Origin of the sequence: Hyunsoonleella jejuensis (genome assembly GCF_900111025.1) — a bacterium.
GTDB lineage: Bacteria > Bacteroidota > Bacteroidia > Flavobacteriales > Flavobacteriaceae > Jejuia > Jejuia jejuensis.
On the sequence record NZ_FOFN01000004.1, the window covers coordinates 115,343 to 173,013 of the forward strand.

Sequence of the window (57,671 nt, forward strand, 5' to 3'; positions counted from 1 at the left end):
GCTTAAAAACGACTAGCAAACTTTCAGAATCATATGCTGCAATAGGTTTTATTTGCCATAGAGAAGAAAAACCATCAGGAAAATCAATAGATGTAATATTAAGGATTTCACTTGATTTATTTTCAATCACTATGGTTTGTCCTTTCTCCTCATTAATTTTCACTTCTCCAAAATCTGTATTGCCATAAATATCAACGGTTTTTGTAGGTTCTAGTCCCACTGCAACTTCCGCTACGGCTTCGTAATCAAAAGCTGGTTTTATAAGAATTTCAGAAGGTTTTTCTCCCATAACGAGTTTTACCTCAATTTTACCTTCGGTATTTGTGTTTATGTAACCGTTAATATCGTAGTTGTTTTGAGAAATATCTGCATCACCTTCTGTAACCTCTGGCAAAAATTTTAGGTTTACGGCTTTTATCCATTTTTCATCCTTCTTTACCGCAGAGCTTAAAACACCTCTAGTAATATCATAACTTACTTCTAACTCTTCGAAAGTTTTAAAGTACGAAAATACTTCCTCTGGGTCACCTTCAAATTTCAACTCAGATTCGTCCTTACCAGTTAAATTTCCAAAAGATAATCCATTGCTATAGTTTCTTTGTTCTTCTAGATATATTTTCGAACCCATAAAGTCTCTAAGCATTAAAGCTAAGGTTGAAACATCCTCTATAGTACTTAAGCGCTTGGAAATTCCATCAGTAAGAATCTTAAGATATTTACTCGCGGTTCCTGAATAGCAAGATACAAAGATCTCGTCGGCATTACTTCCAAGGTTTATAATATCGCTTATCAATTCACCAGAATTCGGCACACTTTGTTTAAAAATTAATTTAGTGACATATAGGTTAATTTCATCCTGCAACTTTATAAATGAATTCAAGCATGTTGGCTTTGATTTTATAGTTTTAGCAGAAATTGGAATGATATAACCCAACAAATTTGCACTTACAAACAATTTATTTCTCGCTCTTACATAATCATAAAGTGGGTCATCTGAACTACCTACTAAGTTTCCATTTGAAATTGCAATTTTATAACTGCCATCCTTACTGAATGTAGATGATTCCACCTTAATGTCATTATTATCGGTAAATACTTCGTTAAATGCCCAAGAAATAAAAGAAATAGGTGAAAACACCAAACTCTTCGTCTCCAATAGTTTAGGCTCTAGAAGATATTCGTAAGTAGTCGTGTTTTGAATACTTACACCAACTGCAGCATAAAGAGGGAATTGATTTTCCCAAGATACCTTGCCTTCTCTATCAAAAGTGAATTTATAAGTACCGTTCTCTTTTCTGGTTTTGCTAGTATCCGCATCATGAGACGCTTTAATATCTACGGTGATATTTCGAACCATTGAGTTGAAAGATTGGTTATTAAGCGGCGACTTATTTAAATTCAATTCTGAAACTAACAGTTGCTTTATTTTTAAATAGTCGTCATGAGCCTTAATTTCTTCAAGAATAAACTCAAAATCGTAACCTTGAATAGCAAGTTCTGGATAGGTTAAAAAATAAAACAGTAAAATATCATCAATTTCTGCTTTATTAGATTTTAGGGTATGCGGAAAGTATCCCATTAATATTTCATCGTTTTCTAAAAGTAAAACAGGTAAGTCCTCAATATCATTTGGCGTGTAAGGATTTTTGAATATACCGTCTGATGTAATTGCAACTGTAGTGTCAATAGTTATTCCAGTAACACCCGTATAATCAATATCATCAAGCCCTTCAATACTAATTTTAATCTCATCAGGTGCTGGTTCTTTAATAAAAAAAGCTGGATCTAGAGGCTCAACATTATTATGACATGCGAAAAGTAGGATTAAGAAAGTAGAGTATAATATTTTCTTCATAAGGTAAGTATTGATTGTTAATAGCACCTTTAATATATGAATTCGTTTCCGCCAAACACATACTTATTACTGGGGATTTCTACCAAACGTTCGTTTTTCTAGTTAAAATGAAATTAAAAAGTTATTTTCTTAAGGAAATATGTGCAAAACAAGGCTTTAGCTAATTTTACATTCCATGTAATTGAATCTAATTGATTTGATTATTTTTGAGCATATGAAATCAATGTCCATTTTAAAAACTGCTGTTTTACGTAAATTAATACTATGTATTTTTACTGTAGGTATAACTGCACAATCTCAAACAACTAAAGATTCTTTAGTTAAAAATGAGAGTACCGTATTAGAGCTTTTAAAATACGACACCAAACAAACCATAAAAAGTGTAGGGCACAGTTTTATACAACCGCTGCGATGGAAAGGAAAAGATTTTGGAAAACTTGGCGGACTTATTGCCGGAACTTTGGCATTATCTAGTTTAGACAATGAGACCCATAGATTCTTTGCAAGAAATAAAGAGGATTTCCCTAAAGGCATAAGAGATTTTGGTTGGTATTTTGGTAGTCCCCAAAATTATTTTATTGCAAATGCCAGTTTATATGGTTTTGGACTATTTACCAAAAATGAAAAAGTAAGAAAAACGAGTGTATTAATCATTTCTTCTTCTATAACAAATGGTGTTATTAATAGCATCCTTAAAAAGGGCGTTGGTAGAGCAAGACCTAACAGCGGATATGCATTTAATGATTTTGAGCCTTTTTCGTCCGAGGCGGGTTTCCATTCATTTCCATCGGGACATACCGCACTATCTATTACCATGTCTCATGCTATTGCAAAACAATTTTCCAATACATGGGTTAAGGCAGGTATATACAGTATTGGGGCCATTGCTCCTATTTCCAGATTAGTTGATGGTGCCCATTGGTTAACAGATATCGCTTTTTCTGCTGCAATAAGTATCATTGTTGTAGATAGTATCGATAAATTTCTCTTTAACTCCAACGTATACGATTATACAAAGTCACCAAAAAAGATCTCTTGGAATTTTAGTTTTTCGGCTAATCAAATTGGTTTTACAGGTACGTTTTAAACTTGCTAATCTCACTTATTTTACATAACTTTAAATAAAACATTTAGTTATGTCAAACTATATCAAAGTTTTTGAAGGTAGCTTCGTTCAGGTACAACATATATTTCAATCTCTTGAAGCCCAAAATATATCAGCTATTATTAAAGACGAAGCTGAATCGGGGCGAATAGCTGGTTTCGGTGGCGCTATTCACGACTTTCAAGAAATTCATGTGCATAAAGATGAAATTAAAGAAGCTACTAAAATTGTAGCGCATTTAATTTCTGAAATGGAAGCCTAAACTAAGCCGTAACCGCATACATTTTTTCGCGTAACTCCTTAATTTTAGCATCTTGCATATACTCATCAAAAGTTGTATATCGGTCTATAATGCCATTCGGTGTTAACTCAATAACCCTATTCGCCACAGTTTGCGCAAACTCATGATCGTGAGTGGTAAACAGTACTGTGCCCTTAAAGTTTTTTAGTGAATTATTAAATGCTGTAATACTTTCTAAATCTAAATGGTTTGTTGGTTCATCTAACATTAAAACGTTAGCTCTCACCATCATCATTCTACTTAGCATACAACGCACCTTTTCTCCTCCTGAAAGTACATTACATTTTTTAAGGGCTTCCTCCCCACTAAAAATCATTTTCCCTAAAAAACCACGAATATAAACCTCTTCGCGCTCTTCTTCAGTTTGTGCCCATTGGCGTAACCAATCTACCAAAGATAGGTCGCTTTGAAAATACTCACTATTATCCAGCGGTAAATAGGACTGTGTTGTAGTAACACCCCAAGCAAATTTTCCTGAGTCGGCCTTTTCTTTTCCATTAATAATCTGATAAAACGCAGTTGTGGCCCTAGAATCCCTAGAAAACACCACTACTTTATCGCCTTTGGCTAAATTTAAATCAATATTATTAAATAGCACATCGCCATCTAGTGAAGCCGACAATCCTTCTATGTTTAAAATTTGGTCTCCTGCTTCGCGGTCTCTTTCAAAAATAATGGCAGGGTAACGGCGACTAGATGGTTTAATATCAGATATATTTAACTTATCTATCATCTTTTTTCTACTGGTAGCTTGTTTACTTTTTGCTACGTTAGCAGAAAAACGTCGAATAAACTCTTCCAATTCCTTCTTTTTCTCCTCTGCCTTTTTATTCTGTTGTGCACGTTGTTTTGCAGCTAATTGGGAAGACTCATACCAAAATGTATAATTACCCGAATAGTGGGTGATTTTTCCAAAATCTATATCGGATATATGTGTACAAACCGCATCTAGGAAATGACGGTCGTGCGATACCACAATTACACAATTCTCGTAATTTGCTAAGAAAGACTCTAACCACGTAATAGTTTCATAATCCAAATCATTAGTAGGCTCATCCATAATTAAGACATCAGGATTTCCAAACAATGCTTGAGCTAGAAGTACTCTCACCTTTTGCTTACCATCCAAATCTGCCATTAATGTAAAATGTAAATCTTCCTTTATACCCAGGTTTGATAGTAAGGCAGCTGCATCGCTTTCTGCATTCCAACCATTCATCTCTTCAAACTGCACCTGTAATTCGCCAATGCGTTCCGCATTTTCATCAGAATAATCGGCATACAACGCATCAATCTCTGATTTAATTTTAAATAGAGGTTTGTTACCCATTAAAACGGTTTCTAGAACATTGTGCTCATCGTACAAATTATGGTTCTGCTCTAGTACAGACATGCGCTTACCAGTTTCCAACGAAACATGTCCAGAAGTTGGCTCTTGCTTACCAGAAAGTATTCTTAAAAATGTAGATTTTCCAGAACCGTTGGCTCCAATAATACCATAGCAATTACCATTGTTAAATGTGGTATTTACTTCATCGAACAAAATACGCTTACCAAATTGTACAGAAAGGTTTGAAACTGATAACATAACCTAGTTTTAAAATTTTTGCAAAAGTAAAAAATATAAGCGTTACCTAAAGCATATTAGATTTAATTTTTAATGTCTATTAAAGGTCCTTTCAACATTTAACAGCGCATTAACAGCGTATTATACCTGCAAAATTTATTTTTGTATCGACAAACAATAATGTTTGCGTTTTCGAGGAGGGATATATGAAATTATATATATACATCGTATGTATTGTTCTCACGCTTGTTAGTTGCGGTAAAGACTCATGCAAGTATGCTGTTATTGGAGGAGAAATCATCAATAGGAATACAGATTATGTAGTTCTTTTTGACTCTAATAAGGTAATAGATACTGTTAAACTTGATGGCAACAGCAGGTTTTCTTATAAAATAGAGAATTTAACCCCGGGATTCTACACCTTTAAACATGGTGGCGAGATACAAATGGTTTTGCTAGAACCGGCAGACAGTGTCATGTTTCGCCTAAATACATTGGATTTTGATGAGTCGCTAGTTTATACCGGTAATGGTGCAAAGAAAAACAATTACTTAATTAACGATTTTCTGCAAAGTGAAAAAGAAGAAAAGGAAGTCTTTAAGTTATGTCAACTAAAACCTAATGATTTTGAGAGGCAAATAGATTCCATTAGAGCTAGAAAAAATAAAAATTTACAGGCTTTTAAAGAAAAACATAACACTTCGATGCTTTTCAACAAAATAGCTCAAGCAAATATAGATTACGATTATTACTCTAGTAAGGAAGTTTATCCATTTGTCCATTATGGTCGTAATAAGAAGAAAATAATCGACGCTATACCTGATGACTTTTATGATTACAGAAAAGACATTAACTATAACGATGATTTCTTTAAGGATTATTTTAATTACACCTCGTTCTTAAAGCGCAGCTTCAACAACATTGCTCTGGAGACTCATTTGGAACATGCCAAAACACCTTATAGAATATGGACTAATGTTTGCTATAATTTAGATAGAATGGCAGCTATAGATAGTTTGGTGCACAATCCTAGTATAAAAAATGAACTTTTATACCATTATGGCATGATCTTTCTTTCTAAAAACAAGAAGATTGAAGATAACCAAAAGGTGATTGATTATTTTTTAACTAAAAGTACCAATGAAAAAAACAACCAGTTAATTTTAGATTACAGTACATCTATTAATAAATTAAAACCTGGGGAACGCTTTCCTAGTGTTTTGGTACGAAATTTAGAAAATGATTTAATAGATATAAATGATGTCATCAATAAACCTACTGTTGTGTATTTTTGGTCTCATTTGTATAAAGGTTACTTCGAAGATAGCCACAGACGCGTTAAGGAACTTATAAAAAAATATCCTGAAGTAGAGTTCATTTCAGTTAACATAGACGATTATAGTAAAGATCGCTGGGTTTCTACAGTAAAAAACAAAAAACAGGCATTACAGCACGAATATATCTTTGAAGTTCCAAAAACATCCATGCAACAACTAGCGGTTTATCCACTAACAAAAGTAATTTTAGTAAGTAAGGATAATAAAATAGTTAATGGTCATTCGAATATGTTTGTTAATGGTTTTGAAGAAGAACTTTTGGGTTTATTAAATCATTAAACTGACAAATTTTCACTTTTTTCTGAAGTTTAATATTGGAATGTTTTTTGAGAACCATTAGATGATTTTATAGTTTAATCTTAAATATTTTAAATTATGGAACATCCATCTGTAAAAGTTAATTTTATTGGCAAAGAAGGAAACAAGTACCTCATTAAGTTTCCCGATTTAAAAATTCCTGTTTCAGTGAACAAAAACTTGTACGTAAAAATGTTAAATAGTGATATGTACGAGTTTATGAATTTACCCAAACAATATTCTAGAGTAAATTCGGCATAGTTTTTAATATTTTACAAGCAAAGATTAAATGTACAAGGTTGCCTTATAACTTGAAGGCAACCTTTGTGTTTTATTATGGCGTATTTCATATATCTTTGTGCTAATATTATTATCATGAGAATAGATATCATTACTGTTTTACCAGAATTGTTGAAAAGCCCTTTTGAAGCTTCTATACTAAAGCGTGCTATTGAAGCTAATTTGGTAGAAATTCACTTCCACAATTTAAGAGATTATACAACCGATAATTACAAATCGATTGACGACACTCAGTTTGGTGGTGGTGCAGGTATGGTAATGATGGTAGAGCCCATACATAAATGTATAAACAAGTTAACATCAGAGCGTGACTATGGAGAGATTATATATATGACACCAGACGGTGAAACGCTCAATCAAGGAATTGCAAATCAAATTTCAATTAAAGAAAACATCATTATACTTTGCGGACATTATAAAGGTGTGGATCAGCGTGTAAGAGACCATTTAATAACCCGTGAAATTTCTATTGGAGATTACGTGCTTTCTGGTGGCGAATTAGCCGCTGCAGTGCTGTGCGATGCTGTTATTAGACTAATTCCAGGAGTTTTAGGTAATGAAACCTCTGCCCTAACCGATTCTTTTCAAGATAACTTATTGGCACCGCCTATTTATACGAAGCCTAGGGAATATAATGGATGGAAAGTACCCGAACTATTGTTTAGCGGTAACTTACCAAAAATTGAGGAATGGCGCGAAGAACAAGCCTATAAACGCACAAAGGAGCGTCGCCCTGATTTGTTAGAAGATTAGCCAAAACATTGAAATAAAAAAAACATAAGAACTTTAGAGTCCTTATGTTTTTTAATATAAATCAGGCTATTAAAGCTATCCTTTTAACCACGCCTTTCTTAATGCAACTTGGGCATCGGTAGCGTTATCTTTTTCAATTAAACCTTCTCCAGTGGTATAACCCTGTGTGGTCGTTGTTTTTATTACAATTTCTTCACCGTTTCTATCTAAAACCACTTCTATGTCTTTTCCTGGTTTCCACATAAATACCTCTTGTAGCACTTGGTTTGCATTCATTAATGTTAATTCTGTACCATTTATAGATTTTATCACATCATTAGGTTGTGCACCTTGCTCCTCCCAAAAGCTGTTTTCTAGAACTGCGTCCGTAAAGAATATGGTTCCTTTTTGACCATCTCCGCTTACTATTGGACCATTATTCATCATAATGTAATTGGCCTTAAGTTTAGTTTCACCAATTTCTAAGCCCACTTTTTCAAAAAACTCATTATAGTTAATTGGTAAATCTCCAACAACATGTGTATTTAAAAACTCCCCAACCGAGGGATAAGTCATTGTAGTAATTTCAGCTATAAGCTTATCATCATCAAACGGTTTGTTTTTACCATATTTATTTGATAATTCTTTCATTAAAGACAAAATACCACGGTTTCCGTTACTCTCCTCACGCATTAAAATATCAATGCACATACCTATTAAAGCTCCTTTTTGATATACGTTAATGTACTCTTTCTTGTAAGGGTCTTTCAACACGTTTTCGCTCATAATGGTAAAACTCATAGCATCATTATAACGCTTTGATGTTTGGATTTTGTCCATTATTTTATTGTAAAAATCTACTTTTTCAACCAATCCTTGGTCAACTTGAAATAATGTAGCGAAGTATTCTGTTACCCCTTCATACATCCAAAGGTGTTTTGAAAATGTAGGCGTATTATAATCAAAATAATGTACGTCTTCAGAATGTACACTTAATGGTGTAACAATATGAAAAAATTCATGGGACACTACATCAACCATACTTTCAGCCAGTGCATCCTTATCCATTACTTCTGGTAAAACTACCACTGTAGACGTGTGGTGTTCTAAAGCTCCAAAACCTTTTGGCGAATCTTCTTTTCCTTCTGACAAATACAAATAAATATCATAACGCGTTGTGGCATTAATATCTCCCAAATACGCTTTTTGTGCTTTCATCATCTTATAAACTGTCTCTTTTAAAGATGCCGCAGTATGAACATTATTTGGAGAGTAAACACTTAATACTATTTTAATATCACCAACTTGAAATTCCTCTACATCTAGATTACCGTACATCATGGGGTTGTCCGTAATATCAAAATAACGTGATGCAGCGTAACTCGTTGTTATAAGTTTACCATCTTCACTTGTACGGGATGCTAAATTTTGTAACGCTGAAGTACGCACAAAATCAGCAGGAGCAGTAACATCAAGTTTATATTGATTGTTTTTAAGCGTATCAAAATAACCAATAAAACCATGCAAATTTAACACATAGTTCTCTGGCTCTATGTTAGTGCCAGAGGGAGAAAACGGCTGCTCGCCACCAATACCACCTTTTGACTCAATATCGTAAGTGTCGTTAACATAATAGGTAAGCTTGTCTAAGGCTTTTGCGTTTGCAATAGTCCACGTATTTTCATCGGTTTTAGTTACTGGCATTTCGTTACCATTATAATCAATAGCCTTAAAATCCTCAACATACTTTCCAAAATTACTTACAGCGTATGTACCTTGAACAACTCTGGGCAATCTGTAGGTAACCGTTTCAACAGTAAATCGACCTGGGTTTATAGTAACTGGCGCCTTATCGTCCTCAACTTTAGACAAATCTATGTGAGAATCTATCGGCAAATTAACTGCCAAATCGTTTGCATTATTCTTTCCTGCTCCGCAGCTAAAAAGCATTAAACCTAAACAAGCCGATACTGCAAAAACTCTAATATTCATTCTTTATTTTTTTAAATTTTTCATGACTTCAAAAATAAGAGGATACAAGCGCTTGTTTTCATAAGGTTATGTTAAAAGATACTACATACACTCAACAGCGGGTCTTTAGTGTTTTTTATTTGCTTTGAGTATATTCGCCCAATGGAACAGCCTTTGGTTAGCATACTAACACCATTTAAAAACACAGAGCGATTTTTAGATGAATGTTTGGGCTCTATTTTACAACAAACCTATACACATTGGGAATTGCTCATTATAGATGACCATTCTTCCGATGGAAGTTATAATTTGGTTGAAAATTTTGCAAAAAACGACTCTAGAATTAAATTGCTAAGCAATGATGGCCGCGGTATTATTGATGCGCTTAGACTTGCTTACAAGCAAAGTTCCGGCCAATTGATTACCAGGATGGACAGTGACGATATAATGCTACCAAATAAGCTGGAGATTTTGGTAAATAGCTTAAAAGGTTATGGAAAAAAACACGTAGCTGTTGGGTTAGTGGAATATTTTAATGCTAACGGTGTTGGCGCTGGCTATAAAAGTTATGAGCTGTGGTTGAACAAATTGACGAAAACTGGTGATAATTACAATGAAATTTATAAGGAATGTGTGATTCCTTCACCTTGTTGGATGATTTATAGAGAAGATTTAGATACTTGTGGTGCTTTTAACTCCAATGTATATCCCGAAGATTATGATTTAACATTTAGGTTTTACAAACATGGTTTTAAATGTATTCCTTGCGATAAGATTATTCACAAATGGCGGGATTACAGCACCAGAACATCACGTACGCACGAACACTATGCACAAAACCACTTTACCACACTAAAAGTGCAACATTTTTTGGATATTGATTACAACAGCTCTAAAACTCTAGTAATTTGGGGTGCTGGCACAAAAGGAAAACTTATGGCGAACCTGTTTTTAGAACGCCATATTCCCTTTAAATGGATTTGCGATAACCCTAACAAAATTGGAAAAGATATTTACGGAAAACAACTATTGAATTTTGATGCACTTGCAACGATTAGCAACCCGCAAAGCTTAATAACCGTTGCTAATAAACAAGCACAAAAAGAAATTAGGGTTTATTTAGATAATTTAAATTTAAAGCCCTTTAAAGACTATATTTTCTTTTGTTAAGTTATTACTAGGAATAAAAAAAATTACGTAGGTTTGATAAACTAAAAACATAAATGCAGTTTAAATATCCTGAACTTCTTTACGCTTTATTTTTACTGGTAATTCCCATAATTGTTCATTTATTTCAGCTTCGTAAATTTAAAAAAGTGCCTTTTACCAATGTGGCTTTTTTAAAAAATGTAGCTATACAAACACGTAAAAGTTCACAGCTAAAAAAATGGTTAACATTAATTACAAGATTACTGCTTTTTGCTGCTATTATTTTTGCATTTACTCAACCCTATTTCTCAAAAAATAATACGCTTAACAAAAAGACAGAGACCGTTATTTTCTTAGATAATTCATTTAGCATGCAAGCTAAAGGAGAAAAAGGTGTACTACTAAAACGCGCTTTACAGGATATTATAGCAAATACACCTGAAAATGAGAATATCTCTATTCTTACCAATTCACAAACTTTTAAGAACACCACGTTAAGTGCTATAAAAAATAGTATGTTGCAGCTTGATTATGCTTCAAATAGTATGTTGTACAAAACGGCTTTGCTTAAAAGTAAAAATCTTTTCAGTAAAGAGGCAAACACTCTAAAAAATTTAATTTATATCTCTGATTTTCAACAGAAAAAAGACCTTTTTAATCCAGAAAATGATTCTGCCGTAAACTATTATGCTGTAAAATTAAATCCGGTCAGCACGCAGAACACTGCTATAGATTCAGCATATATTTCAAACTCAAATCCTACAAAATTAGAACTATCAGTAGTATTAAAAAATAGTGGAAACCCGATTGAAAACCTGCCCGTTTCACTTTTAAACAACAACAATCTTATAGCAAAAACCTCAACAAAGATTGAAGATAAGGCAACAGTTAGCTTTGATTTGCCTGCAAATGAGATTATAAACGGAACGCTAACAATTAACGATACCCATTTGCAGTTTGACAATACACTATACTTTAATATAAATGCCAGTGATAAAATAAACGTTTTGGCTATAAGTAGCGTTGACACGGATTTTTTAAAACGTATTTATACCAATGATGAGTTTCAATTTAGTAGTTATACACTAAACACCTTAGACTATAATCGCATTAACGACCAAGATTTAATTATACTCAACGAGTTAGAGACTATCCCAAATGCGTTAAGTACAGTTTTAAAATCATTTACATCTAATGGTGGTACTGTTTTGATAATACCTTCTAATAATACCATTATTACTTCGTACAATACGCTACTGTCCAATTACAGATTAGGTTTTCAGGCAAAAATTTCTAACGAAAAACGAGTTACAACAATAAATTATAGCCATCCGCTGTACAACAATGGCGTTTTTGAAAAGCGTATCACCAATTTTCAGTATCCAAAAGTAAATTCATTTTTTAATTTAAGTTCCAAAGCATTTACTTCTATTCTTTCTTTTGAAGATAACAAACCTTTTTTAACAGGTAATGCAAACTTGTATCTTTTTACCGCAGCACTAAGCAGTACAAATTCAAATTTTAAAAGTTCACCGTTAATTGTGCCAACACTTTATAATATTGCGAAAAACAGCTATAAAGTGCCCAATTTGTACTATAACATTGGGGCTTCCAATAGCTTTGAAGTTAAGACTAACTTACAACAAGATGGCGTGTTAACCTTAAAACATGAACGCGAAAACATTATACCAAAACAGCAGGTTTTTAATAATAAAGTGATTGTAACTACCGGTGATATTCCCGTTAATGCCGGCATCTTTAATGTGATGAACGGTGAAACTCCAATAAAAAACGTGAGTTACAATTTTAATAGAGATGAGAGCGATTTAACTTACCAGAATCTAGATAATTTAACTGGAATAACAGTAAGTAATTCTGTGGCTGAGTTGTTCAGCACATTAAAAAGTGAGGGCAAAGTTAATGCCTTGTGGAAATGGTTTGTTATTTTTGCATTAATTCTGTTGCTAACGGAAATGCTCATCTTAAAATATTTTAAATGAACATACTTATAAAATCTGCTACAATTCTTGATTCTAAAAGTGATTTTCATAACACTACCCAAGATATTTTAGTTGAAGGCGGATTAATTACCAAAATTGGTTCCAACCTTAAAAACCCTAAAAAACACAAAGAAGTTTCATTCGACAATCTACATATTTCCTCGGGCTGGTTTGATAGCAGTGTCGCCTTTGGAGAACCAGGGTTTGAAGAGCGTGAAACCATAGATAATGGTATTAAAACCGCAGCCTTATCTGGTTTTACTTCTGTAGCTTTAAACCCTAATACCCATCCAATAATCGATACGAGTTCCGATGTGTCTTTCGTAAAATCAAAAGCTTCAAACAAGGCGGTTAAGGTATTACCTATTGGAGCGCTTACCAAAGGAAGTGAAAGTACCGATCTAGCAGAATTGTTTGATATGAAAAACGCTGGAGCTGTTGCATTTTATGACTATAAGAAACCTTTATCAAACCCCAATCTCTTAAAAATTGCACTGCAATATGCCAGTAACTTTAACGGGCTAGTGTGTTCTTTTCCTCAAGAAAACAAGATTTCTGGAAACGGTGTAATGAACGAAAACGTTACCAGCACATCCTTGGGCTTAAAAGGCAACCCCGCTTTAGCGGAAGAACTGCAGGTAGCCAGAGATTTATTTTTATTGGAATACACAGGCGGTAAGTTGCATATACCTACTATTTCAACGGCTAAAAGTGTTGCTTTAATTCGCGAGGCCAAAGCTAAAAAACTAGATGTAAGTTGTAGTGTAGCTATCCATAACCTTTACTTTACAGACGAACGTTTGACAGACTTTGATACTGATTTTAAGGTAAAACCACCTTTACGCACACAAGATGATATTGATGCTTTAGTTGAAGGTGTTAAAGATGGTACTATCGATATGGTAACAAGCGATCATAACCCATTAGATATTGAGTTGAAAAAGGTAGAGTTTGACCATGCAGCTTATGGTACTATTGGTTTAGAAAGCGCATTTGGTGCTTTACAACAAAAATTCACCTTGAAGAAAACCATTGACATCCTTACAAAAGGAAAACAACGGTTTGGGATATTAGAAACATCGATAGCAATTGGGGAGAAAATTAATGCCACGCTTTTTAACCCGAATTCAAAATATACATTTACAGAAGAGCACATATATTCTAAATCAAAAAATGCCATTTTTAAAAATCAAACCTTAAAAGGAAATGTTTATGGCATTATAGCAAACAATACTGTAGTTTTAAAATAAGATGACACAACAAGATATTCAAGAAGGTAAAGGTTTATCCATTGTGAGTTATTTGGGTATTATAGGCATCATTATTGCCTATTTTATGAACAATGATAAGAAGAATCCATTTATAAGCTTCAACGTTAGACAATCGTTAGGCTTATGGATTATGTTCCATTTATTTGCATTTGTAGCGAGTTCTTTTGACAGCTGGATGATTACTTCATCATTTTATCTGTGTTTTACTATACTCGTTGTATATGCCTTGATAAATGTAGTTAGTGGAAAAACCCAATCTGTGCCTTTAGTAGGCGACTTTTTTCAAAGAATTTTTTCAAACGTAGGTTAATCAATATGCTAAATACATCCTTATCTCTTGATTTTGTTGTAAAACCTTCTACTTTAAAAACGAATGCTCCTTTGATCATCATGTTACATGGCTATGGCAGTGATGAAAACGATTTATTTTCTTTTGCGAGCGAACTTCCTGAAGAGTTATTAATTATTTCTGCTAGAGCACCTTACAGTATGCAACCCTTCGGAAACGCATGGTATGCTATTAATTTTGATGCTGAAAAAGGTAAATGGAATGATAACGAGCAAGCACAATCGTCAGTAGAGTTAATTGCTAAATTTATTGACGAAGTTTCCAATGTTTATGCCATTAATAAAAATAGTGTCACGCTTTTAGGCTTTAGCCAAGGAAGTATTTTAAGTTATGCCGTAGCCTTAACCTATCCTGAAAAAGTTAAAAATATTGTAGCACTTAGCGGTTATGTAAATAAAGATATATTACCAGAAAATTTAGATGATAAAGATTATTCGCATTTAGATTTTTATTGCTCTCATGGAAGTGTAGATCAGGTAATCCCGCCTGATTGGGCAAGAGAAACCCAGCCTTTTTTAAACTCACTAAACATAAAAAACACCTATTCTGAATTTCCTGTAGGCCACGGTGTAGCACCACAAAACTTTTATGAGTTTAAAGAATGGCTGAACAACCGTATATAAAAAAAGGTTTAGCATATGCTAAACCTTTTTTTAATTTATGCATGCAGTAATTAACTATTCACCACCAATCTAAATCCTTCGCCGTGAATATTTAATATCTCTACTTTTTCATCAGGTTTTAAATATTTACGCAATTTGGCAATATATACATCCATACTTCTAGATGTAAAGTAATTATCGTCTCTCCAAATTTTAGTTAAGGCCAATTCACGAGGCATCAAATCGTTTTCGTGTAATGCCAGCAAACGCAATAACTCATTTTCCTTTGGAGATAATTTAACTGGTTCTCCTCCATCGAAACGTAAAAAACGTAGTTTTGAGTTTAAGTGAAAACGACCTATTTCAAATTCAAATTGCTTACTGTCCGCAATCGTTTCAGTAGCTTTACGTTGCATAATTGCCTTAATTTTCATGAGAAGTACCTCACTATCAAAAGGCTTATTCAAATAATCGTCTGCACCAACTTTATATCCCTTAAGTACGTCTTCTTTCATAGCCTTAGCAGTTAAGAATACAATAGGAACATCTGTATTTTTTTCGCGAATTTCTTTCGCTAAAGTAAACCCATCTTTATAAGGCATCATCACGTCTAAAATACATAAATCGTAATCGTCTTTTTTAAATTTTTCAAAACCTTCCATACCATTTTTGGCATGTACTACATCATAATCGTTCATCATTAAATAATCCCTAAGTACCGTCCCAAAATTTGGGTCATCTTCAACTAATAAAATTTTCTTGTTTTGTTCTTCCATAATTTTTATGATATTAAGGGAAGTCTTACTGTAAAAGTACTTCCTTTACCTTTTTCACTTTCTACTGACACGAAGCCCTGGTGGTCATCAACAATACGCTTTACATAAGCCAAACCTAAACCATGGCCTTTAACGTTGTGTATATCTCCTGTATGTTCTCTATAAAATTTTTCGAAAACACGTTTGGCAGCCGCTTTACTCATACCGCTACCTTGATCTTTAATTTTTAATAAAACATTAGTACCCACATTTTCAGTATACACATCTATTTTTGGAGCTTCTGGTGAGTACTTTATAGCATTATCCAGAATATTTACAATTACATTTGTAAAATGCGTATCATTAGCTAAAACAGAGGTTTGTTCCGCTTCTAAATGTGTTTTAATGTAACCCTTTCTGTCCTCAACAATCAATTCCACATGGGTTACAGCATCTTCTACTAAGTCGTGCAAATCTACCCTGTCCTTACTAATATTTAATTCATTCTTTTCTAGTTTAGATATTCTTAATACGTTTTCAACCTGTGCATGCATGCGCTTATTCTCTTCTCTTATCATTCTAAGATAACGTAATACTTTATCTCTATCGTCAATAATTTTAGGATTTTTAATAGCATCTAAAGCTAAATTAATGGTAGCTATAGGTGTTTTAAACTCATGGGTCATATTATTAATAAAATCCGTTTTTATTTGCGAAATCTTCCGTTGTTTTATTAATTGGAACAAGGCACTAGAATATGCAATGATTATAATAGACGTAAATACGATTGATAATAAAACCATTCCTAATATTGTAGAAAAGATAAACTTATTATCTCCTGGAAAATTAACCAACAACTTATAATTACTCTGATTGTTTTCATCATAAAAAATTGGAATACTATACGTTGATGTCTCGGTTTTTTCAAAACCATCACTATACACCTTAGTAGCTAGGTCCCTACTATAAATAGCAAACTCAAAATCTATTTCTATTCCGTTTTGTTGTAGTTTTGAAAACAATAAATCTGCAACTTCGTCTTTTGAAACCCTTTTGTGAACAGGTATTGTCTTTGCATAAGCTTTAAAATTCTTATTAAAAGAATTTCGTTCAGCTTCTTTTAAAACACCACTATTCACAATTTTTAAAATAGGTGATTTATTAACGTCTTTATCTGAAAAACCAGATCCATCAATAACCTGCATCTCAGAATTACTAATAATACGTGTAATATCAATACTATCTAAACCAATGTCAAAGAGCGATGAAGATAACTTATAGTTTTCTTCTAAAACATCACTTTTATAAATAAGCATGTCTTTTGTGCTATTGTTTCTTTGATAAATAAATAATTGAGAAACAGCAGCAGAATCTTTTTTCTTTTCACTATCTAACTCCTGAAAACGCTCAAAATAATTATCAAGTTCGTTTTGTTCAATCGCATTAGAAACATAACTTAGAGCACTTTTTACATTGAATTTAAAACGTGCTTTTTCATTTTCGTAAGCATCATTAATGAAATATGCTTGAACAAAAATTATTCCTACAAGCGATAGACTCATTAAAACAATCGATAGAACGAATACTTTTTTGCTCATTACCCAAAATTAACATTTTAACATTTAGCCAACTTATCATTTAACCTTACATTAACAAAAATGTTAAAATTAAAGTATTATGCTATCTTTTTAAGAATTTGTGCATGTACCTTTTTCACCTGAAGCTCTGTGTTTTCTAAGGTTTTATTCACTATCACAAAATCAGAAAGCTTAAGCTTTTCACTATCACTCCATTGGTTTTTCATAACGGCTTCTATCTTTTCTTTTGAAGTAGTTTCACGCTTTAAAAGGCGCTTAATTCTAAGTGCTTTAGGCGCAGTTACAGTAATTACATAATCGCACTTTTTATGGCCTCCATTCTCAAATAAAATAGCAACTTCCTTAATAACGTATGGCGCATGTTGTTTCTTCAACCATTTTTCAAAATGTCGTGCTACTCTTGGATGCACAATAGTATTCATCTGTTCTAAATAGGTTTTATCATTAAAAATGATATCAGCCAAAAAAGGTCTGTTAAGTTTATCATCAACATAGGCATTTTCACCAAAAAGCGCTATTAGTTTTCGTTTGATAACCTTCGAACGATTCATCAGTTTTTTAGCTTCGTCATCAGCAATGTAAACTGGAATACCCAAAGCTTGAAATACTTTCGCTACAGTGGTTTTTCCACTACCAATTCCTCCTGTTAAGCCAACTACTGTCATTTTAAAATAATAAACTCTATGTGTTTTTGGTTTAGTTTTATATTCTTAACACCTTTGGGGCTTTTTGTAATTTCTGGTATAAGTACCGATTGATTTTCAGTTAATTTATTGTAATCGCACTTCACTTTAAAATCACTTGGAGCTATGTTATTAAAGTTTTCTAAACTCGTGTAATACGTAACCTTTACCTCTTTAGGAAAGTATTTAATTGAAATATCTTCTGGTAAGTTTACTATTTGTATCGGTATTGTAACCGTACCTTCAGTAAACTTTCCAACTTTAGCGGTAAAATTTACTTCTTCAAATGAAAATATTAGGTCTCCATTGTGCTTATTCACCTCTAATTTTGTTACCATCGTTATATCTGCCTTAACATCATTTATAACTATAGGTTGAGTTTTTACTGAGTGTATATTCTGAACCAACTCGTGTGGCCCCACTACAGTTATTGAGTCTGGCATAACCTCATAATTATTTACAACATCAAAACCGGGCGCAAAAGAAATAGCCGCATCTATACTTACAGGCACTTTTTTCACCAAATTAGTATCAAAATTAAAAAGAAGTGTATCTGGCGTAATATTTAAAAGTATAACCTCATTCTGAAAAGGTTTCTTTTCATTTAAATAAGATACCGATTTCGCATACACAAAAGTATTGTTCTTTTTATACACCTCATTAGAAAAATCTATACTCACTTTAGGTTTTGAAAAATAATATTTCAACCATTTAAAGCCATGTGTTTTAAGTGTTATAGCTAGTTTATGGCTAGAATCATTTAAGATAATCTTATCCTGCGGTACATTTAATTTTTCAACATTGAAGCTTATGGTATTGGTGTAATCTTTTGAAAGTTTTGTGAAAATTAAGATTACGAATGCTGAAAACAGAAATAGCAAAAACACATTAAGACGTTTATTCTTAATGGAAGTCAATAATTCCGATTTCAGTTTTTTTATCATTTTAGTTTGAAGAATAATTTAGGAAAATAAGTTTCAGGATCTTTCTTTTGAAAACTAATAGCAAACGTGGATTCTAAAAAACCGGTCCCATATCCAAAAAACTGTACGCCTATAGCCCACACTGCCATAATTGCAACTTTTAAGCTTTTTGTAGTATAAAGCGCCGATAAAAAAGCCATAACAAAATATAACCCATATAAACCCAATAACCAAGTAAAACCACATAAGGCAAGTATTATAGACACATCAAAACCTATGATAAATAGGCTTGGAAACCAATATGTTAATTTCTTAGTACTTGGATGCCATTTATTTAAAATAGGACGCACCAAACCAAACTTGCGTACTTGTTGTTGAAATTTCCGCCACGAAATACGTCGTTTGTGATATACAATAGCATCGGGTATTAATTTTGTTTTAAAGCCCAAATTCAAAAGTCGAATAGATAAATCTGGGTCTTCCCCCGGATGAATCCTACCAAAACCCTTAGATGCCTCAAACGCTTTTTTTGAAATTCCCATATTGAAACTTCTTGGTTGAAATTTATCTACAGCGTTTTTGTTTCCTCTAATACCTCCCGTGGTAATAAAGGAGGTCATCGCAAAGTTAATCGCCTTTTGTAAATCTGTAAAAGACTCATGAGCGGCGTCGGGACCTCCAAAACAATCCACATATTCTGTTTTTAAGCTTTTATCTACCTCATCTAGATAATTAGTAGGCATAATGACATCACTATCCAAAATAATAAAGTAATTGCCTTTAGCGTGCTGCATACCATAGTTTCTAGAATCACCTGGACCAGTATTCTCTTTAAAAAAATAGGATATATCTAAATCAGATGTATATTTTTCAACAACTTCTTTAGAAGTTTCAGTAGAACCATCTTCAACAATTACAATTTCATACTCTAATTTAGTTTCCATGGCCTTAAAACTTGCCAATAACTCTTCTACTTCATCAGGACGATTGTACACAGGGATAATAAATGAATACTGTAATTGCATAAAACAAAAGTAACAAAAAAGCCACCGTTTTAAAGGTGGCTTTTGTATCTATCTTTTAAAATTTTATTGGTCTCCCATAAACTCGCTCATAACCGCATCACTCACGCCCATATTACTAAAACCGCCATCGTTATATAGGTTTTGTAACGTTACGCGCTTCGTTAAATCGCTAAATAATGTAACGGTATAGTTAGCACAATCCATTGCTGTGGCGTTACCTAGTGGTGACATTTTTTCAGCGTAAGAAATAAAACCATCAAAACCTTTTACACCGCTTCCTGCTGTAGTTGGGGTTGGCGATTGCGAAATTGTATTCACACGAACCTTTTTATCTCTACCAAAGAAATAACCAAAGCTACGAGCAATACTCTCTAAATATGCCTTATTATCGGCCATATCATTATAATCTGGAAAAACACGTTGCGCCGCCATATATGATAAAGCAACAATACTTCCCCACTCATTCATGGCATCTGCCTTATAAAGGGTTTGCATTACTTTATGGAACGACATTGCAGAAACATCAGTTCCTTTTTGTGTCCAGGCGTAATTTTGGTCTGTATAATGTTTTCCTTTTCTAACGTTAATGGACATACCAATAGAATGCAGTACAAAATCGATTTTACCACCTAAAATCTGCATAGATTTTTCAATCAAATTTTGTAAATCTTCTTCTGAAGTTGCATCCGCAGGTATAATTTCAGAACCCGTTTTTTTAGCTAATTCATTAATTTGTCCCATGCGCATCGCAACGGGTGCATTGGTTAATACAAACTGCCCTCCTTCTTCGTGCACACGTTCTGCAGTTTTCCAAGCGATAGAATTTGAATCTAATGCTCCAAAAATGATTCCTTTTTTCCCTTTTAGTAAATTATAAGCCATAGTGTTAGTTAGTATTATAGTTTCTATTATAATTTCATACGCCAAAAGTACTAAACTTTCAACTTTATATCGAATGTTTTCATTACAACATGTCACTTCGAGTTAAATTCTAACAGAATTTAGTATCGAGAAGCATTTTATTCCGAAAATTTATTTGTTTTCGATACGATTCAAAAAAAATTGAATCACTCAAACTGACATAAATTTTCTTGTTTTTAATTAAGTAATTCTTTAGCGTGTGCAATTGCAGAGGTTGACAATTCTGAACCCCCTAGCATTTGGGCAATTTCCACAATACGCTCATCGTGATTTAACTTTACCAAATTGGTTTGGGTTACGTTATTCACATCTTCTTTATACACTTTAAAGTGAGAGTGCCCTTTTGCTGCAATTTGTGGCAAATGGGTTATTGAAAACACTTGCATATTCTTACTCATCTGCAACATGATGTCGCCCATTTTATTTGAAATTTCACCCGATACACCGGTATCTATTTCATCAAACATAATAGTTGGAAGTTGTGTGTAATTAGATAAAATGAGTTTAATCGCTAACATAATTCGAGACAATTCGCCTCCTGAAGCTGCTTTCTTCAATTCACTAAAATTGCCACCTTTATTTGCTGAAAACAAGAATAATAATTCATCTTTTCCATTAGCAAAGTAAACTTCCGTATGTGATAATTCAATCTTAAATTGTGCATTGGGCATACCTAAATCTATCAATATGGATTGTAGTTTACTAATCAGATTTGGAATGGCTTTACTTCGCTTTTCATGAATTACACTAGCCATATTATCTAAAGCTTTCTTTTCTTTAGCTATGGCTTCTTCCTTATTTTGAATTGTGGTATCTAAATTCTCGGTAACCACAACTTTTTCGGTTAAAGCTTCTCTAATATCAATTAACTCTAAAACTGTAGCAACCTGATGCTTTTGTAAAAGATTGTTGAGTATTTGTAATTTTGAATTTACAGCTTCTAATCTGTTAGGGTCTGCCTCAATGTCTTCTTGTAGCCCTTCAACTTCATTAAAAATATCATCAATTTCTATCAAACAACTATTGATACGCTCGTACAAATCCTGGTATTTATTTGATACATCAGACAGTTTCTGAAACGTGCTTTTTAAATTGGTAATTGTAGTGATTGCACCTATTTGTTCATCGCTCAATAATTGATATGCTTCCGATAATCGTGCTTTGATATCCTCAACATTGTTCAACATTTCATACTCCTCTTCTAATAATTCCAATTCACCATCCACCAAATTTGCTTCAACTAATTCATTCAATAAAAACGAATTATAATCGTGCTCCTTTATGGCTTCTGACTTTAGTGTTTGGAGTTCGCTCAACTCTGCGTTTAAACACTTATAATGCTTTAAAGTTTTACTAAAAGTATCAACCTCTCCTTCATTTTGTGCTAGTGCATCAATTACCTGAAACTGAAAATCATTTTGTGTTAATTGTAATGTTTGATGTTGGGAATGTATATCAATTAACCTTTCTCCAAGCAATTGCAAGCTATTAAGGTTTACTGGAGAATCATTTATAAACGCTCTTGATTTTCCTGATGGTAAAATCTCTCTCCGTATGATGGTTTGCTCATCATAATCTAAATCTTCAGACTTAAAAAGAGGTTGTAGATTATAATTTGAAATATTAAAAACAGCTTCAATAACACATTTTATAGAATCATCCTTCAAACTACTTAAATCGGCACGTTTACCCAGAATTAAGGATAAACCACCCAGTAAAATAGATTTTCCGGCACCGGTTTCACCTGTAATAATTGTAAAGCCATCATTAAAATTTACCTGAAGATGGTCTATTAATGCATAGTTTTTAATGGTGAGTGATGTTAGCATGCTGTCTTTAGTATTCAGTAAACAGTGTTAAAACGTAATATTTCGCCATTTACTGGAGTGCATCGGTGCTACTTTTTGCAAAATATCTTTAAGATTTGCAATATTCACCTGTGGTCCGTCTGTAAAAATTTGTTCAATTTCATCGGCTTTGGCATCAAAAAATGTTCTAAGCAAAAAAGAATTTGGCCTTCTGCTGTTCATCGCTTTAAACTCTGATAAACTTGCAGCTATTTGCTCTTTACCTTTTTTTAGGTCATTACTCATTTCGTCTAAGCCTAGTCTGTGATAATCGTAAATAACGTTTCTAAATTCTTTAAAAGTTGTAGATAATACGTTGTCAATCAATATAAATCTCGTTTGCAACCCGTCTTCTAACTTCCAACCTTTATAGTTTTCCTGCTGTGAATAGTTTAGTATAGTTTGTGCTTGCTTGTAATACTTCTGTCCACCATTTTGCTCATAAGAATCGGCATCAAGCGCTAAAATCATATACACATGAAATGCCAACACAGAGATCAAATTCGATGTGTATTGTGTTGGATTATAGATTAAATTTTGAAATTCTAAGTATCTAAAGGTAAAGTCCTTATCATTGAAATTATAAATAGGCGAACTATATGAAGACCCATAAATAGGTCGAGAAGACTGTACTTGAATTGTAGCTTGAAATGTTTCTCCGCTATATTGAGAAATTATAATATTCATACTACAATTAATTAATTCTTGGGGTGCATAAGTTCTATCAGTCCACTTTGTATTATTGATAAACTCTGTGAGTTGCTTTTCGAGATTTTTAAAAATCTGTAAATTCTCGTTTCCTGTTTGTTGGGCATTTACAACGACAGTACAGTTAAGTTCTTGAGCAAAACTTAAACTGCTGAAACTAAAAAATAGAATAATTACAAAATTACGCATGAATATGTTTTACAATTTCGTTTAGTAAATCTTCTGCAACTTCGGCTTTAGACTTTAATTGAAACTCTGTTACATTATTTTTATTATCTATAAACGTTACTTTATTAGTATCACCTTTAAAACCTGCACCTTTATCTTGTAACGAATTTAAAACAATTAAATTTAAGTTTTTCTTTTTTAATTTCTGTTTTGCATTTTCCAGTTCGTTATTTGTTTCCAATGCAAAACCAACTAAAAACTGTTTAGTTTTAGTTTCTCCCAAAGATGCCAATATGTCTTTTGTACGCTCCAACTCCAACCTTAGTGTATCAGATTTCTTTTTTATTTTTTGAAGCGCTACCGCTTTAGGTTTAAAATCTGCAACTGCCGCTGATAAAATAGCAACATCAATAGTTTTGTAATATTTATGCACTTCTTGGTACATCTCTTCTGCACTTGTAACTGGAACTACCTTTACAAGGCTGTGAACGAGGTTTTGATGTGTGGGTCCTGTAACCAAAATAACTTCAGCTCCTAAATTTGCAGAGGCTTTAGCAATTTCAAAGCCCATTTTACCACTGGAATGATTCCCAATAAAACGCACAGGATCTATGGCTTCATAGGTTGGTCCAGCAGTAATAAGCACTTTTTTCCCTTTAAGCGGCAACTTGTTTAGAATATCGCTCTCAATAAAAGAAACGATATCTTCGGGTTCTGCCATTCTTCCTTCTCCTACCAAGCCGCTTGCCAATTCACCACTAGTAGCAGGAATCATGATATTACCAAAAGATTTTAATTTTTCAAAAGACACTCTTGTAGATTCATGTTTATACATATCTAAATCCATTGCAGGCGCAAAATATACAGGGCACTTAGCTGATAAGTATGTAGCCAACAGTAAATTATCTGATGTCCCATTTGCCATTTTAGACATGGTATTTGCAGTAGCTGGCGCAATAACAAACACATCTGCCCATAACCCTAAATCTACATGATTATTCCATACGGCGTTGTCATCTTCTTCATTTGTGAAGGATGAATATACCGGGTGTTTAGAAAGTGTAGAAAGTGTAAGCGGTGTTATAAAGTCTTTAGAGGCTGGTGTCATTACAACCTTAACCTGTGCTCCAGATTTTATAAACAACCGTACTAACGAAGCAGTTTTATAAGCGGCAATACCTGCTGTAATGCCTAACAGAACGTTTTTACCGCTTAATATACTCATATATTGTGTTTACTGAGCGTCTTCCTCAGTATGTCTAAAATAAATTTTATCTGTAAGCCATTCTTGAACAGCTAATGCATGAGGTTTTGGTAATTTTTCATAAAATTTAGATACCTCAATTTGTTCTTTGTTTTCAAAGATTTCTTCCAAACTATCGTTGTAAGTAGCAAATTCTTCTAACTTATCAATAAGCTCTTTTTTAATCTCTGTGTTAATTTGCTCCGCTCTTCTTGATATAATAGAAATTGCTTCGTAAATGTTTTCTGTTGGCTCATCTACTTGATTTCTGTCGTAAGTTACCGTGTTTACGGGAGCTGTAGTTTTCTTTAAATCCATCATTGTATATTAACTTTTAGCGCTGTAAGTTTCTAATTCTTCGTCTATTTTTATTGCCATTTCATTAGCTTCTGCAAGATACTCAGAATTTGCATAAGCCTTTTTTAAAGCATTGTAATACTCTTTTGCTTTTAATAACCTTGTTTGTCTTAATTTTAAAATCCCATTAGCAGTGCGCTTAACTTCCAAACTATTAATAGCTAGTTTGAATGCTGCATCCAGCCTATAGAACAATGCATCTTCACGAAGCGTTGATCCAGGAAATTGGAAAATAAAGTTGTCAAATGATTTTATAGAGGCCTTAAAATCTGAAATATGATTGTACTGCTTAGCTATTTCAAAAGCTTTCTTCTCTAATTTAAAATCTAATTCTTTAATAAGCGTATTTGCTTCGCTAACATATTGCGAATTAGGGTATAAATTAATAAACTCCTGCAATTTCTCAATAGCATCCTTAGTTTCCTTTTGGTCTTTAGTGTATTTTGGAGACAGCATGTAATAGCTTTTAGCACTTAGAAACGCGGCTTCCTCCTTTTTTTCACTTTTAGGATAACTAGACACAAAACGTTCAAATTGATACCCAGAAACGTAATAATCCTTCATTTCATAAAAGGATTTAGAATATAGGTACATTAGTTTTTGTGCCTGAGGCTTTCCTTTATACTTTGGTACGATTTGAGCAAAAATTCTATTCGCCTTTTCATATTTACCTCCTTCGAACAGAGAATCTCCCACCTTAAATTTAAGCGCGATATCTTCAGATTTTAAAACCTTCTGATATTCACTGCATGAACTTAAAACACAGGTTAATATTAATATGCTAAAAACGTACTTCATAGATTTTTTGACAAGGTGCAAAATTACATTTATTAAACGTAATTTAAAAATATTATTTCATAGCTAAAATAATTCTTCAAAAGTAGTAGTAATAAGGTTTAAGTTATATTTAACGTTTACTTGTTACTACGTTGCTAAAATGCTTTTACGAAGTTTGATATTTTAGTTTTTAATCCTTCTGAAGCTGCTACTAATGGTAATCTTACTGAAGCAGAGCATAAACCTAATGCTTCAAAAACAGCTTTTATGCCCGCAGGATTGTTTTCTTCAAAAATATAATCGATAACATCCATTAAACGGTAATGATACTTGTATGCATCTTTGGCTTCACCTTTTAAACCCAAACGTATCATTTCAGAAAATTCTTTTGGAAACGCTTGCCCTATTACAGAAATAACACCAGAACCTCCTGCTAGTGTTACACCCAAGGCCAAATCGTCATCTCCAGAAATAACTAAAAAATCTTCTGGTTTGTTCTTTAGTAATTGCAAATATTGATAGGTACTATTCCCTGCTTCCTTTACACCTATAATATTATCAAAATCATTTGCCAATCGTATAATTGTATCTGGCTCTACATTTTTAGAAGTTCGTCCTGGAACATTATATAATAAAATATCTATTGACGTTGCCTCTGCGATAGCTTTAAAATGCTGATATATACCTTCTTGTGTTGGCTTTGTATAATAAGGTGAAACAGAAAGAATAGCATCAATCTCACTTAAATCTGTACTTTTAATTTCATCAATAATGGCAACTGTATTGTTACCACCAATTCCTAAAACTAATGGTACTCGACCTTTGTTCGCCTCAATTACGGCCTTTGTAATGTCTTTTTTTTCTTGCTTTGTAATTGTAACACTTTCAGCAGTGGTACCAGAAATAACCAAGTACTCTACACCATTTTCAATATTAAATTCTACAATATTTTTAAGCGCATCATAGTCTACACTTAAATCACTTTTAAAAGGTGTTACCAATGCCACTCCAGTTCCAAGAAACTTACTTTTCATTTTAAATTTTATTTAATACGGTTAAATATTTCACCACCTCATTACCAAACACCTCTATTTCGCTAATTTTTGTTTTTATAATAAGATCGTTTAAACGCGTTTCACTTTGCAAAATTCCGATTTTAAATTGAGATTTAGACAATGCTGTTAATAATTTTAGCTCTAAATGTTCTTGTGTGTAATAACTAATTAAAACATCAAAAGGTTCGTTTAAAAACGTTTGTAATTCTATATTTTTTATCTCACCATTCCATCCAAAATCTTTTGCGTTAAAACAAGCGTCCCAAGAATTACCGTGGCTTTTTAAATCAGTGGTATAAGCAATTACTTTTATTTTATTTGCATGAACTTTTAAGCGCGATGCTAAAACATTAAACGCATTAAAGTCTTCAATTTCATCAAAATTCAAAATTACTCCCAAGCTTTTTGTTTTATTATTATTAACGTTTAAGCTGCGCTCTAATAATAATTTATTCAAATACTTTTTATTCGATTTTTCCTTAAAAGCTTTTAAAAACATTTAAATTTACACTTTGCGCAAAGGTAGCAAAAGTACATTCAAAATATAATGAAATTCTATATGGTAAATTCTACCACATTTAAACTTATAGTATTTGTATCTATCCTATTCATAGGTATTAGTTGTAAAACCCAAAAAGTATCCATAAAAAAAATTGAAACAAAACGCTTGGATATTAACAAAAGTATTGCTCCAGAAACTGATATTGAAGCATTTATTGCACCTTACAAAAATCGTATTGAACGCGACTTAGACAGTGTTTTAGCTTATGCTGTTGCCACCTATTCTAAAAATGATGGAGCGCTTAATACCGCTGTTGGAAACCTAATGGCAGATATTATTCTTAAAGAAGGAACCCCTGTTTTTAAGAAACGAACTGGCAAAAACATTGATGCAGTTGTTTTGAATCATGGTAGCATTCGTGCAGAAATACCAAAAGGATCCGTAAGCGCAAGAACTGCATACAATGTTATGCCTTTTGAGAATAACATAGTGGTAGTTGGATTGAAAAGAAAGCAAATTAATGAGATAGTAAATTATCTAGTTGCTAGAAAGAGAGCGCATCCTATAGCGGGACTAAAAATTGTATTAGATAACAACTATGACTTGATAAGCGCTTCGATTAATGGCGAACCTATTGATAACAATAAAATCTACTATTTTGCTACAAGTGATTATTTATACAACCGAGGTGATAATATGACGTTTTTTCAACCTAATGAAGAATTTCATGATTTGAATTACAAAATAAGAAATGCGATAATTGATTATTTCAAAAAAACGGACACTATTAACCCTGTTATTGATGATAGGTTTAGCATAAAATAATACTATGAAACGTCGAGATTTTATTCAAAAAGTATCCGCAGGGACAACTGCTTTAGCAGCCGTTGGCAGTTTAGGACTTCAATCCTTTGCCTCCAAGCCAAAAGGCACAAAAATCACCATATTACATACCAATGATGTACACAGCCATATTGATACTTTTGGTCCAGAAGAAGGCAGAAATGCCAATAAAGGTGGAGTAGCACGTCGTGCAACGTTAATTGAAAACATAAGAAAACAAAATCCAAATACGTTATTGCTGGATGCAGGTGATATTTTTCAAGGCACACCCTATTTTAATTACTACGGTGGTGAATTAGAGTTAAAATTAATGAGTAAACTAAAATATGATTTGGCTACGATAGGTAATCATGATTTCGACAATGGCATAGAAGGATTATATGCACAATTACCCCATGCCAATTTTGGGTTTGTTTCCGCGAATTATGATTTTTCCAATACCGTAATGGATACACATGTTAAGCCCTATCAGATATTTAAAAAAGACGGTGTGAAAATTGGAGTTTTTGGGTTGGGTATTGAACTTACAGGATTGGTTGAAAAGAAACTTTTTAAAGAAACCAAGTATCTCGACCCTATTGAAATCACTCAGGACATGACACGAATTTTAAAGCAAGATAAAAAATGTGATTTAGTGATTTGCTTGTCCCATATTGGATACGATTACAGAAATGATCCTAATAAAATAAATGATTTAAAACTTGCTGAAGCGACTAAAAATATAGATTTAATAATTGGTGGCCATACGCATACCTTCTTATCTAAACCTACTCTTGTTAAAAATATTGAAAATAAAAATGTATTAGTAAATCAAGTGGGGTGCTACGGACTTTATCTGGGTCAGGTTGATTTTTATTTCGATGCAGAAAAGAACAAATCAGCCGATGGTACTTCCATAATTGTCTAGTTTTTTTAAGGGCTTGATAAGTTCTAAGAATTGGTACGTCTAAAACATTATCAAACCAAAATGAAATGAAAAAACATATTCCTTTAGTATTACGTGTTATACTTGCTGTAATACTTATTCAAACTTTAAGATTTAAGTTTTTAGCTCACCCTGATAGTGTTTTTATTTTTGAAACTGTTGGCTTAGAACCTTACGGAAGAATAGGCATTGGCATAGTAGAACTTGTTGCTGGCATACTGCTTCTTGTTAAAAAAACCGCATGGGCAGGTGCGCTGTTATCTCTTGGGGTTATAGGAGGCGCACTAATAATGCATCTCACAAAGCTGGGAATAGATGTAAAAGGTGATGACGGCTTATTATTTGGTACTGCAGTATTTGCGTTTTTGCTTTCTGTTATTATAACTTACAATTATAGAGAAGATATTCCTTTTCTTAAACTTTAGTATATAGCTTTCTCTTGTTTAGCATACTTTAATTTCGCTTGTCCATAAAAAAAATAAACGCCTATAAGCTTTAAAGTTATTGTAAAAAAATTAAGCACACTTTGATGAGATACGTATAAATACGCTACGCTTAAAACTTCAGAGAATAAGATACAAATTGCACCAATTAGAACGTAAAGCGCTTTTTTACTATCGTTGCAAAAATAATTTAATAGCGCTAGTGACAATACCATTAACATCGAAATATTGTACATTATCTCTGTTAAATATTCTGAACCAAATTCGAGATAAGGATTTATAATTTGGGAAATTTTATAACCTATATAGCAATTAAGTATAAAAAGTACTATTACCGAAAATATGTAATTTTTTAGAATATATGTAAATGAAATGTTACGACCAATCTCGATTGACAGTGAAATGTATGCCAATATATATAGAGCGTTACCTATAAAATAATCGTAATAAAATGGTAATTCATCCGATATAAGTATCATCAAATCTGAAATAGAATATAAGACAAGAAATAAGATGAAAAATAACGACCAGTTTTCTTTTTCTACATTACAAAAATATGCAAGTGCCAAAACAGGAAGAATAAATGCGCTTGTATTATCTGCATAACCTAAGAGGTTAGAGAACAAAAAATACACAAACAATGTGTAAATTGAACCTATTATAGTTGCTAGTACTTTGGGGCTGCACATAATAATGATTACTAATTACAAGACAAATATAATTAAAAAATGTAATTAATCGATAAAAATTACATTTAATCGTTATTATTTTATGTTTTTTTTATTTTTTGTAAGAATTCGAGTTCGCTTATGAGTTTTATTCCAAGATTATTCGCTTTTTCCTTTTTACTAGGACCCATTTTATCACCCGCTACCACAAAACTTGTTTTAGATGAAATAGAGCTACTAACTTTACCACCGTTATCTTCAATGAGTTTTTTAAGTTCGGTTCTAGAGACATGTTCAAAAACACCAGAAACCACAATAGACTGTCCCTTAAGTAAATCTGTTTGTCCTTTAAGCTCTTCTTCAGATACACTCAACTGCACACCAAACTGTTTCAACCTTTCAATAATGCTTAGGTTTTCTTCTGAAGAAAAAAACAAGAGTACACTTTCGGCTATTTTTATGCCAATTTCATCAACCTGTTCCAAATCTTCTTGAGAAGCTTGCATCAAATTATCTATAGATTTATAGTGTTTCGCAAGTTTTTTTGCAACCGTTTCACCTACATAGCGAATGCCAATAGCATACAAAACGCGCTCAAAGGGAATGTTAACTGATGCTTTTATTCCGTTGATTAAATTATCGGCACTCTTTTCTGCCATACGTTCTAAAGGAATTACCTGTTCTTTGGTTAATTCATACAAATCAGAATAATTAGATATTAAGCCTTCTTTTACCAAAAGCCCAACAGTTTCACCTCCCAAACCTTCTATATCCATTGCTTTTCGGGAAATATAATGCTGAATACGACCTATAATTTGTGGTGAACATCCGTTATAATTTGGGCAATAATGTTTAGCATCGCCTTCGGTTCTCACCAATTCTGTATTACATTCTGGGCAATGTGTTATAAATAGTGTAGGTTCTGAATCGATAGGTCTTTGCGTAATATCAACAGCAATAATCTTAGGTATAATTTCCCCTCCTTTTTCAACAAACACCGTATCGCCTTCTCTTATATCAAGCTTTTCAATTTGGTCGGCATTATGTATCGATGCACGTTTTACAGTGGTACCTGCCAACTCTACTGGCTCTAAGTTTGCAACTGGTGTTATAGCTCCTGTTCGCCCTACTTGGTAGGTTATTTCGTTTAAAACTGTAGACACTTGTTCTGCCTTAAACTTATACGCCATTGCCCAACGTGGTGCTTTGGCCGTATATCCCAATTCTTCTTGCTGCTGTAAGCTATTAACCTTAATTACCACACCATCTGTTTCGTATGGTAAGTCGTGACGTTTGGTATCCCAGTAATTAACAAACTCTAAAACTTCATCAACTGATGATGCTAAAATAGCTTCATTAGGGACCTTAAATCCTAAAGCTCTCGCTTTTTCTAAACTTTCAAATTGCGTTGCAACCCCTAAATCCTCGCCTTTCATGCTATATAACAAACATTCTAAAGGTCGTTTTGCCACCTCCGCGCTATCTTGCAGCTTTAAACTTCCCGAAGCTGTATTTCTGGGGTTTCTATATGGTTCTTCGCCATTTGCAATACGTTCCTCGTTCATCTTGTTAAATCCATCGAACGGCAATACAATTTCTCCTCTAATTTCAAATTTTTGCGGAACATCGCCTTTTAATTGTAATGGTACCGATCTTATGGTTTTTACATTTGCCGTAACATCATCTCCCTGAATACCGTCGCCCCTTGTTACTGCTCGTAGTAATTTACCGTTTTCGTAAGTTACGCTCATAGACGCACCATCGTACTTCAATTCACAAGTGTATGCTACGTCTCCGTCCACAAGCTTTTTTATGCGCTTTTCCCAATCTAGCAAGTCTTCTTTAGAATAAGAATTATCCAAAGAATACATGCGATACTCATGTTTTACAGTATCGAAATTTTTAGTGACTTCTCCTCCAACACGTTGCGTGGGCGAATTTGCATCATAAAACTCAGGGTGGTTTTCCTCAAGTTCCTGAAGCTCTTTGAGCTTAATATCAAACTCATAATCTGAAATTGTAGGATTATCAAGCACATAATAATTATAATTATGTGTTCTTAATTCATTTCTTAGTTGGTTTATTTTTTGCTGAATATGTTCCATTAGAAATTTACACCTTTTACCATTCTATCTTTACCAAAGATATCTTGTTTTAATTCAATATTCTTAAAATTATTGTTATGCAATACATTCATGGTACTGCTACCCAAATATTCATTGATTTCGAAAAATAACTTACCGTTTTTCTTCAATGCTGTTTTTGAAAAATCGCTTATAGCCTCATAAAACACCAATGGGTTATTGTCTTCAACAAATAACGCAATGTGTGGTTCGTTCTCTAACACATTAGGCTGCATCGATGCTTTTTCCTGTTGCCTTACATAAGGCGGATTTGAAACTATAATATCAAATTTCTCAATTTCATTTTTAATTTCTGAAACGAGTTGAGGATAATCATAATTTAAAATGTCAGCCTTGATAAACGTAATGTTCACTTCATTTAGTTTCGCATTGGCTTTTGCTACTTCAAGAGCTTTTTCACTCACATCCATAGCATAAACCGAAGTATTTGGTAGTTTTTTTGCCAAAGCAATGGCAATGCATCCACTTCCTGTGCCAATATCTAAAATTCTGAATTCTGAATTCTGAATTCTTAATTGTTCAATAATCCATGATACCAACTCCTCAGTTTCAGGACGGGGAATCAAAACGTTTGTATTCACTTTAAACGGCAATCCGAAAAACTCGGTTTCGCCAACAATATACTGTATTGGTTTTTGCTGCTGTAATGCTGTTAAAGCGTTGCGAATGCCTTTAGTTGATGCTATTTCAATATTTGGAGATAGTGCTAAATCGACACGTTTGATATCAAAAAAATGTGCTACTAAAAGGAAAAAGAAGCTATTTACTTCCTCCACGCCATAAATAGCATCTAAAGCCCTATGAAATTCCAGTTGAAGATCCTTTAATCTCATAATGCTTTAATCATCCATACACTGCACGAACTATGGCCCGTATTACCCAAAGACCTTTTTAAATGGGTAAATCCAAAACTTTCGTAAATGTGTATTGCTGCCTTTAATTGTGGTGCAGATTCTAAATAACATTTTTCAAAACCCAATTCTTTTGCCACATTTAAGCATGTTTCAAACAATTGCTTCCCAATGCCCTTACCACGCACTTTGGGTGAAAAATACATTTTTTGTAGTTCGCAAATATTACCATCAAAATCCCTTAAAGGTTTCACGCCAGCTCCTCCCAAAATTTCTCCATTACTCTCAATTACATAATATATATCATTCTCATTTTGATAGGATTCATACATTTGTTTCGTTTCAGGATCTTCATATGCTGTACCCTTCAAAGGAATTTTAAATTCATGAAAACACGCCCTTATCACCGCTTCCAATTGCGCATTGTCTTCTGGTCGTATTTCTCGAATAACTATAGTATCTTTACTCACTTTAATTAATCTTTTTTCAAAAAAGTGAAGATACAGGAATTCTTAAAAACCAAAACGAAACACATTTTAATATTATTAACAATAGCGTGCTGTTTTTTCAACTGTAAAGTGAATGAAAAACCGCTTTTTATTAATGTTGAGAATATTGAAGTAGTAAAATCAACGCCACAACATATTATACTTTCTGCCGATGCTTTATTTATGAATCCGAATGATATTGGCGGTGAACTTAAAACCGATAAAATTAAAATTTTTGTAAATGATAACGAAGTAGGCTATGTATCCACAAAAAGCTTTAAAGTGCCAGCTAAAGATGAGTTTACTATACCACTAAAAGCTGCAATTCCTGTTGATAGTTTACTAAGCGGAAAGAGTATTGGAGGCCTTATTGGAAGTTTATTTAGTAAAACAATGAAGGTGCAATATAAAGGCGATATAATATACAAAACTTTAGGGTTTTCGTATACATATGGTGTTGATGAAACTGAAGACGTGAAAATTAAATTATAAGATTGACTGTTAACGAGCACTACATAAAGCGCTGTATAGAAATTGCCAAAAACGGATTAGGTATAACCAGACCAAACCCAATGGTTGGCTGTGTAATTGTAGTAGACAACAAAATTATAAGCGAAGGTTTTACTAGTAAATATGGCGGAAATCATGCAGAAGTGAATGCTATAAATGCTGTTGAAGATAAATCGATTTTAAAACAAGCTACACTTTATGTAACACTAGAACCGTGTTCGCATTATGGTAAAACGCCACCATGTAGCGATTTAATTATAAAGCACAACATCCCAAAAGTGGTTATTGGCTGTGTGGACGATAACAAAGAAGTAGCTGGTAGAGGCATCAAAAGATTAATGGAAGCAGGAGTTGATGTAATTGTTGGTGTTTTAGAAGATGAATGCAGGCAACACCATAAACGTTTTTTTACGTTTCATAATAAAAGGCGACCTTATGTTATTCTGAAATGGGCAGAAACCAAAGATGGTTTTATTGCTCCTGAAAGCAAGAATGAAATAGCACCTGTTTGGATAACACATGCACACTCAAGACAATGGGTACATAAATGGCGCACTGAGGAGCAAGCTATTTTGGTAGGCACAAATACTGTAATTGAAGATAACCCGAGCTTAACGGCAAGAGATTGGACGGGATTGAATCCTGTTAGAGTTGTAATTGATAGAGAAAATAAATTACCAAAAACTTCTAAAATCTTTGATGATTCTAGTGAAACACTAGTTATTAATAAAAGTACTATAGATTTTAAGAAACCAATAGCATCGCAGATTTGTACTGTTTTGTTTAAAAAAAATATCAACTCTGTAATTATTGAAGGCGGTGCTAAAACACTACAAACCTTCATAGATGAAAACCTTTGGGATGAAGCACGTATTTTTACTGGAAACACTTTTTTTGGAAAAGGTGTTAAAGCACCAATTTTTAAAGGAAAATTGTTTTCAGAAGAAAACATTCAAGGTGATATTTTAAAAATATATCAAAATGATTAACACCATTATTTTCGATTTTGGTAACGTATTTATTGATTTAGATATTGAAAACGGATTTCAGGAATCACTAAAAACATTAGGCATTTCAACTTTATCTAAAGATATCATCGATATTAATAAGCTCTATGAAACTGGTTCTATCTCAACTGATGATTTTATTAATTTTTATGCTGAAAAATTTCCACATTTGACAAAAGTAGAATTGATAGACCTATGGAATGTCATTTTAAAAGATTTCCCTAAACATCGCTTAGATTTTTTGAAACAGCTAAAATCTGAAAACAGATATCAACTCATATTATTAAGTAATACTAATGAATTACATATTGATTGGATAAAAGAACATGTGCCATTTTACGAAGACTTTAAAAATTGCTTTGATGCGTTTTATTTATCACACGATATTAATTTAAGAAAGCCCAATGCTGATATTTTTGAGTTTGTATTAAACACTAATAATTTGAATGCCGAAAACTGCATTTTTATTGATGATAACGCCGATAATATTGAAACTGCGAAACATTTAGGCATTAAAACTTGGCACATAACACCATGTAAAGAAGACGTTGTCAACTTATTTTCTTCTAAAAAGCATCTGTTTTAAATTTTGGATGCCGCTGATGACACATATAAAACCATAACTTCACCTGTAGAAGGCATACTTTTTAAAGAAAAGAACAGTAAGTTTTTTGGATTTGCATACCATGTTTTAAATGAAGACGCAATAAAAGTATACATCGAAAAAGTTAAAAAAGAACACCATGCTGCAAGACATTGGTGCTATGCCTACCAGATTGGAACTGAAAATAAATTATTTAGGGCCAACGATGATGGAGAACCAAGTAATTCTGCTGGTATGCCTATTTATGGACAAATTCAATCCTTTGATGTTACAAATACGCTTATTATTGTGGTGAGGTACTTTGGCGGTGTAAAACTTGGCGTTGGCGGATTAATTCAAGCATACAAAACCACAGCACAACTTACCTTACAATCCTGTGAAATCACTCAGAGAACCATTGATATTCAGTTTTTAATAACCTTTGAATACAAGGATATGAATACAGTGATGCGCATTATAAAGGAAAAACAATTAAGTATTATTGACCAAGAACTAGAGCTAAGTTGCAACATAACCATATCTGCAAGAAAAAAGTTAGCCGAAGATATTTTTAGAGTTTTTAGCAGTATTTATGGCGTTGCCATCAAAAGAAAGTAGAAATATTTAGTTAATTAAGTCTAAAATATATTTAGGAGCTCTGGTTGGTCTATTCGTTTTCATATCAATAAAAACTAAAGTTGTTTCAGCTGTCGTTAAAATTTCTCCAAGTTCGTTTGTAATTTCGTACTCAAATTCAATCTTTGCTGTAGGTTTATTTTTCAGTTGAGTTTTTACATTAATTAAATCATCATAACCCGCTGATTTTTTATAATTTATATTTAAAGAAACTACGGGTAACATAACACCTTCTTCTTCCATTTTTTTATATGATACCCCAAGCTTTCTTAACCATTCAATTCTCCCCATCTCTAGATATAATGCGTAGTTACCATGATATACCACCCCCATTTGGTCTGTTTCACCATATCTCACTCTAATTTGTATTTCATCGATTTTCATAACTTTATATCAATATTTTTTTGTAGCTTCGGCTAGCAGATAAACATGGTGAAAAATTTCTGAAAATTCAACAGGTTTTCATTTTTTTTTTTAGAATTTTGTTCACATATTTGCCACACATTAAAAGGGGGATTAAAGAGATTCTACTCTTTAATAAATACTAACGAAAACCAAGCATTAAATTAAATGAGTACAACTGCGCAATCGGTATGGAATAACTGTCTTAATTTTATAAAGGATAATATCCAACCGCAAGCATATAAAACATGGTTTGAGCCCATTGCAGCAGTAAAACTCCAAGACAATGCTCTAAGTATTCAAGTACCAAGTAAATTCTTTTATGAATGGCTTGAAGAGCACTATGTTAAAATATTAAAAGTAGCTCTAACTAAAGAGCTAGGTGAAACTGCTAAATTGGTGTATATCATTAAGATGGAAAACACTTATGGCAACAAACAACCTTTTACTGAAAAAATTCCAAGTTCTAACAGAACACCTGTAAAATCGCAAGAAGTAGACATACCACTTAACAATAAAAGTCCGGAATTAAAAAATCCATTCGTTATTCCAGGTATAAGGAATGTTAAAATTGAATCACAATTAAATCCAAATTATAGTTTTGAAAACTTTCTGGAGGGCGATTCAAATAGATTAGCGAGAAGCGCAGGATTAGCTGTTGCAGCAAAACCAGGTGGAACATCATTTAATCCGTTGTTAATTTTTGGCGGTGTTGGATTGGGAAAAACGCATTTGGCACACGCAATTGGTGTGGACATAAAAGATAAATATCCAGAAAAAACAGTACTTTATATTTCGGCTGAAAAGTTTACTCAACAATACATTGATTCGGTTAAAAAGAACAACCGCAACGATTTTATCCATTTTTACCAAATTATTGATGTGTTAATTATTGATGACGTACAGTTTCTTTCAGGTAAATCTGGCACGCAGGATGTATTCTTCCATATTTTCAACCATTTACACCAAAATGGCAAACAGGTAATTTTAACGAGCGACAAAGCTCCTGTGGATATGCAAGACATTGAGCAACGCTTATTATCTCGCTTTAAATGGGGATTGTCTGCAGAATTACAAAATCCTGATTTCGAAACACGGGTTTCAATTCTAAAAAACAAATTATACCGTGATGGTGTTGAAATGCCTGAGGAAATCATAGATTATGTTGCTAAAAACATTAAAACTAATGTTCGAGAACTAGAGGGCGCCATTATCTCCCTAATCGCACAATCTTCATTCAACAGGAAAGAAATCACTATCGACCTTGCTAAACAAATTGTAGAAAAGTTTGTTAAGAATACGAAACGTGAAGTTTCTATAGATTATATACAAAAAATCGTCTCAGACTATTTCCAAATGGATGTAGAAACACTACAATCAAAAACACGTAAGCGTCACATTGTACAAGCAAGGCAATTAGCTATGTTTTTTGCTAAAAAAATGACAAAAGCTTCTCTTGCCAGTATTGGCTCTCAAATTGGAAAACGCGATCATGCCACAGTGCTGCATGCTTGTAAAACCGTAGATAATCTTTCCTCTACCGACAAGCAGTTTAGAAAATACGTTGAGGATATCTCAAAAAAACTCTCTGTTTAATTCTATTTAAAATGACTAAAATTCTAATGGTATGTTTGGGCAATATTTGTCGATCTCCATTAGCAGAAGGCATTTTAAAATCAAAACTTCCTGAAAATAAATTCTTTATCGATTCTGCAGGAACTGGAGCATACCATATTGGTAACAAGCCAGACATGCGTTCTATAGCAGTAGCAAAGGAAAATGGGATAGACATTTCTAATTTAAGAGCCCGACAATTTGTTAAACAAGATTTTTCTGATTTTGATTTGATATATGCTATGGACGAATCCAATTTTAGACATATAATAAAAATGGCCAGAAATGACGAAGATATCGCGAAGGTAAAACTCATTTTAAACGAAATTGCACCTAACCAGAACAAAAGCGTTCCAGACCCCTATTATGGCGGTGATAAAGGATTTGAAAGTGTTTTTCAAATGCTAGATGAAGCTTGCGATAAAATAGCAGAAAAACATATTTAATTTCACTATATTCATTAATCATTTCCATAATTAATGACACCAAAAATTGGCAGACTATTTTTAATACCAACTACGCTTGGGGATAACGCACCGCTCGAAGTTTTACCTATCTCGGTAAAAAAAACAATCGAAGACCTCTCCATATTTATAGTTGAAAATGAAAAATCCGCTCGCAGATTTATTAAAAAAATTAGTCCAAAGAAACCACAACCATCTCTACAGCTATTTCTTTTAAATAAATTCACACAACCCATCGAATTACCAGAATTTCTAACGCCTTGTTTAGCAGGAAAAGACGTAGGGTTGTTATCTGAAGCAGGATGTCCTGGTGTTGCAGATCCTGGAGCAGATGTTATAAAACTGGCTCATGAAAAAGATATTCGAGTAGTGCCGTTAGTGGGCCCCTCTTCTATTTTAATGGCCATAATGAGTTCTGGGCTAAACGGGCAAAGTTTTGCATTTAACGGTTATTTGCCAATTGATAAAAATGAAAGAAAAAAAGAAATAAAACGTTTAGAACGCTTATCTTTTGAACAAAACCAATCTCAAATATTCATTGAAACCCCCTACCGCAACAATAAAATGCTCGAAGATATTTGCGCTACCGTTTCTAAGGACACCCATGTTTGCGTAGCTTGCGATATTACGCTAAAAACCGAATATATTAAAACGCTACCAGCTCAATTATGGCACAAAAAAAATGTAGACCTTCATAAAAGGCCTACAATTTTTATTATTCATAAAAGCTAAGTTTTATTTTTAAAGCGTATTGACTTTTGCTTTTTTATTAGGCTTTAAAAACGATGTATCATAGCCTGAAAATCGTTTCATGTAATTAGCAATGGTAGTCCCGTACCCATCAGCAAAGTTATCTAATCCATAACTTCTTAAATACTTCTTAACGCTACCTGGACCAGCCAAATGCGCTGCCGCTAATATACCCGATTCTGTTACTACCACACCATTAATACGTTTTCCAACAAAATTATTGATATCTCTACGCAAAATCCATTTGTTACGCTGCGCGTTAGCTATAAAAGCCTTTTCCTGAAGTTTTGGGTCACCTAAAAACTTTTCAATGTTTCTAACACCAATTAATTTTAAGGTTTCTTTTCCAAATTGATACTTACCCAAATAACCGTATGTATTTATGGTAGCGTAATTACCGCCAGATTCCTTAAAAGCAAGAGCTTCTTTAAATCCAACGAATGACCTCCCCAAATATGGTGAGAACACTTCGTAACCTTGATTTGATGCCTCAGCATTTTCGCTAATACCCACATCGTCGCCCACTGTGTAATTTAACACTAAGCCATCGGTTGAATACCCACTTAAATCTATCGTTTCTTCAGTAGACAACGACGTTTGTAAAAGTATACATATTGTAAGCGCTAAAACTAAGTAACTTGCAATATTCTTTACCATAAATTTTAAATTTCTTCAGCAAAAACTAAAACGAATTCTGCTTGAAAATTTGAGCCGGCAAAATTACGTTTTTTTTTGATTTTATCAAAACTAATCGTTGAAGTACAATTTTTACTAATGGAATAGATGAAATACAGCCCCGTTTTTGTTGAATTCCAAAGTAGGAAAAGGTATTTTTATCATATTAAAAATGTTAAAAATTGTCTTTAACAGTGCTGAATTAGTGCTTAGGTTTGACAAATTTACGTCTAAACTGAGATAAAACTGCCTATACCTTGGAATAGTTGTTAACAATTGATTGTCAGAAACTTCAATACCAGACAGCATCCCTTCTCCCCCATACCCAAACGCAACATTTAACCACTTAGGAATTTTACTGTTTTTAAAAAAAGAATGCACGTTAAAACTTAACCAATAGGTTTGTCCATTATAATCTTTTAAAACCTGCTCAATTAAGGATTTACCGAGCTTATCGGGGCGCAATTCTGCATATCGTGTTTGCCTAAAACTAAATTTTACGTCAATTCGTTGTTCATTCCACAACAATTCTTGCGAAATATAGAGTCCTGTTCCTAAAGCATTTGCACTAACATCTCCCCAAGAAAATCCCCATTCGCTCGAGTATCCATCTAATACTTCAACAGCCGTTAAAAATCCGAATCCTATTGTGGCGCCATAAAGCAATTGATGTTTCTTATCTGCGCCGCTCCATTTTAATAAGTTAGCACCCTGCCTCCCCATTTGATACGCAGTAAACACATGACCGACTTTATCCAGCTGAAGCCACTCTGCGTTATCATTTATAGTGTGGAATTTTGAACGATCAAAATCAGCATACCATAGCTCATTTAAACCGATCAACGCAGCACTAGACAAGGCAGCCTCTGAAATTACTACTGCATCTCTACGTGGTATGTTTAATGTATCGCTAGGTGTTAAAAACTTGTTTAAAGGGGATTGCGCAGGACCAGTTAGTGAGAAACATATGCAAAAGGCTATATAAATACCATAACGTAACATTATTTATTTATCCCTTGTGACGATAAGTAGCGTTGATAAGCCCTAGCATTCACATTATGTTGTGCCAATGTTTTTGCAAATTTATGATAGCCAAAACGTTTTGGGTCTGCAGCAAAATAGAGGTATTTGTGTTTTTCATAATTTAAAACCGCATCAATTGCAGAGATATCTGGCATTGCAATAAGTCCTGGTGGTAATCCTCTTTTCTTATAAGTATTATATGGCGATTCTATCTCTTTATGCACATTTAAAACGCGCTTAATAACAGTGTTTTTATACTGAGGTAGTTTATATGCAGCGAATTTTAAAGTGGGGTCCGCCTGCAACGGCATACCAATTCGTAGTCTATTCATATACACCCCAGCAATTCTTGGTTGCTCAGAACGTTCTTTAGATTCTTCATATACGATAGAAGCCAAAGCAATAACTTGGTCTGGCGACAAACCGATATCATGAGCCTTGGCAATGCGCTTTTCGTTCCAAAAACGCTTGTATTCCTTTAACATTCTATCCCTAAAATCTTCTGCAGAGGTATTCCAATAAAATTCATAACTATTTGGCAAATACATTCCTAAAGCTGTTTCGTACTTAAAACTATGGTTCTTTAAAAAAAATGTATCGGTCATAACTTTTACTAACGACAGGCTATCCGCTTCAATTTGAGTGGCCACCCTTCCTGCCAACTTTTCCAGAGAATTTTGGTTATTAAAAGATACCTTTACTGGCATGTTATTGCTTCTAATGGAATTAATAATATCATTATTACTCATCCCCTTTTTTATAATATACTTACCAGGTTTAATATTGCTTGTATATTTCTTTTGTCTTGCCAAAATATCAAACTTATCAATGTCTTTTAAAAGTGGTTTAAGTTGCTCCTTAACATCGCTATATGTATCTGTGGTTTTTACATAGATGTAGGCTTCATCGTTATTAAAATTGGTATTTGGCGCCAACATAGCACCATAAACATAATATGCGAAAAACGCTGCCGCAATCAACCCTATTATGGCAATAGCCCAAAGTATCTTTTTAATGTACATCTATTATTTTATAAGTTGTAATAAATATTCGTTATTGAATTTTCCGTTGTTAAAGTTCCAATCTTTTTTTAAGCCCACTTTTTCAAATCCTACTTTGGTAAATAATTTAAGACTCGCCTTATTTTCTTCTGAAATATTGCAATATAGCTGATGTAGTCCTAAATGCTTAAAGCTATAGTTTATTAATAAGTGTAATGCTTCAAAACCATAACCCTTATCTCTATTTGAAGTATCTTTAATGAGAATACCTACACCTGCCCGTTTATTTTTAAAATCAAAATTGAATAGATCTATCAAACCTAACGGAGCTTCGTTGTTATCAGAAATCACCAAACGTAACTGTTTTACCTCAAAAATATCTTTATGTGCATTTTCTAAATATTGTTTAATTACAAATCTAGAAAATGGCGTTTGTGTATTACTTAAGTGCCAAATACTCTCGTTGTTTTCAACTTCAAGAACAAATTCTAAATCTTCAGGTTCTAAGGCGCGAAGCGTAATATGTTCTCCTTTTAACGTTTTCATATGGTGCCCTCAAACACGAATTTTGCAGGACCGATAAGCCATACATTTTTGTAAATGCCATCTTCTATATCGAAAGACACTTGCAAATCTCCGCCTTCAACCTCTAAATCAACACGAGTGCTAGTGGTCTCATTTAAAGCATGCATCGCTATAGCCACAGCTGTAACACCTGTACCGCATGACAAAGTTTCATCTTCCACACCGCGTTCATATGTACGAACTCTAAATGTATCATCAGATAATTTCTTAACAAAATTCACATTGGTGCCTTTTTCATTATAGGGTTCGCCGTATCTAATATTGGCTCCCTTGGTTTTAACATCAAAATTGTCAATGTCATCTTCAAACTGCACGTGATGTGGCGAACCAGTATCCAAGAATACATGATTAGCCTTTTTATCAATTGCTGTTACATCTTGCATTTGTAACTTAACTATATCACCATTAATTTCAGCATGATGCAAACCATCAATAGCTTCAAATGTGGCTTTATCGGAAATAACCTCAAGTTGTTTCGCAAATGCGACCAGACATCTACCGCCATTACCACACATTGTACTTTCGTTACCATCTGCATTGTAATACACCATTTTAAAATCATAGTCATTATGGTTTTCAAGAAGAATTAAACCATCTGCGCCTATGCCAAAACGTCTGTCGCAAAGGTGTGAGACCAATTTGGTATTATTTTTGTCGAATTGTTGTTGACGATTATCAATCATCACAAAATCGTTTCCCGTTCCTTGGTATTTATAAAATTTTTGTTGCATGATAAGGTGACAAAGATATGAATATTCTAACGTTTTTTTGATTGTTAAATCGTCGTTAAAGTTGAAAACAAAATTCAATAAATATTTAATTTTAATCGTTAGAGCACATACATTAAACTGAAAATTATGAAGAAGATTTTAACATTAGTATTAGTTTCAGCTCTTGGTGGTTTATTAACGCTTGGGGCATACAAATTATTTCTAGAAAACGATAACACCTTAGTGGTTGACACTATTGACGAAAAACCCGCATTGATTCCTGCTTCGGTATCAAGCACCATTTATAAACCCTATGAAACGCCAGATTTTACACAAGCTGCCGAAAATACGGTTAATGCTGTAGTACACGTTAAGAATGTAACCCTAAGCAGAGGACAAATGACGTTTGAGGATTTATTCCTTGGAAGAAGCCCACAGCGTGCACAGTTGGGTACGGGTTCTGGAGTTATTATTACGCCAGATGGCTATATTATTACCAACAATCATGTGGTAGATAGGTCTCAGGAACTTTCGGTAACACTAAATAACAATAAAACGTATAAAGCTGAAATTGTAGGGACAGACCCCAAAACTGATATTGCACTTTTAAAAATTGAAGCGGATGAGGAATTGCCAGTAGTAACTTTTGGAGATTCTGACAATGCTAAAATTGGCGAATGGGTATTGGCCGTTGGAAACCCTTTTAATCTAACTTCTACAGTTACTGCAGGTATTATTAGTGCAAAATCTAGAGATTTATCTGGCAACCCCAACGCAACGCAATCCTTTATACAAACTGATGCGGCGGTTAACCCTGGTAACTCAGGAGGCGCTTTGGTAAATACTAAAGGGGAATTAATTGGAATAAACACGGCTATTTCGTCGCAAACAGGCTCCTATGTAGGCTATTCCTTCGCTGTACCAAGTAATATCGCTAGAAAAGTAGTGAATGATATCATGGAATATGGCAATGTGCAAAACGGCATTTTGGGTGTTTCAGGAATTGCACTAAACAGTAGAGCTGCAGAACAGATTGAGATAGACGATACAGAAGGATTCTATGTAGGTGGTATTGAAGAAGATTCTGGAGCCGAAAAGGCAGGATTGCAAAAAGGTGATATCATCAAAGAAATTGATAATGTTAAAATCTCAAAATTTGCTGATTTAAGCGGGCACCTAAAAACCAAAAGTCCAGATGACATTGTTAATGTTACTTTCTCCAGAGATGGTAAAATTAAAACTGTACCTGTAAAATTGGTGCGAAACATGGTAACATCCATACCATTAATAGGTACAGTGAAAAATGCTAAATCCAGTGATTTAAAAAAGTACAAAACTAAAAATGGTGTAAAAATTTCTCAATTAAATGAGCAATACAAAGAATACTGGAACAAAAACGGTATTAAGGAAGGCACTATAATCACCATGATTAACGACATTGAAATTAATAATGTTGATGATGTTCAAAAAGCTTTAAAAGATAAAGCTATGCGCAATTCACTAAGAATTGAATTAATTAACGAAAATGGCGAAAAAGAGCTTTATAATTTTAGATAGAAAGACTATACGTTTATAGATTAAAAACAGCACTCTTAAAGAGTGCTGTTTTTTTTGCTAAAATTACCTACGAAAACGTTTGAAATATGATACTTTTGCAAAATTAAAAACCACTAAACTCAAAAAAATGTCTACAGATGCAACTTATGAAAAAGAGTTAGCGTTCCAAGCTGATCGTAGAAAAGCGACTGTTGAATTTATAAAAGCGGTTAGCGATTTATGGTATGATAACTCCATCGAGTTAATTCTATTTAAGAATCAGCTTATCGATAAAAACGTCAGTGAAATTTTAAACCTTCACGATTATGCCGGTAAGTTTGTGCAAAAACCCATTTCTATTTTTGATTCTGTTGAAATTGCAAAAGCCATAAAGCAACTCAACATTCCACCAGCGAAACTGGATATTGGTAAACTAACCTATGAATTTCATCTTGAGGAAAATAAATTTGATGATGCCATTCACTTTGTTGCCAATAAAATAAAAGATGCTGGCAACGGCAAAACCATAGAACCCAAGGATGTAATACTTTACGGCTTTGGAAGAATTGGCCGTTTGGTCGCAAGAGAGCTTATGGCAAAAACAGGTAAAGGCAACCAACTACGATTAAGAGCTATTGTTACGCGGGGTCCAATTACTGCCGAAATTTTAGAAAAACGAGCGTCTTTATTGAATAACGATTCTATCCATGGCGAATTTTCTGGAACAGTTTCAGTTAACGAAAAAGACAGTGCGCTTATAGTAAATGGCACTACCGTAAAACTAATTTCGGCCGATGCGCCCGAAACTATCGACTATACGCAATATGGCATTAGTAATGCTTTGGTTATAGACAATACAGGAGCTTTTAGAGATAAGGATGCATTATCAAGACATTTAAAAGCTAAAGGAGTTAAAAAAGTATTACTTACTGCTCCAGGAAAAGAAATCCCGAATATTGTTCATGGTGTTAATCATAAGGAATATAATCCTGATAAAATAAATATATTTTCTGCAGCATCTTGTACAACGAATGCTATAACACCTATTTTGAAGGCTGTGGAGGATTCTTATGGCGTAAAAAGCGGACACTTAGAAACAATTCATGCTTACACAAACGATCAAAACTTGGTTGACAATTTTCATAAAAAATACCGTCGTGGTCGTGCTGCAGCCTTAAATATGGTAATTACTGAGACCGGTGCAGGAAAAGCTGTTGCCAAAGCACTACCTAGTTTAGAAGGAAAATTAACCTCAAATGCCATTCGAGTTCCCGTACCTAATGGCTCATTAGCAATTCTAAATTTAGAATTAGATAGAAAAGCGTCATTGAACAGTATTAATTCTACCATAAAAAAATATGCTCTAGAGGGTGATTTGGTAGAGCAAATAAAATATGAATTAAGTGATGAGTTAGTATCTAGTGATATTGTAGGATGTTCTGCGCCAGCAATTTATGATAGCAAGGCTACTATTGTACGTGCCGATGGTAAAAATGTGATATTGTATGTATGGTACGACAACGAATATGGTTATAGCCATCAAGTTATTAGGCTTGCAAAATATATTTCAAAAGTAAGACGTTATACCTACTATTAAAAACATCTAAATGGTATTTTCTATCGTAAATCTAACCGAATAGCCTCAAATTTTTGAGGCTATTTGATAAATAAGAGCAATTTTAAACTTAATTTTATATTTTCGTAGCCATTAGTTAACCTATTTAAACACAACCAAATGAATTCCTCAAAGTTCCTTATTACCTTTATTTGTGCAATTGTTTTTAATATTTCACTTGCCCAAACCACGCCAGAACAAGAGACATTATCACTAAATAGCGGGACAATCGATAGTCAGTTCGAATATGTATTTAAAAAATCTGGTAATTTTAAAGGCACCAACGGACAACGTTATGAAGCTGTAAAAACAGCATGGTTAGTTGCATTAAGAAATCATGTGAGCGACTCTCTTAAAGCGGTTCATAAAGATTTAAGCGACACACAAGCCGTTGTTAAAAGGCAAGCAGATGAGATTTCACAATTAAAAGGTAACCTTACTAAAACGCAAGAAGATTTAGATAAAACCAATACCGAAAAAGATAGTATGTCGCTATTCGGTTTACAAATGAGCAAAACAGGGTATAACACCTTGCTTTGGGCTATCATTGCTGGTTTGTTAGCATTTTTACTGTTCTTTATCTACAAATTTAAAAATAGTAACGCTGTAACAAGACAAGCAAAACAAAGCCTATCTGAAATTGAAGAGGAGTTTGAAGAACACAGAAAAACAGCTCTTGAGCGTGAGCAAAAAGTGAGACGTCAACTACAAGATGAGATAAACAAGCAGAAAAAAGCTTAAACTAAGAATCATAAAAATAAAAAAGGCGCAATACCTGCTCGGTATTGCGCCTTTTTTATGTATTGTAAGTTAATTCCCTTTTTTGTAATCTGCTAAAAACTTAGCTAGCCCCATGTCTGTTAACGGGTGTTTAAGTAATCCCTCAATAGAACTTAAAGGCCCTGTCATAACATCAGCACCAATTTTAGCACAATCAATCACATGCATGGTATGGCGAACAGATGCTGCTAAAATTTGAGTATCGAAACCATAATTATCATAAATATGACGGATTTCAGAAATTAAATTCAATCCATCAGTAGAAATATCATCTAGACGTCCAATAAAAGGCGACACATAGGTTGCGCCAGCTTTAGCTGCCAATAAGGCTTGTCCAGCAGAAAACACCAACGTTACATTAGTTTTAATGCCTTTGCTAGAAAAATGTTTACAAGCCTTAACTCCATCTTTAATCATTGGCAATTTAATTACAATCTGGTCATGTAATTCTGCCAAAGCCTCACCTTCTCTTATCATACCATCAACATCGGTAGAAATAACCTCGGCACTCACATCGCCTTCCACAATATTACAAATATCCACGTAGTGTTTCATAATATTGTCGTGTCCTGTTATGCCTTCTTTAGCCATTAAAGATGGGTTTGTGGTTACACCATCTAAAATTCCCATATCCTGGGCATCTTTTATCTGGTCTAAATTTGCAGTGTCAATAAAAAATTTCATTAGTTATAATTATATAGATTTTACTTTGTTTTAATGTTGTTTCCAGTAAGCGGGCGTTACCCTCAAGGGGTCGGGCTTTCGGCAGTCGCTCCCTCCTATCGTCGGGGAGCTTCAACAAATGCCTCAATCCCTAACGCAGCGAATTTACAACATTATGGCTGTTACTAAGTTACCTTTTGGCAAAATCTATTAACAAGTTTCTTAATAGTTGTCGAAGTTAAATTGAGAAATGAAATAATGTTTAGTCTACTGTCAAAATATAAGTTCTAGAAGTGCTTTCTTCACAGAGGCCATCACAATCATTAAAATCATTTTCGCAATAATTATCAGCTTGCTCTACATCTAGTGTTATAGTAAATCGATATCTACCTTTACTCCTAGGTCTGCCTTCAATTATAACATCTCTGTAATCGAAGAACACCTCTAGTCCTTCGGGCAAATCACCAAATATGTCGAAATAGTAAAAATAGTCATTATCTCTTGGTTCATTTTGTATCTCAGACGTAATTTTGGCATAGAAATGCTCATTCTGTCTTGCACGATCAATTCTAGTATCTGATAAAACGGGTTTTCTATTAATCACACATTCGAGAATATCTTGACAGCTTGTAACGAAAAAAAACAAAGCAAAAACCGAGGGGAAGATAATTTTTCTATACATAAGGTTACTTTTGTGTTAATAAAACACAAATAGCATACCAAAACCTACAGTTTATAATGATTCATTAATAATTTTTCGTAAATCTTATCTGGTAGAATGCGTTTTAATGCCACAGAAAATTTTTGCATAAACTCCCCTACCTTATAATGTATTTTTGGCTTTTCGGTATTGATGATTTTATAGACAGCCTTTGCCATTAGTTTTGGGTCACTACCTTCATCAACATGGGCATTCATTAACTCTAAAGTTTTTCCGTAGCTTTTGTTATATGGCGATTGCTCCTTTAAAGGGGCATGGTATCGTCCTGCAGCAATATTGGTCGCAAAATCTCCTGGAGCAACATTAGTCATTTCAATGTTAAAAGGCTTCAACTCCATTCTAAAGGCTTCGGTTACTATTTCTAAAGCACCTTTGCTAGCACTATAAATACCACGATATGGCAAACCCATGTAACCTGCTATTGAAGTGATATTTATAATTAATCCGGAGTTTTGCATACGCATTTGTGGCAGTACTGCCTTAATTACATTTATAGGCCCAAAAAAATTAGTATCGAAATTAGCCTTTATTTCCGCTTCTGGGATTTCCTCAATAGGTCCTGTAATACCAGCTCCAGCATTATTAATCAATACATCGAGCCGATTTTCGTTTTTAATTACTGCAGCAATGGCATTTTTAACTGTATCAAGGTTTTTAACGTCTAAGGTTAGCAGAGGAAACATGGTGTTGGTATAATTCTCAGGATTTCTGCTAGTACCATAAACCTTATATCCTTTAATATGAAGAAACTCTCCGATAGATTTTCCAATTCCAGAAGAGCCACCGGTGATTAAAACTACTTTAGACATACTTATAATTTAAAATGCCAAATTACAACATCGAAATACGAAAAGAAAATTTAAATTTAAGGCACAAAAAAAGGCAAGCTACCTACATCACACCGCTACAACCGTATACCTTTGCTGCGTTCCCGCCCTGGAGGATTCTACAGGAGCTGGTTGTGTAGGACTTGCCGGCTGCAAAGATACAATCTTTTAAAATTTTCACAATGATTTTTTAAACCGATTTTTAATAAATATATTCGACCCAAATTTAGTGCTTCTCATGAAAATATATAAACTACTCACTACCACATTATTATTGTTTGTTTTATTGTCTTGTGGCTCTAATTCAAACCAAAAGAAAAACTTTTTTAGTATCACAACGAATGCTGACAAGGGAACTATTTCTATTGATGAGACGTTAAAACTTTCTATAGAAAACAAAAGGAATTATACCATAGATTCTGTAGTGTATACACTGAATGGAAAATCTATTTCTGATGGTTATACTTTAAAAAGCCATAAACTGGGAAAATATCCAATAGAGGCTTTGGTATATTATAATGGAAATGACACGCAGGCAGTTACCTCGTCTATTACTATTTTAAACAATACCCCTCCTAAAATTTATAAATATAATATCATAAACCAATACCCACATGATATTACAAGCTATACCCAAGGGTTGGAATTTTATAATGGTAAACTATATGAAAGCACAGGACAATACAAGGAATCTAAACTTAGGCAAATAGATTACAAAACTGGTGAAGTAGTTAAAAATATAAATTTGGCAGACGCTTATTTTGGTGAAGGTTTAACCATAATGAATGATAAGATGTATCAATTAACATGGAAATCTAATACCGGTTTTGTTTACGACGTAAACACATTTGAAAAAACAGGAAGTTTTAGCTATGGTAAAAGTAAAGAAGGTTGGGGACTTACCCACAACGACACACACATTTATAAAAGTGATGGCAGCGAGAACATTTGGTTGTTAAATCCTGAGACATTGGTTGAAGCAGACAAAATACAAGTGTACACAAACAAAGGAAAAATTACCGATATTAATGAAATGGAATGGATAAATGGGAAAATATATGCTAACCGTTACCAACGCAACGGTGTTGCCATTATTAACCCAGAAAACGGCGCTGTAGAAGGTGTTATAGATTTTACGCCATTAAAGAATAAAATAACCCAACACGAAAAACTCGATGTGTTAAACGGTATTGCCTATAATCCTGATACTAAAACCATTTTTGTAACAGGCAAACGCTGGGATAAACTGTTTGAAGTTGAAGTTGTTGAATAAAAAAGACCTCATTACATAAGGTCTTTTTTATCAATATAAGTTTAAATACTACAATTTAAAATCGTACGGAAACTTTTCCTCTTAAAAAGAAAGGTACACCAGGTGTAAAATGAATTTCCTCAACTGGGTTGGCCTCATTAAACAATCTACTCTCTGTAGCAAATTGGGTTTCGTTCCAATCTACATCAAAAAGATTTTCAACAATTACACCAATAGTCCAATTCTTATGGTTGTAATTTAAATTTAAGTCCGTAACAAAATAGCCTTCTGCCACAATGGAGTTATCTTCATTTGCTGGCCGATCTTTAATATAACGGTAACTAATACCGCCAGAAAAATTGCCCAAGTTATTAACTGTAAAACCACCTGCCGAGGTTAAGTCTGGTGCAAGTGGTATATAATCTCGTCCATCGGGTTCTTCGGTGCTTCTGGCAATGGTATAGTTTATATCTGTATTAAAATACAACCAATCCGCAATTTGATAGCGTAAGCCAAAATCTAATCCGTAACGCGACGTCTTTCCGCTAGGCTCAACAATAGCTGCGTCTCCTACATATACAAACTCCTGCTCCAAAAATAAAGACCAAAGTGCTGCATTAATTACCAATCTGTCTGTTGGTTTTAAAACTGTTCCTAAATCTGTACTAAATGCAGTTGGCAATATTTGTTCACCATTGTTGGCAACTACTACCCTAGTATCGTTAGAGTGAAAACCCAATCCTGTTTTAAGAAAAAACTGAGTATTTGACGATGCTGCATAAATAAAATTTAGTTTCGGACTCAATAAGGTCTTGTTTTCACTTTTACTATCATAGGCTTCAGTAAGTAAATCCTCATAATCATAAGTAAAATAATCTAAACGTAACCCCGGGTTAATCGTCCACTTTTTCACCTTATATGTTACATCTGCAAATGAAAAAGCATTTGTCTCATCTACATTGCCATAGGCCAACCTTTCTAATAATTCTTTTCTGTTCTTAGTGCGCGATAGTTGATTTTCATTAACATCATCATATCTAAAACCAACACCAACTCTATATCTTAATTGTTGGTCATGGTCTTCTAGATGAAACGATTTTTCGTAAATACTTTTCGCACCTATAATAGTTCTTTCTTCAAATTGACGTATTTGATCTGCATTTATTGGGTCTTCCAGAAAAAAAGTGAAGTTTGAAAACAATTCAAAATCATAATTAGATACATAAGCAGAAGATGTTAAACTAGAATGCTCATCAAAATGCTTGATATGATTCATCCAAATATTTGTTCTGCTTGTATTTCCACCCTCGGTATCATCAATGGCTCCAAATCTCCCTATTAAACCCTGGTCTACAGCGCGTTGTGGTATTTGACCTGAAGCGTCCCATTTACTTTGAAAGTGGGAAAGCGATAAATTAAATTCCTGATCTTTATAATTATTGTAGTTATATCGCCCCATAACATTTAAACGATTAAAGTTCTGAGGAGAATCAAAAACACCATCGGTTAAATTCATTTCACTGGCTATGTAGGCATTACTGTTATCGCCATCCCAAATCTTAAGCATGCTCATAGCCCTTACTGTATTGAACTGACCAGCTTCAACAGAAATTACATTTTTATCAATTTTTTTCTTTGTTTGAATATCTACATAGCCAGCCGTATTAAAGTTGCCTTTGTCGGCATAATAGGAACCCTTACCAAAATCTAGATTATCAATGGTTTCTGGAATAATAAAGTGCATATCTGCATACCCTTGTCCATGCGCATGCGATACCATATTTACAGGCATGCCATCTACATCAATGGCTATATCGGTACCGTGGTCTATATCAAAACCTCTTAAAAAGATTTGTTCTGCTTTTCCTCCGCCTGCATGTTGACCGATAATTAACCCCGGGATTTTTCGAAGTATCTCCTGTGATGATTTTACAGGGCTTGTTTTTAAATCTACATTTACGAAGTTACTGAGGACATTTACTTTTGAAACTATCAAGACTTGATCTAGAGATGCCGAAGATATCTCCATAATAACTTGAATGGTACTATCTAAATGAGACTCATCGATAGTAAGTTCATAATTTTTATAACCTAATTGGTAAAAATAAATGATATCCCCTACCGATATATCATCAATTTCAAAATAACCAGATACATTGGTATAGGTATAAGCCCCTGTACTTTTGTTATAAACCCCAACACCTTGGATGGGCTTCTCGTTATCTTCGGAAATTACCGTCCCGCTAAGTTCGTGGGCTTTTATACTGCCAAAAACAGCCAATAGCACAAATGTGAAAATATACTTTTTCATTTTTTTAAATTTTTAGACATAGTCAACGTAACAATGTTGAAAATGCATTATTCATTTCGATTAAAGAGTCGATTAAAAAATCTATGTGTCTTACAACACTATATATTTAGGTGTAACATAGACATTAGAGTATATCAAGATATTTGTGGAGGGATTTTCTCTTTTTTAGAATGTTTTAATAATAAAATTTTACAGTGATTGTATATCAATGCAGTATGCTCTAAATAAACGCATATCCTTAATTTATAGTTGTTTGAACAAACATGCTTATCCACCTTAACGTTTTTGGTGCTTGGAAATTCAGTGTCACTTTCGTCTGTATCTTGATTTAGTGCTAGAGCTAAATCATCTAATAATCTATGACTATCAGACATATATGAAGGTTCAGGGAGTTTATTCAATTGCCTTGAATTAACTTCATAGTCATGAGATATGATGTAACTAGGCATGCTTAAATTATGTGAAAGATTATGACAAATATTTAGTATTTCATTTTGCAAAGGTGAACCAAGATAAATCATACTGATGAGCACCGCAAAAAATTTAATAATATGTGTTTTGTAACTTTTCAAATGATTTTTTATTCTTCTAAAAGGTCTATTAAGGTTTTTTCAAGGTTAGTAGCATAAGCTCGTATTGAAGGGTAGAGAAAAATGTTTACCAAAGGCAAATCTAGTTCTAACTCTTGTTTAAGCCTCGCTGAAATCTTTATGGCCAAAAGAGAGTGTCCTCCCAATGCAATAAAATTATCGGTAACACTTATTTTATCTATTTGAAAAACATCTTCCCAAACGGTAAGTACAAGTTCTTCTATTTCATTGTTAGGAAGTACTAGCGTTCTTATACTATCTTCTTTATCAATATTTAGTGTCTTTAAACGCTTTTTATCAATTTTACCATTAGTTGTTAATGGCATTTCTTGTAAATAGCAAAACTGAGAAGGCATCATGTATAAAGGTAAGCTAAAGCCTAGCGTATTTATAAATATTTCATCGGAAAGCTGTTCCTTTCCCGAATAAAAAGCCACTAATTTAGGTTCTTTATTTGCATGTTCTATTTTCAAGACCGCACAAGACTCAACCCCTTCAACCTCCAATATATTAGATTCTATTTCGGTTAATTCTATCCGGTACCCGCGAAATTTAATTTGCTCATCAATTCTCCCCAAGTATTCAAGTTCATTCACATCATTTACTCTTGCCAAATCACCCGTACGATATAAAACTCCATATTCAGACAAATCATTAGATATGAACCTTTCATTAGTTAAGTCTTGCATGCCCAAATATCCAGAGGCTAAGCTTTTTCCAGAAACATACAACTCACCGACGACACCATCTGGAACAATATTTAGTTCAGAATCTAAAATGTAGGCAGTCATATTAGAAATTGAATTGCCTATTGGAATGGAGCCTTCTTTATGTGTATTCGTATTGAATTTTGAAACAATACATCCAACAGTAGCTTCTGTGGGGCCATATTCGTTGTAAATATCAACATCATGATTGAAGAGCTTGGATATAGCATTACCCAAACTCACTTTAAAATCCTCTCCTCCAACAATGATTGTTTTTAGTTTTGATTCTGTAACATAAAGTTCTTGAAACAAAACCAAATGTGAAGGAGTTAACTTGATGAAATCAACCTTATTATCATTAATAACTTTGGCTAAAGACATATCGGCACCTGACAGGTCTTCTGGATAAATCATCAGAGTACCTCCAGACATTAATGGTAAAAACGTAGAGGTAATAGTCAAATCGAACCCTATTGAAGTAAACAAAGGAATTTGAGAGTTTTTAGAAACACCATAGTACGTTTTCGCCCAAAATAAGTAATTTGATAAAGCTCCATGTGAAATCATCACTCCTTTAGGCTTTCCTGTTGAACCAGATGTGAAAAGAACATAAGCTATATCATTTTCATTAATAGGAGCCTGAATTTCCTCCTGATAATTAGCTTCAGAATTGTACTGAAATCTATCCAACTCTATCTTATCAAGACCAATACTATCTGTTTTATCTTTGAAGTAGGAGTCGGTTAGAATTAACTTCGCATTACTTACGTTACAGATATATTTAACACGCTCTATAGGTTGGTCAGAAGCTAAGGGGATAAAGGTCGCTCCTATTTTAGCAACTGCCAGAATACTTATTATATAATCAGTATTCCGATAATTAAATAAAACTATGCTATCCCCTTTACCGAAGCCCTGATTTATTAGACGCTGAGCGAGTACATTTGCATGATGATTCAATAAAATATACGAAAGCTGGTTCTCTTCGCATTCTAGAGAAACCGCATTCGGTGCTGCTTTAACATTATCATAAAAATCGGAAAATACAGATCTGTATTCCGTTTTTATTGAGGGTGTTCTACCATTATATTTCTGAATCTCTTGTTTACTAATAATAGATCTTGCGGTAATTTTATCAGTTAGATGCTCAGTAATTTGGTCTAAAACATTTAAAAAATGATCTGCTATACGACTTTTCAATTGATCATTAAAAATGGAATTATTTAGATCGAATAATAAAGAAACGTTTCCAGAATTATCCATATCGTAAACATTACATCTCAACGCATGATTACTATCTGAATGGTCTGGATGTATCCATTCTGAACTTATTTCGAATTTATTGAAATTTGAAAACTTTGCATTTATGTAATTGAGCGTAACATTATATACTTTATTAATCTCTACACTAGACGACCCTGTTTTTGCATATTTTAAATATGCATTGGTCTCTAACTTTACTTTATTAATAACATCAATAAAAGTGTCAACTTCTGAAAGTTCAACAATCAAAGGAAAAAATTCAATAAAAATACCAGGTGTTTTCTTAAACTGCCTGTTTATTCTATTATGAACTGGGGCTCCAATTGCTATTTGATTTAAATCTCCAATTCTATACAAAAAAACAAACAAAGCCGATGTGAAAATATTAAATAGTGTAAGATCTTGAGTCCAACTTCTTACTTCGGGTAGTTGGGCTAAAGCTTTAATTTTATTCGTCCTTTCTTTTCCTAAATGAATGTAAATTCTATCTGAAGATGTACTTAGGTTGGAATTAGATTTGCCATATAATTTTGGTAGAGTTTTTACCTGTGTTACCTTTTCTTCCCAATAGTTAATAATGGACTTATTTTCTAATGATTTTTCATTTTCGAAAACAACATAGTCTTTAAAATGTGGAATTTCAATTTCGGCAGTATCAGATTGACTTAAAAGCGACTTGTATATCGTATCAAGGGTCTTAAAAACTATAGTAGACGATGTTGCATCGGTAATTAAGTGGTGGATATTTAAATACAATACATACTCATCATCACATTTTTTAATTAGCGCACAATAGTAAAGGCATGTTTCTAAATCAAAAGAAACAATGCTTTTTTCCTGTTGCCAGCTTTTTATTTCGGCTAAGGTTTTATTCGAAAAATCTAAAAACTCATAATTAACTACACCATCAGTTATAACCTGCATTTCAGGCTCCTCATTATTCTCAATGAATATAGTTCTTAAAGCGTCCGATTTCTCAACCAGCAAGTAAAACGATTTTTGAAATATAGTAACATCAATTTTTCCATATATTGTAAAAGCATGAACCATATTATACAAAGGTGTCTTTGGGTTCATTTTTTGCCCTATCCAAATAGCTAATTGAGTTCTCGTGAGTTTCATTCTACAGTTTTTACTTCTGCTATTGTTTTGTATTAATAAAATTAACTATATCGTCTACAGTCATAAAATTCTCAATAACCATATCTTCTGGATTCACCTTTATCTCAAACTTATTTTCTACAAAAGAAATTAACTGCACCATTCCCAGTGAATCTAAAATAGCACTACCGAGCAAATCCGTATCGCTCTCCAGTTTTTCGTCCAATTCGTCTACAAGAAGTTCGTTTTCAATATGTTCTAAGATAATTTGTTTCATTCTAATTATTCGGTGTTAAATGTTTTCTATCAATTTTTCCAGAACTGGTTCGAGGTAAATTAGTGTGTATCTGTATTATGTCTGGTATAGCATATACTGGTAGGTTTTGTTTGCAGTAAAGTTTAACTTCATGTGCTGTAAGTCTACTATTCTCAATTAATAATACCGCTGTGTAAATTAATGTTGCATCAGTTCTAGTATCAACAATTACTGCAACTTCCCTAATTTCAGGATGCTTTAAAATTGAAGCTTCTATTTCATCTAACTCAATTCGGTAGCCTCTTACCTTAACCTGCCTATCATTTCTT

The 57,671-nt window shown here is 33.4% G+C and carries 57 protein-coding genes and 1 other RNA gene (2 of these 58 running past the window's edge); 24 read left to right on the forward strand and 34 right to left on the reverse strand.

Annotated features, from left to right (window positions below; translation table 11 throughout):
* Positions 1–1,855, reverse strand: partial view of a choice-of-anchor D domain-containing protein gene (locus tag BMY39_RS13285; protein WP_092580507.1) — the 5' portion only. It extends 830 nt beyond the left edge of the window; the window shows 1,855 of its 2,685 coding nt (coding positions 1–1,855); it begins with the start codon at positions 1,853–1,855; its stop codon lies off the left edge, out of view.
* Positions 1,856–2,078: 223 nt separating this feature from the next.
* Between BMY39_RS13285 and BMY39_RS13290 the strand changes: the two genes are divergently transcribed.
* Positions 2,079–2,942: a phosphatase PAP2 family protein gene (locus BMY39_RS13290; RefSeq protein ID WP_177176607.1), complete on the forward strand. Its 864-nt coding sequence runs from the start codon at positions 2,079–2,081 to the stop codon at positions 2,940–2,942.
* A 49-nt stretch (positions 2,943–2,991) separates the two neighbouring features.
* A complete protein-coding gene (locus BMY39_RS13295; RefSeq protein WP_092580511.1) occupies positions 2,992–3,222 on the forward strand; it encodes a putative signal transducing protein in 231 nt (76 codons plus the stop codon).
* A gap of 1 nt (position 3,223) precedes the next feature.
* On the opposite strand, the gene BMY39_RS13300 is transcribed toward BMY39_RS13295, so the two are convergent.
* On the reverse strand, positions 3,224–4,849 hold the full coding sequence (locus tag BMY39_RS13300; protein ID WP_092580513.1) for an ABC-F family ATP-binding cassette domain-containing protein: 1,626 nt from the start codon (positions 4,847–4,849) through the stop codon (positions 3,224–3,226).
* 185 nt (positions 4,850–5,034) lie between these two features.
* On the opposite strand from BMY39_RS13300, the gene BMY39_RS13305 reads away from it, so the two are divergent.
* The 3 genes from BMY39_RS13305 (at position 5,035) to trmD (ending at position 7,515) form a co-directional block, all read left to right on the forward strand.
* Positions 5,035–6,444 (forward strand): TlpA family protein disulfide reductase, encoded by a 1,410-nt coding sequence (locus BMY39_RS13305; RefSeq protein WP_092580515.1) that lies wholly within the window; start codon positions 5,035–5,037, stop codon positions 6,442–6,444.
* A gap of 96 nt (positions 6,445–6,540) precedes the next feature.
* Positions 6,541–6,723, forward strand: a complete 183-nt coding sequence (locus BMY39_RS13310; RefSeq protein ID WP_092580518.1) for a hypothetical protein — start codon at positions 6,541–6,543, stop codon at positions 6,721–6,723.
* 114 nt (positions 6,724–6,837) lie between these two features.
* The gene (trmD, locus tag BMY39_RS13315) at positions 6,838–7,515 is read left to right on the forward strand and encodes a tRNA (guanosine(37)-N1)-methyltransferase TrmD (protein WP_092580520.1); all 678 of its coding nucleotides are present in this window, start codon (positions 6,838–6,840) and stop codon (positions 7,513–7,515) included.
* A 75-nt stretch (positions 7,516–7,590) separates the two neighbouring features.
* Here trmD and BMY39_RS13320 read toward each other — a convergent pair whose 3' ends face one another.
* A complete protein-coding gene (locus BMY39_RS13320; RefSeq protein WP_092580522.1) occupies positions 7,591–9,486 on the reverse strand; it encodes a M61 family metallopeptidase in 1,896 nt (631 codons plus the stop codon).
* A 141-nt stretch (positions 9,487–9,627) separates the two neighbouring features.
* Between BMY39_RS13320 and BMY39_RS13325 the strand changes: the two genes are divergently transcribed.
* Genes BMY39_RS13325 through BMY39_RS13345 form a run of 5 tightly spaced genes read left to right on the forward strand, consistent with a single transcriptional unit; the run spans position 9,628 to position 14,857 of the window.
* Positions 9,628–10,635 (forward strand): glycosyltransferase family 2 protein, encoded by a 1,008-nt coding sequence (locus BMY39_RS13325; protein ID WP_092580524.1) that lies wholly within the window; start codon positions 9,628–9,630, stop codon positions 10,633–10,635.
* Positions 10,636–10,688: 53 nt separating this feature from the next.
* Entirely contained in the window at positions 10,689–12,614 is a 1,926-nt protein-coding gene (locus tag BMY39_RS13330; protein WP_092580526.1) for a BatA domain-containing protein, read from the forward strand.
* Complete coding sequence (locus tag BMY39_RS13335) at positions 12,611–13,864, forward strand: dihydroorotase (protein WP_092580528.1); 1,254 nt, start codon at positions 12,611–12,613, stop codon at positions 13,862–13,864. Before BMY39_RS13330 ends, BMY39_RS13335 begins: the two co-directional genes overlap by 4 nt.
* A gap of 1 nt (position 13,865) precedes the next feature.
* Positions 13,866–14,195, forward strand: coding sequence for a hypothetical protein (locus BMY39_RS13340; protein WP_092580530.1), 330 nt, complete (start codon positions 13,866–13,868; stop codon positions 14,193–14,195).
* Between the two features lie 5 nt (positions 14,196–14,200).
* Positions 14,201–14,857: an alpha/beta hydrolase gene (locus BMY39_RS13345; RefSeq protein ID WP_092580532.1), complete on the forward strand. Its 657-nt coding sequence runs from the start codon at positions 14,201–14,203 to the stop codon at positions 14,855–14,857.
* A 50-nt stretch (positions 14,858–14,907) separates the two neighbouring features.
* Here BMY39_RS13345 and BMY39_RS13350 read toward each other — a convergent pair whose 3' ends face one another.
* The 13 genes from BMY39_RS13350 to BMY39_RS13410 all read right to left on the reverse strand — a co-directional run bounded on the left by BMY39_RS13350 (position 14,908) and on the right by BMY39_RS13410 (position 27,395).
* Positions 14,908–15,612: a response regulator transcription factor gene (locus BMY39_RS13350; protein WP_092580534.1), complete on the reverse strand. Its 705-nt coding sequence runs from the start codon at positions 15,610–15,612 to the stop codon at positions 14,908–14,910.
* A gap of 5 nt (positions 15,613–15,617) precedes the next feature.
* A complete protein-coding gene (locus tag BMY39_RS13355; protein ID WP_177176608.1) occupies positions 15,618–17,189 on the reverse strand; it encodes a sensor histidine kinase in 1,572 nt (523 codons plus the stop codon).
* A gap of 77 nt (positions 17,190–17,266) precedes the next feature.
* On the reverse strand, positions 17,267–17,854 hold the full coding sequence (coaE, locus tag BMY39_RS13360; protein ID WP_092580536.1) for a dephospho-CoA kinase: 588 nt from the start codon (positions 17,852–17,854) through the stop codon (positions 17,267–17,269).
* Positions 17,851–18,816 (reverse strand): CdaR family protein, encoded by a 966-nt coding sequence (locus tag BMY39_RS13365; RefSeq protein ID WP_245738290.1) that lies wholly within the window; start codon positions 18,814–18,816, stop codon positions 17,851–17,853. The genes coaE and BMY39_RS13365 overlap by 4 nt, the downstream gene beginning before the upstream one ends.
* Positions 18,813–19,820: a glycosyltransferase family 2 protein gene (locus tag BMY39_RS13370; protein WP_092580538.1), complete on the reverse strand. Its 1,008-nt coding sequence runs from the start codon at positions 19,818–19,820 to the stop codon at positions 18,813–18,815. Before BMY39_RS13370 ends, BMY39_RS13365 begins: the two co-directional genes overlap by 4 nt.
* Before the next feature lie 63 nt (positions 19,821–19,883).
* Positions 19,884–20,702: an enoyl-ACP reductase FabI gene (locus tag BMY39_RS13375; protein WP_092580745.1), complete on the reverse strand. Its 819-nt coding sequence runs from the start codon at positions 20,700–20,702 to the stop codon at positions 19,884–19,886.
* Positions 20,703–20,917: 215 nt separating this feature from the next.
* Entirely contained in the window at positions 20,918–22,570 is a 1,653-nt protein-coding gene (gene recN / locus BMY39_RS13380; protein ID WP_092580540.1) for a DNA repair protein RecN, read from the reverse strand.
* Positions 22,571–22,597: 27 nt separating this feature from the next.
* Entirely contained in the window at positions 22,598–23,485 is an 888-nt protein-coding gene (gene porD / locus BMY39_RS13385) for a type IX secretion system protein PorD (RefSeq protein WP_092580542.1), read from the reverse strand.
* Positions 23,478–24,689: a bifunctional phosphopantothenoylcysteine decarboxylase/phosphopantothenate--cysteine ligase CoaBC gene (gene coaBC / locus BMY39_RS13390; protein WP_092580544.1), complete on the reverse strand. Its 1,212-nt coding sequence runs from the start codon at positions 24,687–24,689 to the stop codon at positions 23,478–23,480. The genes porD and coaBC overlap by 8 nt, the downstream gene beginning before the upstream one ends.
* 9 nt (positions 24,690–24,698) lie before the next feature.
* Positions 24,699–25,025, reverse strand: a complete 327-nt coding sequence (locus BMY39_RS13395) for a DNA-directed RNA polymerase subunit omega (protein WP_174719886.1) — start codon at positions 25,023–25,025, stop codon at positions 24,699–24,701.
* Between the two features lie 9 nt (positions 25,026–25,034).
* Positions 25,035–25,862, reverse strand: a complete 828-nt coding sequence (locus BMY39_RS13400) for an outer membrane protein assembly factor BamD (RefSeq protein ID WP_092580548.1) — start codon at positions 25,860–25,862, stop codon at positions 25,035–25,037.
* A 134-nt stretch (positions 25,863–25,996) separates the two neighbouring features.
* On the reverse strand, positions 25,997–26,875 hold the full coding sequence (dapA, locus tag BMY39_RS13405; RefSeq protein ID WP_092580550.1) for a 4-hydroxy-tetrahydrodipicolinate synthase: 879 nt from the start codon (positions 26,873–26,875) through the stop codon (positions 25,997–25,999).
* 1 nt (position 26,876) lies between these two features.
* On the reverse strand, positions 26,877–27,395 hold the full coding sequence (locus BMY39_RS13410) for a DUF6913 domain-containing protein (RefSeq protein ID WP_092580552.1): 519 nt from the start codon (positions 27,393–27,395) through the stop codon (positions 26,877–26,879).
* A 48-nt stretch (positions 27,396–27,443) separates the two neighbouring features.
* On the opposite strand from BMY39_RS13410, the gene BMY39_RS13415 reads away from it, so the two are divergent.
* The 3 genes from BMY39_RS13415 (at position 27,444) to BMY39_RS13425 (ending at position 29,591) form a co-directional block, all read left to right on the forward strand.
* Positions 27,444–28,223 (forward strand): 5'-nucleotidase C-terminal domain-containing protein, encoded by a 780-nt coding sequence (locus tag BMY39_RS13415; protein WP_245738294.1) that lies wholly within the window; start codon positions 27,444–27,446, stop codon positions 28,221–28,223.
* Positions 28,224–28,227: 4 nt separating this feature from the next.
* Positions 28,228–29,148, forward strand: a complete 921-nt coding sequence (locus BMY39_RS13420) for a bifunctional metallophosphatase/5'-nucleotidase (RefSeq protein ID WP_092580554.1) — start codon at positions 28,228–28,230, stop codon at positions 29,146–29,148.
* 65 nt (positions 29,149–29,213) lie between these two features.
* Entirely contained in the window at positions 29,214–29,591 is a 378-nt protein-coding gene (locus BMY39_RS13425; protein WP_092580556.1) for a DoxX family protein, read from the forward strand.
* A 787-nt stretch (positions 29,592–30,378) separates the two neighbouring features.
* Here BMY39_RS13425 and ligA read toward each other — a convergent pair.
* From ligA to BMY39_RS13445, 3 genes are read right to left on the reverse strand one after another with little or no spacing between them, the layout of a single operon-like run.
* Complete coding sequence (gene ligA, locus BMY39_RS13435) at positions 30,379–32,382, reverse strand: NAD-dependent DNA ligase LigA (protein WP_092580560.1); 2,004 nt, start codon at positions 32,380–32,382, stop codon at positions 30,379–30,381.
* The gene (prmC, locus tag BMY39_RS13440; protein WP_092580562.1) at positions 32,382–33,254 is read right to left on the reverse strand and encodes a peptide chain release factor N(5)-glutamine methyltransferase; all 873 of its coding nucleotides are present in this window, start codon (positions 33,252–33,254) and stop codon (positions 32,382–32,384) included. Before prmC ends, ligA begins: the two co-directional genes overlap by 1 nt.
* The gene (locus BMY39_RS13445) at positions 33,251–33,742 is read right to left on the reverse strand and encodes a GNAT family N-acetyltransferase (RefSeq protein ID WP_092580564.1); all 492 of its coding nucleotides are present in this window, start codon (positions 33,740–33,742) and stop codon (positions 33,251–33,253) included. The genes prmC and BMY39_RS13445 overlap by 4 nt, the downstream gene beginning before the upstream one ends.
* A 24-nt stretch (positions 33,743–33,766) precedes the next feature.
* On the opposite strand from BMY39_RS13445, the gene BMY39_RS13450 reads away from it, so the two are divergent.
* Genes BMY39_RS13450 through BMY39_RS13465 form a run of 4 tightly spaced genes read left to right on the forward strand, consistent with a single transcriptional unit; the run spans position 33,767 to position 36,478 of the window.
* On the forward strand, positions 33,767–34,252 hold the full coding sequence (locus BMY39_RS13450) for an LEA type 2 family protein (RefSeq protein ID WP_245738295.1): 486 nt from the start codon (positions 33,767–33,769) through the stop codon (positions 34,250–34,252).
* 2 nt (positions 34,253–34,254) lie between these two features.
* Positions 34,255–35,259, forward strand: coding sequence for a bifunctional diaminohydroxyphosphoribosylaminopyrimidine deaminase/5-amino-6-(5-phosphoribosylamino)uracil reductase RibD (gene ribD / locus BMY39_RS13455; protein ID WP_092580566.1), 1,005 nt, complete (start codon positions 34,255–34,257; stop codon positions 35,257–35,259).
* Positions 35,252–35,863, forward strand: coding sequence for an HAD family hydrolase (locus BMY39_RS13460; protein WP_092580568.1), 612 nt, complete (start codon positions 35,252–35,254; stop codon positions 35,861–35,863). The genes ribD and BMY39_RS13460 overlap by 8 nt, the downstream gene beginning before the upstream one ends.
* Positions 35,864–35,866: 3 nt before the next feature.
* Positions 35,867–36,478: an IMPACT family protein gene (locus BMY39_RS13465; protein WP_092580570.1), complete on the forward strand. Its 612-nt coding sequence runs from the start codon at positions 35,867–35,869 to the stop codon at positions 36,476–36,478.
* 6 nt (positions 36,479–36,484) lie between these two features.
* Here the strand turns inward: BMY39_RS13465 and BMY39_RS13470 are convergent, their stop codons facing one another.
* Positions 36,485–36,880 carry an acyl-CoA thioesterase gene (locus BMY39_RS13470; RefSeq protein ID WP_092580572.1) on the reverse strand — a complete coding sequence of 132 codons (396 nt, stop codon included), beginning with the start codon at positions 36,878–36,880 and terminating at the stop codon, positions 36,485–36,487.
* Positions 36,881–37,066: 186 nt separating this feature from the next.
* On the opposite strand from BMY39_RS13470, the gene dnaA reads away from it, so the two are divergent.
* From dnaA to BMY39_RS13485, 3 genes are read left to right on the forward strand one after another with little or no spacing between them, the layout of a single operon-like run.
* Positions 37,067–38,494, forward strand: coding sequence for a chromosomal replication initiator protein DnaA (gene dnaA, locus BMY39_RS13475; RefSeq protein ID WP_092580574.1), 1,428 nt, complete (start codon positions 37,067–37,069; stop codon positions 38,492–38,494).
* Positions 38,495–38,505: 11 nt separating this feature from the next.
* Positions 38,506–38,958, forward strand: coding sequence for a low molecular weight protein-tyrosine-phosphatase (locus BMY39_RS13480; RefSeq protein WP_177176609.1), 453 nt, complete (start codon positions 38,506–38,508; stop codon positions 38,956–38,958).
* A gap of 33 nt (positions 38,959–38,991) precedes the next feature.
* Positions 38,992–39,708 carry an SAM-dependent methyltransferase gene (locus BMY39_RS13485; protein ID WP_092580576.1) on the forward strand — a complete coding sequence of 239 codons (717 nt, stop codon included), beginning with the start codon at positions 38,992–38,994 and terminating at the stop codon, positions 39,706–39,708.
* 9 nt (positions 39,709–39,717) lie between these two features.
* Here BMY39_RS13485 and BMY39_RS13490 read toward each other — a convergent pair whose 3' ends face one another.
* From BMY39_RS13490 to dapF, 5 genes are all read right to left on the reverse strand, one after another.
* Positions 39,718–40,383: a lysozyme family protein gene (locus BMY39_RS13490; protein WP_092580578.1), complete on the reverse strand. Its 666-nt coding sequence runs from the start codon at positions 40,381–40,383 to the stop codon at positions 39,718–39,720.
* A 114-nt stretch (positions 40,384–40,497) separates the two neighbouring features.
* Complete coding sequence (locus BMY39_RS13495; protein WP_092580580.1) at positions 40,498–41,403, reverse strand: DUF2279 domain-containing protein; 906 nt, start codon at positions 41,401–41,403, stop codon at positions 40,498–40,500.
* Positions 41,403–42,446 carry an endolytic transglycosylase MltG gene (gene mltG / locus BMY39_RS13500; protein ID WP_092580582.1) on the reverse strand — a complete coding sequence of 348 codons (1,044 nt, stop codon included), beginning with the start codon at positions 42,444–42,446 and terminating at the stop codon, positions 41,403–41,405. The genes BMY39_RS13495 and mltG overlap by 1 nt, the downstream gene beginning before the upstream one ends.
* A 3-nt stretch (positions 42,447–42,449) precedes the next feature.
* Complete coding sequence (locus tag BMY39_RS13505) at positions 42,450–42,971, reverse strand: GNAT family N-acetyltransferase (protein WP_092580584.1); 522 nt, start codon at positions 42,969–42,971, stop codon at positions 42,450–42,452.
* A complete protein-coding gene (gene dapF, locus BMY39_RS13510) occupies positions 42,968–43,741 on the reverse strand; it encodes a diaminopimelate epimerase (protein ID WP_092580586.1) in 774 nt (257 codons plus the stop codon). Before dapF ends, BMY39_RS13505 begins: the two co-directional genes overlap by 4 nt.
* A 126-nt stretch (positions 43,742–43,867) precedes the next feature.
* On the opposite strand from dapF, the gene BMY39_RS13515 reads away from it, so the two are divergent.
* The 3 genes from BMY39_RS13515 to BMY39_RS13525 all read left to right on the forward strand — a co-directional run bounded on the left by BMY39_RS13515 (position 43,868) and on the right by BMY39_RS13525 (position 47,612).
* Positions 43,868–45,277: a trypsin-like peptidase domain-containing protein gene (locus BMY39_RS13515; RefSeq protein ID WP_092580588.1), complete on the forward strand. Its 1,410-nt coding sequence runs from the start codon at positions 43,868–43,870 to the stop codon at positions 45,275–45,277.
* A 127-nt stretch (positions 45,278–45,404) separates the two neighbouring features.
* Complete coding sequence (locus tag BMY39_RS13520; RefSeq protein ID WP_092580753.1) at positions 45,405–46,853, forward strand: glyceraldehyde-3-phosphate dehydrogenase; 1,449 nt, start codon at positions 45,405–45,407, stop codon at positions 46,851–46,853.
* Between the two features lie 138 nt (positions 46,854–46,991).
* The gene (locus BMY39_RS13525) at positions 46,992–47,612 is read left to right on the forward strand and encodes a tRNA (guanine-N1)-methyltransferase (protein WP_092580590.1); all 621 of its coding nucleotides are present in this window, start codon (positions 46,992–46,994) and stop codon (positions 47,610–47,612) included.
* Between the two features lie 69 nt (positions 47,613–47,681).
* Here BMY39_RS13525 and fsa read toward each other — a convergent pair whose 3' ends face one another.
* The 4 genes from fsa to ffs all read right to left on the reverse strand — a co-directional run bounded on the left by fsa (position 47,682) and on the right by ffs (position 50,011).
* Positions 47,682–48,335 carry a fructose-6-phosphate aldolase gene (fsa, locus tag BMY39_RS13530; protein WP_092580592.1) on the reverse strand — a complete coding sequence of 218 codons (654 nt, stop codon included), beginning with the start codon at positions 48,333–48,335 and terminating at the stop codon, positions 47,682–47,684.
* 241 nt (positions 48,336–48,576) lie between these two features.
* On the reverse strand, positions 48,577–48,996 hold the full coding sequence (locus BMY39_RS13535; protein WP_092580594.1) for a hypothetical protein: 420 nt from the start codon (positions 48,994–48,996) through the stop codon (positions 48,577–48,579).
* Positions 48,997–49,040: 44 nt separating this feature from the next.
* On the reverse strand, positions 49,041–49,844 hold the full coding sequence (locus BMY39_RS13540; RefSeq protein WP_092580596.1) for an SDR family oxidoreductase: 804 nt from the start codon (positions 49,842–49,844) through the stop codon (positions 49,041–49,043).
* A 68-nt stretch (positions 49,845–49,912) separates the two neighbouring features.
* An RNA gene (gene ffs, locus BMY39_RS13545) (signal recognition particle sRNA small type) lies at positions 49,913–50,011 on the reverse strand.
* A gap of 89 nt (positions 50,012–50,100) precedes the next feature.
* Between ffs and BMY39_RS13550 the strand changes: the two genes are divergently transcribed.
* The gene (locus tag BMY39_RS13550) at positions 50,101–51,135 is read left to right on the forward strand and encodes a glutaminyl-peptide cyclotransferase (RefSeq protein WP_092580598.1); all 1,035 of its coding nucleotides are present in this window, start codon (positions 50,101–50,103) and stop codon (positions 51,133–51,135) included.
* 55 nt (positions 51,136–51,190) lie between these two features.
* On the opposite strand, the gene BMY39_RS13555 is transcribed toward BMY39_RS13550, so the two are convergent.
* The 5 genes from BMY39_RS13555 to BMY39_RS13575 form a co-directional block, all read right to left on the reverse strand.
* The gene (locus BMY39_RS13555) at positions 51,191–53,425 is read right to left on the reverse strand and encodes a TonB-dependent receptor (protein WP_092580600.1); all 2,235 of its coding nucleotides are present in this window, start codon (positions 53,423–53,425) and stop codon (positions 51,191–51,193) included.
* 134 nt (positions 53,426–53,559) lie between these two features.
* Positions 53,560–53,874: a hypothetical protein gene (locus tag BMY39_RS13560; RefSeq protein ID WP_143064780.1), complete on the reverse strand. Its 315-nt coding sequence runs from the start codon at positions 53,872–53,874 to the stop codon at positions 53,560–53,562.
* A gap of 131 nt (positions 53,875–54,005) precedes the next feature.
* Positions 54,006–57,107, reverse strand: coding sequence for a non-ribosomal peptide synthetase (locus BMY39_RS13565; RefSeq protein ID WP_092580604.1), 3,102 nt, complete (start codon positions 57,105–57,107; stop codon positions 54,006–54,008).
* 19 nt (positions 57,108–57,126) lie between these two features.
* Positions 57,127–57,363, reverse strand: a complete 237-nt coding sequence (locus BMY39_RS13570) for an acyl carrier protein (RefSeq protein ID WP_092580606.1) — start codon at positions 57,361–57,363, stop codon at positions 57,127–57,129.
* Position 57,364: 1 nt separating this feature from the next.
* A protein-coding gene (locus BMY39_RS13575; protein WP_092580608.1) for an amino acid adenylation domain-containing protein crosses the window boundary here: on the reverse strand, positions 57,365–57,671 show its end. 1,247 nt of this gene lie beyond the right edge of the window; the window shows 307 of its 1,554 coding nt (coding positions 1,248–1,554); the start codon falls outside the window, past its right edge; the stop codon is at positions 57,365–57,367.

Coding starts and splice junctions, on each gene's coding strand:
- BMY39_RS13290 (WP_177176607.1), top strand. CDS start 2,079: ATGTCCATTTTAAAAACTGCTGTTTTACGTAAATTAATACTATGTATT.
- BMY39_RS13295 (WP_092580511.1), top strand. CDS start 2,992: ATGTCAAACTATATCAAAGTTTTTGAAGGTAGCTTCGTTCAGGTACAA.
- BMY39_RS13300 (WP_092580513.1), bottom strand. CDS start 4,849: ATGTTATCAGTTTCAAACCTTTCTGTACAATTTGGTAAGCGTATTTTG.
- BMY39_RS13305 (WP_092580515.1), top strand. CDS start 5,035: ATGAAATTATATATATACATCGTATGTATTGTTCTCACGCTTGTTAGT.
- BMY39_RS13310 (WP_092580518.1), top strand. CDS start 6,541: ATGGAACATCCATCTGTAAAAGTTAATTTTATTGGCAAAGAAGGAAAC.
- trmD (WP_092580520.1), top strand. CDS start 6,838: ATGAGAATAGATATCATTACTGTTTTACCAGAATTGTTGAAAAGCCCT.
- BMY39_RS13320 (WP_092580522.1), bottom strand. CDS start 9,486: ATGAATATTAGAGTTTTTGCAGTATCGGCTTGTTTAGGTTTAATGCTT.
- BMY39_RS13325 (WP_092580524.1), top strand. CDS start 9,628: ATGGAACAGCCTTTGGTTAGCATACTAACACCATTTAAAAACACAGAG.
- BMY39_RS13330 (WP_092580526.1), top strand. CDS start 10,689: ATGCAGTTTAAATATCCTGAACTTCTTTACGCTTTATTTTTACTGGTA.
- BMY39_RS13335 (WP_092580528.1), top strand. CDS start 12,611: ATGAACATACTTATAAAATCTGCTACAATTCTTGATTCTAAAAGTGAT.
- BMY39_RS13340 (WP_092580530.1), top strand. CDS start 13,866: ATGACACAACAAGATATTCAAGAAGGTAAAGGTTTATCCATTGTGAGT.
- BMY39_RS13345 (WP_092580532.1), top strand. CDS start 14,201: ATGCTAAATACATCCTTATCTCTTGATTTTGTTGTAAAACCTTCTACT.
- BMY39_RS13350 (WP_092580534.1), bottom strand. CDS start 15,612: ATGGAAGAACAAAACAAGAAAATTTTATTAGTTGAAGATGACCCAAAT.
- BMY39_RS13355 (WP_177176608.1), bottom strand. CDS start 17,189: ATGAGCAAAAAAGTATTCGTTCTATCGATTGTTTTAATGAGTCTATCG.
- coaE (WP_092580536.1), bottom strand. CDS start 17,854: ATGACAGTAGTTGGCTTAACAGGAGGAATTGGTAGTGGAAAAACCACT.
- BMY39_RS13365 (WP_245738290.1), bottom strand. CDS start 18,816: ATGATAAAAAAACTGAAATCGGAATTATTGACTTCCATTAAGAATAAA.
- BMY39_RS13370 (WP_092580538.1), bottom strand. CDS start 19,820: ATGCAATTACAGTATTCATTTATTATCCCTGTGTACAATCGTCCTGAT.
- BMY39_RS13375 (WP_092580745.1), bottom strand. CDS start 20,702: ATGGCTTATAATTTACTAAAAGGGAAAAAAGGAATCATTTTTGGAGCA.
- recN (WP_092580540.1), bottom strand. CDS start 22,570: ATGCTAACATCACTCACCATTAAAAACTATGCATTAATAGACCATCTT.
- porD (WP_092580542.1), bottom strand. CDS start 23,485: ATGCGTAATTTTGTAATTATTCTATTTTTTAGTTTCAGCAGTTTAAGT.
- coaBC (WP_092580544.1), bottom strand. CDS start 24,689: ATGAGTATATTAAGCGGTAAAAACGTTCTGTTAGGCATTACAGCAGGT.
- BMY39_RS13395 (WP_174719886.1), bottom strand. CDS start 25,025: ATGGATTTAAAGAAAACTACAGCTCCCGTAAACACGGTAACTTACGAC.
- BMY39_RS13400 (WP_092580548.1), bottom strand. CDS start 25,862: ATGAAGTACGTTTTTAGCATATTAATATTAACCTGTGTTTTAAGTTCA.
- dapA (WP_092580550.1), bottom strand. CDS start 26,875: ATGAAAAGTAAGTTTCTTGGAACTGGAGTGGCATTGGTAACACCTTTT.
- BMY39_RS13410 (WP_092580552.1), bottom strand. CDS start 27,395: ATGTTTTTAAAAGCTTTTAAGGAAAAATCGAATAAAAAGTATTTGAAT.
- BMY39_RS13415 (WP_245738294.1), top strand. CDS start 27,444: ATGAAATTCTATATGGTAAATTCTACCACATTTAAACTTATAGTATTT.
- BMY39_RS13420 (WP_092580554.1), top strand. CDS start 28,228: ATGAAACGTCGAGATTTTATTCAAAAAGTATCCGCAGGGACAACTGCT.
- BMY39_RS13425 (WP_092580556.1), top strand. CDS start 29,214: ATGAAAAAACATATTCCTTTAGTATTACGTGTTATACTTGCTGTAATA.
- ligA (WP_092580560.1), bottom strand. CDS start 32,382: ATGGAACATATTCAGCAAAAAATAAACCAACTAAGAAATGAATTAAGA.
- prmC (WP_092580562.1), bottom strand. CDS start 33,254: ATGAGATTAAAGGATCTTCAACTGGAATTTCATAGGGCTTTAGATGCT.
- BMY39_RS13460 (WP_092580568.1), top strand. CDS start 35,252: ATGATTAACACCATTATTTTCGATTTTGGTAACGTATTTATTGATTTA.
- BMY39_RS13470 (WP_092580572.1), bottom strand. CDS start 36,880: ATGAAAATCGATGAAATACAAATTAGAGTGAGATATGGTGAAACAGAC.
- dnaA (WP_092580574.1), top strand. CDS start 37,067: ATGAGTACAACTGCGCAATCGGTATGGAATAACTGTCTTAATTTTATA.
- BMY39_RS13480 (WP_177176609.1), top strand. CDS start 38,506: ATGACTAAAATTCTAATGGTATGTTTGGGCAATATTTGTCGATCTCCA.
- BMY39_RS13485 (WP_092580576.1), top strand. CDS start 38,992: ATGACACCAAAAATTGGCAGACTATTTTTAATACCAACTACGCTTGGG.
- BMY39_RS13490 (WP_092580578.1), bottom strand. CDS start 40,383: ATGGTAAAGAATATTGCAAGTTACTTAGTTTTAGCGCTTACAATATGT.
- BMY39_RS13495 (WP_092580580.1), bottom strand. CDS start 41,403: ATGTTACGTTATGGTATTTATATAGCCTTTTGCATATGTTTCTCACTA.
- mltG (WP_092580582.1), bottom strand. CDS start 42,446: ATGTACATTAAAAAGATACTTTGGGCTATTGCCATAATAGGGTTGATT.
- BMY39_RS13505 (WP_092580584.1), bottom strand. CDS start 42,971: ATGAAAACGTTAAAAGGAGAACATATTACGCTTCGCGCCTTAGAACCT.
- dapF (WP_092580586.1), bottom strand. CDS start 43,741: ATGCAACAAAAATTTTATAAATACCAAGGAACGGGAAACGATTTTGTG.
- BMY39_RS13515 (WP_092580588.1), top strand. CDS start 43,868: ATGAAGAAGATTTTAACATTAGTATTAGTTTCAGCTCTTGGTGGTTTA.
- BMY39_RS13520 (WP_092580753.1), top strand. CDS start 45,405: ATGTCTACAGATGCAACTTATGAAAAAGAGTTAGCGTTCCAAGCTGAT.
- BMY39_RS13525 (WP_092580590.1), top strand. CDS start 46,992: ATGAATTCCTCAAAGTTCCTTATTACCTTTATTTGTGCAATTGTTTTT.
- fsa (WP_092580592.1), bottom strand. CDS start 48,335: ATGAAATTTTTTATTGACACTGCAAATTTAGACCAGATAAAAGATGCC.
- BMY39_RS13535 (WP_092580594.1), bottom strand. CDS start 48,996: ATGTATAGAAAAATTATCTTCCCCTCGGTTTTTGCTTTGTTTTTTTTC.
- BMY39_RS13540 (WP_092580596.1), bottom strand. CDS start 49,844: ATGTCTAAAGTAGTTTTAATCACCGGTGGCTCTTCTGGAATTGGAAAA.
- BMY39_RS13550 (WP_092580598.1), top strand. CDS start 50,101: ATGAAAATATATAAACTACTCACTACCACATTATTATTGTTTGTTTTA.
- BMY39_RS13555 (WP_092580600.1), bottom strand. CDS start 53,425: ATGAAAAAGTATATTTTCACATTTGTGCTATTGGCTGTTTTTGGCAGT.
- BMY39_RS13560 (WP_143064780.1), bottom strand. CDS start 53,874: ATGCCTAGTTACATCATATCTCATGACTATGAAGTTAATTCAAGGCAA.
- BMY39_RS13565 (WP_092580604.1), bottom strand. CDS start 57,107: ATGAAACTCACGAGAACTCAATTAGCTATTTGGATAGGGCAAAAAATG.
- BMY39_RS13570 (WP_092580606.1), bottom strand. CDS start 57,363: ATGAAACAAATTATCTTAGAACATATTGAAAACGAACTTCTTGTAGAC.